The 55047-nt window shown below is 72.1% G+C and carries 55 protein-coding genes and 1 pseudogene (1 of these 56 only partly in view); 33 read left to right on the plus strand and 23 right to left on the minus strand.

The window, feature by feature from the left end; all coding sequences use genetic code 11:
• From lpxK to MET9862_RS07930, 3 genes are all read right to left on the minus strand, one after another.
• Positions 1 to 740: tetraacyldisaccharide 4'-kinase (gene lpxK, locus MET9862_RS07920; RefSeq protein ID WP_142582494.1), on the minus strand; the 740-nt coding region annotated here is incomplete at its 3' end.
• Positions 741 to 751: 11 nt separating this feature from the next.
• Positions 752 to 2053, minus strand: a complete 1302-nt coding sequence (locus tag MET9862_RS07925) for a 3-deoxy-D-manno-octulosonic acid transferase (protein ID WP_142582495.1) — start codon at positions 2051 to 2053, stop codon at positions 752 to 754.
• Positions 2050 to 2793 (minus strand): lysophospholipid acyltransferase family protein, encoded by a 744-nt coding sequence (locus MET9862_RS07930; RefSeq protein WP_142582496.1) that lies wholly within the window; start codon positions 2791 to 2793, stop codon positions 2050 to 2052. Before MET9862_RS07930 ends, MET9862_RS07925 begins: the two co-directional genes overlap by 4 nt.
• A 247-nt stretch (positions 2794 to 3040) precedes the next feature.
• Here MET9862_RS07930 and MET9862_RS07935 point away from each other — a divergent pair.
• Both MET9862_RS07935 and MET9862_RS07940 read left to right on the plus strand, forming a co-directional pair.
• Positions 3041 to 3532, plus strand: a pseudogene (locus tag MET9862_RS07935) (VIT1/CCC1 transporter family protein); the annotation flags it as partial.
• A gap of 60 nt (positions 3533 to 3592) precedes the next feature.
• A complete protein-coding gene (locus MET9862_RS07940; protein WP_142582498.1) occupies positions 3593 to 4510 on the plus strand; it encodes a metallophosphoesterase family protein in 918 nt (305 codons plus the stop codon).
• A 25-nt stretch (positions 4511 to 4535) separates the two neighbouring features.
• Here the strand turns inward: MET9862_RS07940 and MET9862_RS29240 are convergent, their stop codons facing one another.
• Positions 4536 to 4694, minus strand: a complete 159-nt coding sequence (locus MET9862_RS29240; RefSeq protein WP_185156790.1) for a hypothetical protein — start codon at positions 4692 to 4694, stop codon at positions 4536 to 4538.
• Between the two features lie 324 nt (positions 4695 to 5018).
• Positions 5019 to 6563, minus strand: coding sequence for an acetolactate synthase large subunit (locus tag MET9862_RS07945; RefSeq protein ID WP_142582556.1), 1545 nt, complete (start codon positions 6561 to 6563; stop codon positions 5019 to 5021).
• A 255-nt stretch (positions 6564 to 6818) separates the two neighbouring features.
• Here MET9862_RS07945 and MET9862_RS07950 point away from each other — a divergent pair, with 255 nt between their 5' ends.
• Genes MET9862_RS07950 through MET9862_RS07965 form a run of 4 tightly spaced genes read left to right on the plus strand, consistent with a single transcriptional unit; the run spans position 6819 to position 9885 of the window.
• The gene (locus MET9862_RS07950; RefSeq protein ID WP_142582499.1) at positions 6819 to 8222 is read left to right on the plus strand and encodes an amidase; all 1404 of its coding nucleotides are present in this window, start codon (positions 6819 to 6821) and stop codon (positions 8220 to 8222) included.
• Between the two features lie 18 nt (positions 8223 to 8240).
• Positions 8241 to 8906, plus strand: coding sequence for a nitrile hydratase subunit alpha (gene nthA, locus MET9862_RS07955; protein WP_142582500.1), 666 nt, complete (start codon positions 8241 to 8243; stop codon positions 8904 to 8906).
• Positions 8903 to 9568: a nitrile hydratase subunit beta gene (nthB, locus tag MET9862_RS07960; protein ID WP_142582501.1), complete on the plus strand. Its 666-nt coding sequence runs from the start codon at positions 8903 to 8905 to the stop codon at positions 9566 to 9568. Before nthA ends, nthB begins: the two co-directional genes overlap by 4 nt.
• Positions 9565 to 9885, plus strand: coding sequence for a nitrile hydratase accessory protein (locus MET9862_RS07965; protein ID WP_142582502.1), 321 nt, complete (start codon positions 9565 to 9567; stop codon positions 9883 to 9885). The genes nthB and MET9862_RS07965 overlap by 4 nt, the downstream gene beginning before the upstream one ends.
• Positions 9886 to 9888: 3 nt before the next feature.
• On the opposite strand, the gene MET9862_RS07970 is transcribed toward MET9862_RS07965, so the two are convergent.
• Complete coding sequence (locus tag MET9862_RS07970) at positions 9889 to 12222, minus strand: Tex family protein (protein ID WP_142582503.1); 2334 nt, start codon at positions 12220 to 12222, stop codon at positions 9889 to 9891.
• 62 nt (positions 12223 to 12284) lie between these two features.
• On the minus strand, positions 12285 to 12803 hold the full coding sequence (locus MET9862_RS07975) for a TspO/MBR family protein (protein ID WP_142582504.1): 519 nt from the start codon (positions 12801 to 12803) through the stop codon (positions 12285 to 12287).
• Between the two features lie 138 nt (positions 12804 to 12941).
• Between MET9862_RS07975 and MET9862_RS07980 the strand changes: the two genes are divergently transcribed.
• Positions 12942 to 14138 carry a trans-sulfuration enzyme family protein gene (locus MET9862_RS07980; protein ID WP_142582505.1) on the plus strand — a complete coding sequence of 399 codons (1197 nt, stop codon included), beginning with the start codon at positions 12942 to 12944 and terminating at the stop codon, positions 14136 to 14138.
• A gap of 29 nt (positions 14139 to 14167) precedes the next feature.
• Here MET9862_RS07980 and MET9862_RS07985 read toward each other — a convergent pair whose 3' ends face one another.
• On the minus strand, positions 14168 to 15880 hold the full coding sequence (locus MET9862_RS07985) for an ABC transporter permease (protein WP_244612624.1): 1713 nt from the start codon (positions 15878 to 15880) through the stop codon (positions 14168 to 14170).
• Between the two features lie 222 nt (positions 15881 to 16102).
• Between MET9862_RS07985 and dapB the strand changes: the two genes are divergently transcribed.
• The 4 genes from dapB to MET9862_RS08005 all read left to right on the plus strand — a co-directional run bounded on the left by dapB (position 16103) and on the right by MET9862_RS08005 (position 19369).
• Entirely contained in the window at positions 16103 to 16900 is a 798-nt protein-coding gene (gene dapB, locus MET9862_RS07990) for a 4-hydroxy-tetrahydrodipicolinate reductase (RefSeq protein ID WP_142582506.1), read from the plus strand.
• Positions 16901 to 17005: 105 nt separating this feature from the next.
• Positions 17006 to 17638, plus strand: a complete 633-nt coding sequence (locus MET9862_RS07995) for a 2,3-bisphosphoglycerate-dependent phosphoglycerate mutase (protein ID WP_142582507.1) — start codon at positions 17006 to 17008, stop codon at positions 17636 to 17638.
• The gene (locus tag MET9862_RS08000; RefSeq protein ID WP_142582558.1) at positions 17635 to 18297 is read left to right on the plus strand and encodes an alpha-ketoglutarate-dependent dioxygenase AlkB; all 663 of its coding nucleotides are present in this window, start codon (positions 17635 to 17637) and stop codon (positions 18295 to 18297) included. Before MET9862_RS07995 ends, MET9862_RS08000 begins: the two co-directional genes overlap by 4 nt.
• Positions 18298 to 18376: 79 nt before the next feature.
• Complete coding sequence (locus MET9862_RS08005; RefSeq protein WP_185156791.1) at positions 18377 to 19369, plus strand: hypothetical protein; 993 nt, start codon at positions 18377 to 18379, stop codon at positions 19367 to 19369.
• Positions 19370 to 19641: 272 nt separating this feature from the next.
• Here MET9862_RS08005 and oxlT read toward each other — a convergent pair whose 3' ends face one another.
• The 5 genes from oxlT to MET9862_RS08030 form a co-directional block, all read right to left on the minus strand.
• Positions 19642 to 20934 carry an oxalate/formate MFS antiporter gene (gene oxlT / locus MET9862_RS08010; protein WP_142582508.1) on the minus strand — a complete coding sequence of 431 codons (1293 nt, stop codon included), beginning with the start codon at positions 20932 to 20934 and terminating at the stop codon, positions 19642 to 19644.
• 258 nt (positions 20935 to 21192) lie between these two features.
• Positions 21193 to 22497 (minus strand): Gfo/Idh/MocA family protein, encoded by a 1305-nt coding sequence (locus MET9862_RS08015; protein ID WP_142582509.1) that lies wholly within the window; start codon positions 22495 to 22497, stop codon positions 21193 to 21195.
• 90 nt (positions 22498 to 22587) lie between these two features.
• Positions 22588 to 23298 carry a phosphatase PAP2 family protein gene (locus MET9862_RS08020; protein WP_244612626.1) on the minus strand — a complete coding sequence of 237 codons (711 nt, stop codon included), beginning with the start codon at positions 23296 to 23298 and terminating at the stop codon, positions 22588 to 22590.
• 58 nt (positions 23299 to 23356) lie between these two features.
• Positions 23357 to 23872 carry a 2'-5' RNA ligase family protein gene (locus tag MET9862_RS08025; protein ID WP_142582511.1) on the minus strand — a complete coding sequence of 172 codons (516 nt, stop codon included), beginning with the start codon at positions 23870 to 23872 and terminating at the stop codon, positions 23357 to 23359.
• Between the two features lie 29 nt (positions 23873 to 23901).
• A complete protein-coding gene (locus MET9862_RS08030) occupies positions 23902 to 25005 on the minus strand; it encodes an SPL family radical SAM protein (RefSeq protein WP_142582512.1) in 1104 nt (367 codons plus the stop codon).
• Between the two features lie 72 nt (positions 25006 to 25077).
• On the opposite strand from MET9862_RS08030, the gene MET9862_RS08035 reads away from it, so the two are divergent.
• Positions 25078 to 26028 carry an alginate O-acetyltransferase AlgX-related protein gene (locus MET9862_RS08035; RefSeq protein ID WP_142582513.1) on the plus strand — a complete coding sequence of 317 codons (951 nt, stop codon included), beginning with the start codon at positions 25078 to 25080 and terminating at the stop codon, positions 26026 to 26028.
• Here the strand turns inward: MET9862_RS08035 and MET9862_RS08040 are convergent.
• Complete coding sequence (locus tag MET9862_RS08040) at positions 26021 to 26248, minus strand: hypothetical protein (protein ID WP_142582514.1); 228 nt, start codon at positions 26246 to 26248, stop codon at positions 26021 to 26023. The genes MET9862_RS08035 and MET9862_RS08040 overlap by 8 nt on opposite strands.
• Before the next feature lie 179 nt (positions 26249 to 26427).
• On the opposite strand from MET9862_RS08040, the gene MET9862_RS08045 reads away from it, so the two are divergent.
• The 5 genes from MET9862_RS08045 (at position 26428) to MET9862_RS08065 (ending at position 29933) form a co-directional block, all read left to right on the plus strand.
• Positions 26428 to 27405: a glutathione S-transferase family protein gene (locus MET9862_RS08045; protein WP_142582515.1), complete on the plus strand. Its 978-nt coding sequence runs from the start codon at positions 26428 to 26430 to the stop codon at positions 27403 to 27405.
• Between the two features lie 47 nt (positions 27406 to 27452).
• Positions 27453 to 27944, plus strand: a complete 492-nt coding sequence (locus MET9862_RS08050) for a hypothetical protein (RefSeq protein WP_142582516.1) — start codon at positions 27453 to 27455, stop codon at positions 27942 to 27944.
• A gap of 146 nt (positions 27945 to 28090) precedes the next feature.
• A complete protein-coding gene (gene trxA / locus MET9862_RS08055; protein WP_142582517.1) occupies positions 28091 to 29005 on the plus strand; it encodes a thioredoxin in 915 nt (304 codons plus the stop codon).
• A gap of 28 nt (positions 29006 to 29033) precedes the next feature.
• Positions 29034 to 29702 carry an LON peptidase substrate-binding domain-containing protein gene (locus tag MET9862_RS08060; RefSeq protein ID WP_142582518.1) on the plus strand — a complete coding sequence of 223 codons (669 nt, stop codon included), beginning with the start codon at positions 29034 to 29036 and terminating at the stop codon, positions 29700 to 29702.
• A gap of 24 nt (positions 29703 to 29726) precedes the next feature.
• Complete coding sequence (locus MET9862_RS08065; RefSeq protein WP_142582519.1) at positions 29727 to 29933, plus strand: Trm112 family protein; 207 nt, start codon at positions 29727 to 29729, stop codon at positions 29931 to 29933.
• Between the two features lie 54 nt (positions 29934 to 29987).
• Here the strand turns inward: MET9862_RS08065 and ycaC are convergent, their stop codons facing one another.
• Both ycaC and MET9862_RS08075 read right to left on the minus strand, forming a co-directional pair.
• Positions 29988 to 30629: an isochorismate family cysteine hydrolase YcaC gene (ycaC, locus tag MET9862_RS08070; protein ID WP_142582520.1), complete on the minus strand. Its 642-nt coding sequence runs from the start codon at positions 30627 to 30629 to the stop codon at positions 29988 to 29990.
• A 169-nt stretch (positions 30630 to 30798) separates the two neighbouring features.
• The gene (locus tag MET9862_RS08075; protein WP_142582521.1) at positions 30799 to 31188 is read right to left on the minus strand and encodes a tautomerase family protein; all 390 of its coding nucleotides are present in this window, start codon (positions 31186 to 31188) and stop codon (positions 30799 to 30801) included.
• A 106-nt stretch (positions 31189 to 31294) separates the two neighbouring features.
• Between MET9862_RS08075 and MET9862_RS08080 the strand changes: the two genes are divergently transcribed.
• Both MET9862_RS08080 and MET9862_RS08085 read left to right on the plus strand, forming a co-directional pair.
• Positions 31295 to 32161 (plus strand): LysR family transcriptional regulator, encoded by an 867-nt coding sequence (locus MET9862_RS08080; protein ID WP_142582522.1) that lies wholly within the window; start codon positions 31295 to 31297, stop codon positions 32159 to 32161.
• A 240-nt stretch (positions 32162 to 32401) separates the two neighbouring features.
• Complete coding sequence (locus MET9862_RS08085; RefSeq protein WP_142582523.1) at positions 32402 to 32797, plus strand: hypothetical protein; 396 nt, start codon at positions 32402 to 32404, stop codon at positions 32795 to 32797.
• Between the two features lie 120 nt (positions 32798 to 32917).
• Here MET9862_RS08085 and MET9862_RS08090 read toward each other — a convergent pair whose 3' ends face one another.
• The 3 genes from MET9862_RS08090 to MET9862_RS08100 all read right to left on the minus strand — a co-directional run bounded on the left by MET9862_RS08090 (position 32918) and on the right by MET9862_RS08100 (position 36748).
• Entirely contained in the window at positions 32918 to 33277 is a 360-nt protein-coding gene (locus tag MET9862_RS08090; protein WP_142582524.1) for a SpoIIAA family protein, read from the minus strand.
• A 40-nt stretch (positions 33278 to 33317) separates the two neighbouring features.
• On the minus strand, positions 33318 to 35498 hold the full coding sequence (locus MET9862_RS08095; RefSeq protein WP_142582525.1) for a primosomal protein N': 2181 nt from the start codon (positions 35496 to 35498) through the stop codon (positions 33318 to 33320).
• 71 nt (positions 35499 to 35569) lie between these two features.
• Complete coding sequence (locus MET9862_RS08100) at positions 35570 to 36748, minus strand: MFS transporter (protein ID WP_185156792.1); 1179 nt, start codon at positions 36746 to 36748, stop codon at positions 35570 to 35572.
• Between the two features lie 117 nt (positions 36749 to 36865).
• Between MET9862_RS08100 and MET9862_RS08105 the strand changes: the two genes are divergently transcribed.
• Entirely contained in the window at positions 36866 to 37903 is a 1038-nt protein-coding gene (locus tag MET9862_RS08105; RefSeq protein ID WP_142582526.1) for an ABC transporter ATP-binding protein, read from the plus strand.
• A gap of 117 nt (positions 37904 to 38020) precedes the next feature.
• Positions 38021 to 39046: an extracellular solute-binding protein gene (locus MET9862_RS08110; RefSeq protein WP_142582527.1), complete on the plus strand. Its 1026-nt coding sequence runs from the start codon at positions 38021 to 38023 to the stop codon at positions 39044 to 39046.
• Positions 39047 to 39126: 80 nt separating this feature from the next.
• Here the strand turns inward: MET9862_RS08110 and MET9862_RS08115 are convergent, their stop codons facing one another.
• Positions 39127 to 39345, minus strand: a complete 219-nt coding sequence (locus tag MET9862_RS08115) for a DUF2093 domain-containing protein (RefSeq protein ID WP_142582528.1) — start codon at positions 39343 to 39345, stop codon at positions 39127 to 39129.
• Between the two features lie 75 nt (positions 39346 to 39420).
• Entirely contained in the window at positions 39421 to 40413 is a 993-nt protein-coding gene (gene ribF, locus MET9862_RS08120) for a riboflavin biosynthesis protein RibF (protein WP_142582529.1), read from the minus strand.
• A 304-nt stretch (positions 40414 to 40717) separates the two neighbouring features.
• Here ribF and MET9862_RS08125 point away from each other — a divergent pair, with 304 nt between their 5' ends.
• The 5 genes from MET9862_RS08125 (at position 40718) to MET9862_RS08145 (ending at position 44109) form a co-directional block, all read left to right on the plus strand.
• Entirely contained in the window at positions 40718 to 41101 is a 384-nt protein-coding gene (locus MET9862_RS08125) for a response regulator (RefSeq protein ID WP_142582530.1), read from the plus strand.
• Between the two features lie 226 nt (positions 41102 to 41327).
• A complete protein-coding gene (locus MET9862_RS08130; protein ID WP_142582531.1) occupies positions 41328 to 41807 on the plus strand; it encodes a protein phosphatase CheZ in 480 nt (159 codons plus the stop codon).
• A gap of 111 nt (positions 41808 to 41918) precedes the next feature.
• The gene (locus MET9862_RS08135) at positions 41919 to 42701 is read left to right on the plus strand and encodes a creatininase family protein (protein WP_142582532.1); all 783 of its coding nucleotides are present in this window, start codon (positions 41919 to 41921) and stop codon (positions 42699 to 42701) included.
• A gap of 184 nt (positions 42702 to 42885) precedes the next feature.
• Complete coding sequence (locus MET9862_RS08140; protein ID WP_142582561.1) at positions 42886 to 43452, plus strand: RNA polymerase sigma factor; 567 nt, start codon at positions 42886 to 42888, stop codon at positions 43450 to 43452.
• A 3-nt stretch (positions 43453 to 43455) separates the two neighbouring features.
• Positions 43456 to 44109 (plus strand): NrsF family protein, encoded by a 654-nt coding sequence (locus tag MET9862_RS08145; RefSeq protein ID WP_142582533.1) that lies wholly within the window; start codon positions 43456 to 43458, stop codon positions 44107 to 44109.
• A gap of 4 nt (positions 44110 to 44113) precedes the next feature.
• On the opposite strand, the gene MET9862_RS08150 is transcribed toward MET9862_RS08145, so the two are convergent.
• A complete protein-coding gene (locus MET9862_RS08150) occupies positions 44114 to 44629 on the minus strand; it encodes a YcgN family cysteine cluster protein (protein ID WP_142582534.1) in 516 nt (171 codons plus the stop codon).
• 288 nt (positions 44630 to 44917) lie between these two features.
• Here MET9862_RS08150 and MET9862_RS08155 point away from each other — a divergent pair, with 288 nt between their 5' ends.
• The 6 genes from MET9862_RS08155 (at position 44918) to MET9862_RS08180 (ending at position 50389) form a co-directional block, all read left to right on the plus strand.
• Positions 44918 to 47155, plus strand: coding sequence for a transglycosylase domain-containing protein (locus tag MET9862_RS08155; RefSeq protein WP_142582535.1), 2238 nt, complete (start codon positions 44918 to 44920; stop codon positions 47153 to 47155).
• Positions 47156 to 47174: 19 nt separating this feature from the next.
• Positions 47175 to 47843 carry a DUF1214 domain-containing protein gene (locus tag MET9862_RS08160; RefSeq protein ID WP_142582562.1) on the plus strand — a complete coding sequence of 223 codons (669 nt, stop codon included), beginning with the start codon at positions 47175 to 47177 and terminating at the stop codon, positions 47841 to 47843.
• A complete protein-coding gene (locus MET9862_RS08165) occupies positions 47840 to 48439 on the plus strand; it encodes a DUF1254 domain-containing protein (RefSeq protein ID WP_142582536.1) in 600 nt (199 codons plus the stop codon). The genes MET9862_RS08160 and MET9862_RS08165 overlap by 4 nt, the downstream gene beginning before the upstream one ends.
• A 106-nt stretch (positions 48440 to 48545) precedes the next feature.
• On the plus strand, positions 48546 to 48959 hold the full coding sequence (locus MET9862_RS08170; protein ID WP_142582537.1) for a cupin domain-containing protein: 414 nt from the start codon (positions 48546 to 48548) through the stop codon (positions 48957 to 48959).
• Positions 48960 to 49063: 104 nt separating this feature from the next.
• Positions 49064 to 50119: a cysteine synthase A gene (locus tag MET9862_RS08175; protein ID WP_142582538.1), complete on the plus strand. Its 1056-nt coding sequence runs from the start codon at positions 49064 to 49066 to the stop codon at positions 50117 to 50119.
• Between the two features lie 114 nt (positions 50120 to 50233).
• Positions 50234 to 50389 carry a DUF3309 domain-containing protein gene (locus MET9862_RS08180; RefSeq protein ID WP_142582539.1) on the plus strand — a complete coding sequence of 52 codons (156 nt, stop codon included), beginning with the start codon at positions 50234 to 50236 and terminating at the stop codon, positions 50387 to 50389.
• A 53-nt stretch (positions 50390 to 50442) separates the two neighbouring features.
• Here the strand turns inward: MET9862_RS08180 and MET9862_RS08185 are convergent, their stop codons facing one another.
• Positions 50443 to 51876, minus strand: a complete 1434-nt coding sequence (locus MET9862_RS08185) for a serine protease (protein ID WP_142582540.1) — start codon at positions 51874 to 51876, stop codon at positions 50443 to 50445.
• 217 nt (positions 51877 to 52093) lie between these two features.
• Here MET9862_RS08185 and MET9862_RS08190 point away from each other — a divergent pair, with 217 nt between their 5' ends.
• On the plus strand, positions 52094 to 55047 hold the 5' portion of the coding sequence (locus MET9862_RS08190) for an alpha-2-macroglobulin family protein (RefSeq protein ID WP_142582541.1). Its footprint extends 2365 nt past the window's final position; only the first 2954 of its 5319 coding nucleotides appear in the window; its start codon is at positions 52094 to 52096; its stop codon lies off the right edge, out of view.

The following is a 55047-nucleotide window of genomic DNA, read 5'->3' on the forward strand; positions in this document are numbered from 1 at the left end:
CGGCGGCCGGGCATGCCGATGCGGCGTGAGCACGGGGCTTGGTGGGCGGGGCGTCGCGCGGGCCCTCCTCGGCGGACGACGACCGGGCGACCTGCGCGCCCCGTCCCCCTCGCGCGAGCAGGCGCCTGCGCCGCCCCGGCGACCCGCGCGCCCGGCTCGCCCGAGCCGACGAGGATCAGCCCGGCGACGTGGCGCCACTGGCGCGCCAGGGGCGCCCGCAGGGGCCCCGCCGGGAAGGGGCGCCCGTTGCCGATTCCGCTGCCGGCATCGACCACGACCAGAGCCAGGTCCTTGGCAAGGCCGGGATTCTGCAGGCCGTCATCCATCACCACCACGTCGGCGCCGCAGGCGGCACAAAGCGCCGCCCCGGCCGCGCGGTCGCGGGCGACCACCGCGGGGGCGAAGCGGGCGAGCAGCAGCGCTTCGTCGCCCACATCGGCGAAGCCGTGGCGGGCCGGATCGACCTGAACCGGGCCGGCGAGCCGGCCGCCATAGCCGCGGCTGAGGAAGGCCGGCGCCCGGCCAAGGCCGCGCAGGATCTCCGCCAGCGCCAGGGCGGTGGGGGTCTTGCCGGCCCCACCCAGGGTGAAGTTGCCGAGGCAGAGGACCGGGCAGGGGCCGGGCCGGCCGGGCCGGGCCATCCGCGCGGCCGTCATCCGGCCGTAGAGCGCGCCGAGCGGGGCCAGAGCCAGGGCGGCGGGGTGATTCGGGGAGCCGTCCCAGAAGGCGGGCGGGCGCATCAGCCCTGCCATCAGCCCTGCAAGGCCGCGAGCTTCATCTGCGCCACGAACGGGTCGAGCACGGCGAGCGTCCGGGTCACCGCTCCCTCGAAGGGCGCGAGCGCCCGCTGCCCAGCCTCGGCGACGGCACGGGCGCGGGCGGGGTCGGCGAGGAGATCGCCGAGGCTCGCGGCGAGTTCGCGCCCGTCGCTCACCGCCAGCGCGCCGCCGGCCGCGTCGAGGGCACGGTAGACCTCGGCGAAGTTCTGGATGTGCGGCCCGTGCAGCACCGCCGCATCGAGGCGCAGGGGCTCGATCGGGTTCTGGCCGCCGCGCGCGACAAGGGAGCCGCCGAGGAAGGCGACAGGGCTCAGGCGGTAGAACAGGCCGAGCTCGCCCACCGTGTCGGCGACGTAGACGTCGACGCCCGGATGCGGGCGCCCGCCCGCGGCGCGGCGCGCACTGCGCAGGCCCGCTTCCGTGGCGTGCGCCGCCGCCTCCGGCCCGCGGCCTGGATGGCGCGGGGCGATCAGGGTCAGGAGATCGGGAAAGCGGCTCTTGAGCTGCGCATGGGCGAAGACCGCCGCCGCCTCCTCGCCGGGATGCGTACTCGCCGCGATCCAGACGGGCCGCGCCCCGATCATCTCGCCGAGATAGGCCAGTTGCTGCCGGTCGGCCGGGGGCACGGCAGAGTCGTATTTGAGGTTGCCGGCCACACTCACCCGCGGCGCGCCGAGACGGGCGAAACGCGCCGCGTCGTCCCGCGTCTGCGCGAGGCAGATCGCGATGCGCGCGAGCAGGGCCTCGGCCGTGCGCGGCGAGCGCTCCCAGCCCCGCAGCGAACGCTCCGACATCCGGCCATTCACCAGGATCAGCGGGATCCCGCGATCGTGCAGGCCGAGGATCACGTTGGGCCAGATCTCGGATTCGGCCACCAGCGCGAGATCCGGCTGCCAATGGTCGAGGAAGCGCCCGACCCAGCGCGGCGCGTCGAGGGGCATGTACTGGTGCACGGCGCCCGCCGGCAGGCGAGTGCCGATCAGCTCGGCCGCGGTGCGCGTGCCCGTGGTGACCAGAACCGAGAAGCCGCGGGCGATCATGCCCTCCACCAGCCCCACCAGGGAGAGCACCTCGCCGACGCTCGCGCCATGCATCCAGACGAGGGGCCCCACCGGCCGGGCGCGGCCCGGCAGGCCGCGACGCTCGGACAGGCGGCGCGGATCCTCCTTGCCGCGGCGGGCGCGCCAGGCGAGGAGCCCCGCCACCGCCGGCTCGCCGAGGCGTAACGTCGCCCGGTAGGCCCGGAGCGGCAAGGTCAGGGGCGGCGCCCTCACGCCGCGGCCTCGCGCCAGCGGGCACCGACCCGGTCGGGCCGGCCGACCAGGGTGTAGGCGCGGTCGTGCACGCGGTTCATCTCGGCCTCCAGGCGCAGGCGCAGGCCCTCGAAGGCCTCCGGCTCGACCTCGCGGGGCACGGTGATCGGCTCGCCGAACACCACGGCGCCCCGGCCGAAGGGCAGGCCGAGGCAGGCCCTGTCCCAGGAGTTGAAGCGCAGGTGCCGGCTCGTCACCACCGCCACCGGCACGATCGGGCGGCCGGAGAAGCGGGCGAGCGTGAGGATGCCGGCATCGGCGCGGCGGGACACCTTCGGCACGTCGGCGCTGAAGGCCACGGTCTCGCCGGCCTTGAGGGCCTTCAGCATGGCGCGCAGGCCCTCGGCCCCGCCCTTGGCGCGGGTGTCGCTCTCCCGCCGCCGCCCGCGCGCCCCGGAGGCGCGGATCACCCGGACGCCCATCCGGGTCAGGGCGATCGTGTTGATGTTGCCGTCGGGGTTGCGCGAGATGATCGTGGCGATGCGGTCCTGCGGGCGGCGGGCGAAGGGCACCATGATATGCTGGCCGTGCCACATGCCGGCGATGAAGGGGGTCTGCCCGTCGAGCCAGCCGTCGTCCGCCTCGGCGGGCTCCACCGTGAACCGGTTGGTGCGTCGGACCAGTCCGAGATAGCCGGCCGCGAGGGTGCCGAGCAGATCCTGGACCGCCGGTAGGCGGCTGATGCGTTTGGCGAGGCTCATCGGGCGCGTCTGTGGGCCTGGACCGGCGGCTCGCACCGTCCGGACCTCGGGGCGGGTCGGTCCGCTGCGGGCGGCGCGTCGGCGGGGCTGTCTACCCCTGCCCGCGGCCGGGGCGCAACCGACGCCGGGCGCTCGGCTCGGTGAGAGTCCGCTTGCCTGGAACAATTCCAATGTATAGATTGGAATTGTTCCAGACGAGGTGACGGCCATGGCGGCAGGATTGGACGGGGGCATCGCCCTGAACGATGCGGCGGAGCGGCACCGCGCCTTCGTGCTGCGCTACGTGCAGCCGGGGCTCGCCGGGCTGATCGACGGGTCGGTCTCCACCCTGGCGCCGATCTTCGCCGCCGCCTTCGCCACCCAGGCGAACGGGCCGACCCTCCTCGTCGGGCTCGCCGCCTCGATCGGCGCCGGCATCAGCATGGGGCTGACCGAGGCCCTCTCCGACGACGGCCAAGTGACGGGCCGCGGCGATCCCCGGATGCGCGGCCTCGTCTGCGGCGCGATGACGGCGCTCGGCGGCCTCGGCCATACCCTGCCCTACGCGATCCCCGATTCCTGGCCGAACGCCTTCTGGCTCGCCACCAGCCTCGCGATCCTGGTGGTGGCGGTGGAGCTGGTGGCGATCGCCGCCATCCGCACCCGCTACATGGCGACCCCATTCGGGCGGGCCGCGCTGCAGGTGCTGGTCGGCGGGGCGCTGGTGCTCGCCACGGGGATGCTGATCGGGAGCGCGTGAGGGCGGGGATGCGGCGCCCCGCTTGACGCGCGGGCCCCGAGCCGCGATGCGCTGGGCCCGATGACGGCCACGCCCTTCCGCCTCGCCCATCTCAGCGACCCGCATGTGGGGCCGCTCTCGCGCCCGCGTCTGCGCCAGCTCCTCGGCAAGCGGGCCACGGGCTACGCCAACTGGCGCCGCGGCCGCTCGCGCAGCCACGACATGGAGGTGCTTGCGGCGCTGGTGGCGGATCTCCGGGCCCAGGCGCCCGATCACATCGCCTGCACCGGCGACCTCTGCAATATCGGCCTGCCGAGCGAGTGGGAGACCGCCCGGGTCTTCCTGGAGGCGCTCGGCGCGCCCGGGGCGGTCAGCTTCGTGCCGGGCAACCACGACGCGTATGTGCGCGGCTCGCTCGAAGGGCTGCTCGCCGCCTGCGACGGCTGGACCGCGGACGATGGCGGGCTCGGCGGCTGCTTCCCCTATCTGCGGCGGCGGGGGCCCCTCGCCCTGGTCGGCCTCTCGACCGCGATCCCGACCAAGCCCTTCGTGGCGAGCGGACGCCTCGGGCCGGCGCAGATCGCCGCCGCCGAGGCGCTGCTGCGGGCGCTGGCCACCGAGCCCGGCCGGCCCTGCCGGGTGGTGCTGATCCACCACCCGCCCCATCCGGGCGGCGCCCTGCCGGGACGCGACCTGACCGATGCGAAGGCGCTCGCCGCGATGATCGCCCGCACCGGGGCGGAGCTGATCCTGCACGGGCACAACCACGTCACCAGCCTCGCCGCGCTCCCGGGCCCGAACGGGGCGCCGGTGCCGGTGGTCGGCGCGTCCTCAGCCTCGGCCCGGCCCGGCGCGCACGGTCCCTCGCCGGCGCGGCGGGCGGCCTATCTGCTCTTCAGCTTCGTGCGGGAGGGGGAGCGCCACGTCATCACGGCGCGCCAGCGCGGGCTGGATCCCGACGGGACTGTCGCCGATCTCGGCGCGCTGGCACTGGTCTGAGCCGGGCCGTCGGCCCGGCGGCGGCTTAAGAGCCAGCCGCGAGTAGGCCCTGCTGCTGGCGGGCGATGCTGGCCTCGTAGCGCTCCGCCTGGAGCCGGGTGAGGCCGGAGATCAAGGCAATCGTTCCGCGGTAGACAGTGTAGGTTCCGTCCTGGGTCGGGGTGACGCGAATCGTCTCGGACATCGGAGCCATCCTGTGTTGATTGTCGTTGGGATGCGGAGTTTATCTTTCTAAGACGCCGTGCCTTGAGGCGAGAGTCTTCCTTTCTGCTCGAATCTGCTCGAAACATGGGCTGCGAGTTCGGGACGTTAACTGAACGGATGCCCAACGCAAGGGGCGTTGCCGCTCCCTACCTAAGTATTTGCATTGCATCGCAGCGCAGGGTCCGCCGCATTGAATGCTATCTTTGCGCGGGCTGAATGACGGCTTTTCCGTCTTCACAACGGGCGTGGACGCGCCGCTGTGCATACGCGGCGCTCCGATGGCCCGGCGCGGTCCCGCGGATATCTACAGGGCGACCTCGATCAGGAACGGCCCAGGTCGGGCGAGCGCGTGGCGGAACACGTCGATGAAGGCGGGCAACGTCTCGACGCGGCGCGCCTCGACGCCGTAGCCGCGGGCGAGGCTGACCCAGTCCACCGGCGGATCGTCGAGGGAGAGCATGCCGAGCGCCTTCGGGCCCGGATTCCGCGCGCCGACATTGGCGAGTTCGCCGCGCAGGATGGCATAGGCGCGGTTCGACCAGATCAGCGTCACCACGTCGAGGCGCTCACGCGCCTGGGTCCAGAGGGCCTGGGCCGTGTAGAGGGCGCTGCCATCGGCCTGCAGGTTGACGACCTTGCGGTCGCGGGCCGCGATCGCCGCGCCGGTCGCGAGCGGGATGCCGACGCCGATGGCGCCGCCGGAGAGCTGGAGCCAGCTATGCGGCGCGGCCCCGTGGGTGGCGGCGAAGAAGTTGCGTCCCGTGGTCAGCGATTCGTCGCAGATCACCGCCCCCTCGGGGATCAGGGCGCCGAGCACCGGCCCGATCGCGTCGTCCGCCAGGGGGCCGGAATCCGGCAGCGTCGGGCGCGGCGGGATGGGCATCTCGACCGTCGCCGGGGCGCCGACCGCCTCGGCGAGCCGCTCCAGCGCCTCGATCTGGTCCTCCTCGGGTGTGGCGAGGGTCAGCGTCTCGGCCTGTTCGTGCGTCAGCACGCTCGGCTTGCCGGGATAGGCGAAGAAGCCGACCGGCCGGGTGGCGCCGACGAGGATCACCCGGCGGTAGGGCGCGAGCGCCGCGATGGCTTGGTCGATCGGGTAGGGCAGCCGCTCGATCGGCACCGACCCGGCACCGCGGTCGATCCGGGCATTGGCCTGCATGGCCATGAGCCTGGCGCCCGTCTTCGCCGCGATCCGCGCCGCGATGCGCTTGCCCTCCCCGCGCACGGCACGGTCGCCGAGGAACAGCAGCGCCGGCTCGCCGCTCGCCAGCGCCTCCGCCGCCTGCCGCACCGCCATGTCCGCCGCCCGCGCCCGGTCCGGGATCACCGGCACGGGCGCGATGCCGCCGCCCGGCTCCCAGGCGGTGTCGGCGGGCAGGATCAGGGTGGCGATGCCGCCCGGCGCCGTGCGGGACGCCGCGATCGCCGCCGCCCCGTCCCGGCCGATCTCGGCGGCGCTGGGGCCGGGGCGGGTCCAGGCCGAGACGGTGCCGGCGAGCGCCTCGATGTCCGAGGTCAGGGGCGCATCGTACGAGCGGTGGTAGGTGGCGTGCTCGCCGACGATGTTGACCATCATCGAGCGGGCGCGCCGGGCGTTGTGAAGGTTGGCCAGCCCGTTGGCGAGACCGGGGCCGAGATGGAGCAGGGTCGAGGCGGGCTTGTCGGCCATGCGGGCATAGCCGTCCGCGGCGCCGGTGGCGCCGCCCTCGAACAGAAACAGCGCGCAGGCCATGCCCTCGACCCGGTCGAGGGCGGCCACGAAATGCATCTCCGAGGTGCCGGGATTGGTGAAGCAGACCTCGACGCCCCCCGCCACCAGGGTGCGGACGAGGCTCTCGGCGCCGTTCATCGGGTCTGACACGACGGATCCTCTCCCTGAAAACCATCCCGGACGAGATCTGATGGTGACGCGGACGGCCCCGCCGACAAGCCCCAGGTGCCGGCCGAGCCCTGCGCCGCCCGCAGGGAGTCTGGCGTGGGACTTGCGGCCAAGCCGGCGTCTGCAATCTACGCTTGAACCTCCATGCCTCTTCCCCGCGCACCGGCCGGTGCGCGGCGAGGCGACCGCCGGCCTCCCCGGCCCGGCGCTTGAAAGCATCCTCCGATGACCGACAGCCACGACCTCTCCCTCCTCACCGCCAGGGCCCTGGCCGAGGGCATCGCCGCACGGCGGATCTCCCCCGTGGACGCGGTCGAGGCGCTGCTCGCACGCATCGCGGCGCAGGAGCCGAAGCTCCAGGCCTTCACAGAGATCTTCGCCGCCGATGCCCGACTCGCGGCCGAGGGTGCCGAGAAGGCGATCCGCTCCGGCCACGCGGTCGGGCCGCTGCACGGCGTGCCGGTCGCGCTGAAGGATCTCGTGGACCTCGACGGGCGCATCACCATGGGCGGCTCGGCCGCGCACCGGGCGCGCCGGGCGACCCGCACCGCCACCGTCGCCCGCCGCCTGATCGCGCAGGGCATGATCGTGCTGGGCAAGACCCACACGGTGGAATTCGCCTATGGGGGCTGGGGCACCAACCCGCATCTCGGCGTGCCGTGGAACCCCTGGGACGCGGACCTGCCGCGCACGCCCGGCGGGTCGAGCAGCGGCACGGGCGTCGCGGTCGCCGCGCGCATGGCGCCCTGGGGTCTCGGCACCGATACCGGCGGCTCCGTGCGACTGCCGGCCTCGTTCTGCGGGCTGACCGGCCTGAAGGTGACGGTCGGGCGCATCTCCACCCACGGCATCGTCCCGCTCTCGGCCACCCTCGACACGCCCGGTCCGATGGCCCGCAGCGTGGAGGACGCCGCCCTGCTCTACCGGGCCCTGTCCGGCCCCGATCCGCTCGATCCGGCGACGCGCGGCATCGAGCCTGTCGACCCGTTCCCGACCCTGAACCGCGGCGTGCGGGGCCTGCGCCTCGCGCGCATGCCGGAGACGGAGCGCGACGGCGTCGATGCGCCGATGCTCGCGGCCTACGACCGCGCCCTCGACGAACTCGCCCGGCTCGGCGCCGAGATCGTCGAGATCCGCCTGCCCTTCCGCTTCGCCGACCTGTTCGCCTTGAGCGCGATCACCAATGCGGAGGCCTATTTCACCAACGGGACGCTCGCCGAGGATCCGGCGAGCCCCCTCGGCGAGGCGGTGCGGGCGCGGATCCTGGCCGGCGCCAAGCTCTCGGCCCAGGACTATCTCGCTACGCTCAACCGGCGCGACGCCATGAAGCGGGCGCTCGCCGAGGCCTGGGCGGATTGCGACGCCCTGCTGACGCCGACCACCGAGACCCCGGCGATCCCCCTCGACGCCGTGGACGAGGCCCACCTGCCCTCGCGCTTCTGCCGGTTCGGCAACCTGCTCGACCTCTGCGCCCTCGCCCTGCCGAACGGCTACACGGAGGGCGGCCTGCCGCTCTCCCTGCAGATCGTCTGCCGCGGTTACGACGAGGCCATGGCCTTGCGCATCGGCCAGGCCTTCCAGACGGCGACCGACTGGCACCTGCGCCTGCCGCCGGGTATTCCGGGCTGACGCAGGAAGGTGTTGCCCATGGCGCACGACGATCATCACGGCCACCCGCATGGCCATGCGCACGGTCACGCGCACGACCACGCCCACGGCAGCGAGCTCTCGCCGATCGAGGCGCGGGTGCGGGCGCTCGAATCGATCCTGGTCGAGAAGGGCTATGTCGATCCGGCCGCCCTCGACGCGCTGGTCGAGATGTACGAGACCAAGGTCGGCCCCCATAACGGCGCCCGCGTCGTCGCCCGCGCCTGGACCGACCCGGATTACCGCGCGCGGCTCCTGGCCGACGCGACGCCGGCCATCGCCGAACTCGATATCGGCGGGCGCGGCGGCGAGCACATGGTGGTGGTCGCCAACACGCCGGACACGCACAACCTCGTCGTCTGCACCCTGTGCTCCTGCTACCCCTGGCCGGTCCTCGGCCTGCCGCCGGTCTGGTACAAGGCCCCCCCCTACCGGGCTCGGGCGGTGAGCGACCCGCGCGGGGTGCTCGCCGAGTTCGGGGTGAGCCTGCCGGAGGCGACCCGCATCGCGGTGTGGGATTCCACCGCAGAGACCCGCTACATGGTCCTGCCGATGCGGCCGGCCGGCACCGAAGGCTGGGACGAGGCGGCGCTCGCCGCCCTCGTCACCCGCGACGCGATGATCGGCACCGGCCTGCCCCGGACGCCGGACGCGGTGGCGGCATGAACGGCGCGCAGGATCTCGGCGGCATGCACGGCTTCGGGCCGGTCCGGCCGGAGGCCGACGAGCCGGTCTTCCACGCGGACTGGGAGCGGCGCGTCTTCGCCCTGGCGCTCGCCATGGGCTTCACCGGGACTTGGAACCTCGACGGCTCGCGCGCCGCCCGCGAATCGCTGCCGCCGGCCGAGTACCTCGCGTCGAGCTACTACGCGATCTGGCTGAAGGCCCTGGAGGCCCAGGTCGCCCAGCACGGGCTCGCGACGCCCGAGGAGATGCAAAGCGGCGTCTCGTCGGGGCCGGGCAAGGCGGTGGCGCGGATTCTCACCGCCGACATCCTTGAACCCCGCTTCCGCGCCGGCTTCCCGAGCGACCGGCCGGCGCAAGGCCCCGCCCGCTTCGCGATCGGCGACACGGTCCGCGCCCGCAATCTCCACCCGCGGGGCCATACCCGGCTGCCGCGCTACGTCCGCGGGCGCGTCGGACGGGTCGAGCACGTGCACGGCGCCTTCGTCCTGCCGGACACCAACGCAACGGGCGCCGGCGAGAACCCGCACTGGCTCTACACGGTGGGCTTCTCCGCGACCGAGCTGTGGGGGCCCGACGGCGACCCGAACCAGCGCGTGATGGTCGAAGCCTTCGAGCCCTATCTCGATCCGGAGGCCGCGTGAGCCTCGCCGATCCCGGCCCCTTCGCCGCGCCCTGGGAGGCGCAGGTCTTCGCCCTCGTCGTCTCCCTGCGCGATGCCGGGCTGTTCACCTGGCCCGAATGGGCGCAGGCGCTCGGCCGGGCGATCCGCCCGGAGGACGATGCCGAGGCGCCCGCCGATTACGGGCGCTGGCTCGCGGCCCTCGAAGGATTGCTCGCCGAGCGCGGCATTGCCCTGGCGGACGGTGTGGCGGAGCGCCGCGACGCTTGGCTCCGGGCCGCCGCCGCGACGCCCCACGGCCAGCCGATCCGCCTGGAGAACGACCCGCTGAGGGGCTGAGGGTCAGCTCTTCCGCCCGCCCGGCCCCTTGGCCTCGGCCGCCCGGCACAGGGCCTCGGCGAGGGCTCCGACCGGCTCCGCGGCGGGCCTGCTGGAGGGCTTGGCAGGCGCTTTCGGGCGCGCGCCCGGCCGCGGGCCCGCATCGCGGCGCTCCTGACCCTGGCGCGCGGGCGCCTCGCTCGAGCGCATCGAGAGGGCGATGCGCTTGCGGGCGGCATCGACCTCGATCACCCGCACCTGCACCACGTCGCCGGGCTTCACCACCTCGCGCGGGTCCTTCACGAAGCGGTCGGCCAGCATCGAGACATGGACGAGCCCGTCCTGATGCACGCCGATATCGACGAAGGCGCCGAAGGCCGCGACATTGGTCACCACGCCCTCAAGCCGCATGCCGGGCTTCACGTCCTTGATGGTCTCGACGCCCTCGGCGAAGGCGGCGGTGCGGAAGCTCGGGCGCGGGTCGCGACCGGGCTTCTCCAACTCGGCGATGATGTCGGTGACGGTGGGCAGGCCGAAGCTGTCATCCGCGAAGGCCTTGGGCGAGAGGCCGCGCAGGGTGGCGCCGTCGCCGATCAGCGCCTCGATCGGCCGGCCCGTGGCCTTCAGGATCTTCTTGACGACCGGGTAGGCCTCCGGATGCACGCCGGAGGCGTCGAGGGGGTCCTCACCGCCGCGGATGCGCAGGAAGCCGGCGGCGAGTTCGTAGGCCTTGGGCCCGAGACCCGGCACCTTGCGCAGCGCCGCCCGCTTCGGGAACGGGCCATTGGCGTCGCGGTGGACGACGATGTTGCCCGCCACCCGCTCCGTGAGGCCCGAGACCCGGGCGAGCAGCGGCGCCGAGGCGCTGTTCACGTCGACGCCGACGCTGTTCACGCAATCCTCCACCACCGCGTCGAGGGAGCGGGCGAGCTTCCCCTCGCCGAGATCGTGCTGATACTGCCCGACGCCGATCGCCTTCGGCTCGATCTTCACGAGCTCGGCCAGCGGATCCTGCAGCCGCCGCGCGATCGAGACGGCGCCGCGCAGGGTCACGTCGAGGTTCGGCAACTCGGCCGACGCATAGGCCGAGGCCGAGTAGACCGAGGCACCGGCCTCCGAGACCAGCACCTTGGTGAGGCTCTGCTCGGGCATCTTGGCGACGAGCTCGGCCGCAAGCCGGTCGGTCTCGCGCGAGGCGGTGCCGTTGCCGATGGCGATCAGCTCGATCCCGTGCGCCCGGACGAGCTTCGCCAGGGTCATCAGGGCCCCGTTCCAGTCGCGCCGTGGCTCGTGCGGGTAGATCGTGTCGGTGGCGACCACCTTGCCGGTGGCATCCACCGCTGCGACCTTCACCCCGGTGCGGTAGCCCGGATCGAGGCCGAGCGTCGGCCGCGCCCCCGCGGGGGCGGCGAGCAGCAGGTCGCGCAGGTTGCGCGCGAAGACGGTGACGGCGCCCTCCTCCGCCACCGTCCAGAGACGGGCGCGCAGGTCCGTCTCGGTGGCGGGCTTCAAGCGCTTGCGCCAAGCCTGCCGCACCGTCTCCATCAGGAAGGCGTCGCCCGGCCGGCCGCGTTCCGCGATGCCGAGCCGCTGCGCGATCCGCGCCTCCTGCCAGGGCAAGGTGCCGGGGCGCGGCTCCTCAGCATCGGCGATGTCGAGGTCGAGGATCTCTTCCTTCTCGCCGCGGAACAGGGCGAGGATGCGGTGCGAGGGCAGCTTGGCCAGGGGCTCGGAGAAGTCGAAATAGTCGGCAAACTTCTCACCCTCCAGGCGCTTGCCCTTGCGCACGCGCGCCGCCATGCGCCCGCGCTGCCAGCCGGTCTCGCGCAGGGAGCCGACGAGTTCCGCGTCGTCGCAGGCCCGTTCGATCAGGATGGCGCGGGCGCCCTCCAGCGCGGCCTCGGCGTCGGGCACATCGTTTTTGCCGGCATATGGACTGGCCTGACGGACGGGGTCGAGGTCGGGCCGGGCGAGCAGCGCCTCGGCCAGAGGCTCCAGCCCGGCCTCGCGGGCGGCCTGCGCCTTGTTGCGGCGCTTGGGCCGGAACGGCAGGTAGAGATCCTCCAGCCGCGCCTTGGTCTCGGCCCGGGCGATCTGCGCGGCGAGGCCCGCATCGAGCTTGCCCTGGGCGCGGATGCTGTCGAGGATCGCGCTGCGGCGCCCCTCGAGGTCCCGCAGATAGGCGAGGCGCTCCTCGAGCGTGCGCAGCTGGGCATCGTCGAGGGCGCCCGTCGCCTCCTTCCGGTAGCGGGCGATGAAGGGCACGGTGGCGCCGCCGTCGAGGAGGTCCACCGCCGCCGCCACCTGCGTCTCGGCCACGCCGAGCTCACCTGCGATGCGCGCGTTGATGCCGGTCATGCCGTCTCCCCCTGTCGAGCCGCGGCGGTGTGGATCCGCGGGCGAGGAGCGTCAAGGCGGGATCAGTTCAGGCGCAGGATCGCGGCGTTCAAGAGGGTCGCGAAGGCGACCCAGGCGGCGTAGGGCACGAGGAGCCAGGCGGCGGGACGGTCGAAGCGCCAGGACAGCCGGATGGTCCAGAGCACCATCACGAGGAGGGCCACCACCACGACGAGGGCGGGGCCGACCGCATGGGCGGTGAAGAAGACCGGGCTCCAGGCGGCGTTGAGCGCGAGCTGCACCGCGAAGGCGAGGATGGCGAGCCACCAGCCCTGGCGCGAGGGCCCCGTGCGCGGCATGGCCCCGAGCAGCCGCCAGGCCGCGTAGGCGATCATCGTATAGAGGATCGTCCAGGCGACCGGGAAGATCCAGTTCGGCGGGTTGAAGGCGGGCTTGTTCAGCCCCGCATACCAGCCGGGGATCTCGCCCTGCGTGGAGACCGAGCCGACGATCGCGGTGGCCGCCACCGGGAGCACGGCCGCCGCGATCCGGAGCACGGGGCCGAGCGCCGGCCGTTCGGGGACATGGGTGACGGTGCTCATCTCACTCGCTCGCGGGGTGCAGTCCCGTCCGGCGGACGGACGCCTTGCGGGGCCGGCGCGGATCGTGTCACGCGCTCCCCAGGCACCTAGCGCACGGCGGCCCGACGATCAGGGCCCGCGCCGAATCGGGAGACCGCCATGTCACGGACGGATGGGTCCCAGGGCAACGCGCCGGAGGCGCCTCGGGATGCGGGCGGCGTCTCGCGGCGCAGCCTCGCGGCGCAGGCTCTCGGCCGCGTCGACCCGATCACGAAGGGCGTGGTGCCGCCACTCCACGTCGCGACGACCTTCATCCGCGATCCCGACAATGCCTATTCCTCCGGCTTCGTCTACGCGCGGCCGGACAACGCGACCGTGCGGGAAGCGGAAGCCGTGCTCGCCATGCTGGAAGAGGCGGCCGGCGCCCTGCTGTTCGGCTCCGGCATGGCGGCGGCCACCGCCCTGTTCGGCGCGCTGGAGCCGGGCGACCACGTCGTCGCGCCCAACGTCATGTACTGGGCGCTGAAGCGCTGGTTGCGCGAGGAGGGCCCGCGCCGGGGCCTGAGCGCCGATTTCGTGGATGCGGACAGGCCGGAGGCGCTCCGCGGCGCGGTGCGGCCCGGCCGGACGAAGCTCGTCTGGATCGAGACGCCGGGCAACCCGCTCTGGACCGTCACCGACATTGCGGCCGCCGCCGAGATCGCGCACGCGGCCGGCGCCCGGCTCGCTGTCGATTCCACCGCCGCCTCGCCGGTCCATACGCGGCCGCTCGCCCTCGGGGCCGACCTCGTGATGCATTCGGGCACCAAGATCCTGAACGGCCACTCGGACGTGGTGGCAGGCGTGCTCGCGACGCGCAAGGCCGACGCCTTCTGGGCCCGGATCGGCGCCCTCCGCGCGAGCGGCGGCGCGATCCTCGGCCCCTTCGAGGCCTATCTGCTCACGCGCTCGCTGCGCACGCTGCACCTGCGCGCTACGGCCCAGGCCGCGGCCGCCCTGGACCTGGCGAGGCGGCTGACGGCCCATCCCAACGTGGCGCGGGTGCTCTATCCGGGGCTGCCCGACGATCCCGGCCACGCGGTCGCGGCGCGGCAGATGGAGGGCGGCTTCGGCTACATGCTCTCGATCCGCGTCGCGGGCGGCGAGGCGGCGGCCATCGCCACCGCCGCGCGGGTGCGGCTGTGGAAGCGGGCGACCTCCCTCGGCGGCGTCGAGAGCCTGATCGAGCACCGCGCCTCGGTGGAGGGGCCGGGGACACCCTGCCCGGCCGACCTGCTGCGCCTGTCCACCGGCATCGAGGATCCGGCCGACCTCTACGCCGACCTTGACGCGGCGCTGACGTCAGCGCACGGGTGACGTCTCCGAGGACAGGGATCGCAAAGGGATCATCCCTTTGCTGGGGCGCCGGGGCAAAGCCCCGGTGTCTTTCCGGGCTCTGCCCGGACCCGCGAAAGGGATGATCCCTTTCGAAACCCGGACCCCTGATCGACCCGGAGCAGCAGCGCCACCGGGATCAGGCCGACGAGCACGATGAGCAGGGCCGCGACGGTGCCGTCCTCGTAGGTGCCGCGGGCGGCCTCGCCGTAGAGATGAGTCGCCAGGGTCTCGACGTTGAGGGGCCGTAGCAGGAGCGTCGCCGGCAGTTCCTTGGCACAATCGACGAAGACGAGGAGCGCGCCGCTCAGGACGGCCGGCCAGGCCAGGGGGAGCTGGACCCGCGCCAGCGTTCCGAAGGGGCCGCGCCCGAGGAGCCGGCTCGCATCCGGCAGGGTCGCGGGGAGCCGGGCCAGCCCCGCCTCGCTGGTGCCCACCGCGATGCCGAGGAAGCGCACGAGATAGGCGGTGACGAGGGCTCCTCCGGTGCCGAGCCCGATCAGGGCCGGCGCCGCACCGAACAGGGCCTGGGTCGCCTCGCTGAGTGCCCCGTCGGCCAGCGCCAGCGGGCCGAGCAGGCCGATGGCCAGGATCGTGCCCGGCAGCGCGTAGCCGAGGCCGGCGAGCCGGATCAGGGCCGGGCCCCAGCTGCGATAGGCGAGCAGCCGCGGGCTCGCCGCCACGAGGACGCCGACCGCGCCCGCGATCAGCGTGGCGATGCCGGCATAGAGCACGGTGCTGGCGATCTCGGCCGGCAGGGTCGCGGGCAAGCCGCTGCGGGCGATCCGCGCGACGGCCCCGCTGGCAAGGAAGCCCGCCGGGATCAGGAAGCCCGCGGCCACCGGCACGAGGCCGAGGGCCAGCGCGAGCAGGCCGGCGCCGCGCCCGAGCGGAATCCGCGCCATCCGGCGCGGGCGCTGCGCGGATCCCGCGAAGCTGCGGCCCCGGCGCGCCCGGCGCTCGGCGGCGACCAGCAGCATGACGAGGGCCAGCATCACCAGGGCGATCTGGGCCGCGCCCGCGAGGTCCGAGCGGTTGATCCAGGTGGCGTAGACCTGCACCGTCAGGGTGCGCACGCCCAGGAACTCGGCCGCGCCGATGTCGTTGAGCGCCTCCATCAAGGCGAGGCTCGCGCCGAGCACGATGGCGGGCCGCGCGAGCGGCAGGGCGATGCGGGCGAAGGTGGCGGGCGGCCGCCCGCCGAGGGTGCGGGCCGCCTCCATGAGGTTGGCCGCCTGCATCCGGAACAGCGCCCGGGTCGGCAGGTAGACGTAGGGGTAGAGCACGAAGCCGAGGAGCAGGATGCAGCCCGGCAGCGAACGGATCTCCGGGAAGGCGAGGTCGCGCGGGCGCGTCAGGCCGAGGAGGCCGCGCAAGGTCGATTGCACCGGCCCCAGCGGATGCAGCAGGTCGAGATAGGCATAGGCCACGATGTAGGTCGGCACCGCGAGCGGCAGGAGCAGGCCGATCTCGAGCAGGCGCCGTCCCGGAAACGCGTAGGCCGAGACCAGCCAGGCGGCACCGGTCCCGATCGCCGTCACCATCAGCCCGACGCCGAGAAGGAGGGCCCCGGTCTGCCAGAGAGCCTGCGGCAGCACGTAGGCCATCAGGTGCGGCCAGAGCTCGCCCGTGCCCTGGAGGGCGGACAGCGCCAGCGAGACCAGCGGACTCAGCACCACGGCGACGACGAGGAGGATGGCGAGCGCGCAGGCCCCCGCCCCGATCCGGGGTGCGAGGCGCGCTGAAAGGCCCTTGCCGAACCCCGTCCCGGCCGGGCCACCGGCATGCAGACTGGTGTTCGGCACCCTCACGCTTCCCCCTCGCGGAATCCGGCCCAGGCCGGCGGCGAACCGCTGACCGAGCCGGCCGGCTGCTTGGCAGCCCCGGGCGGAGCCTGTAACCCCACCTCCGGCCAGAGGAAACCGGACACCGGGGAATTCCGACAGATGCGACTCGTGGTGGTCGGCGCCGGCGGGCGCATGGGACGAATGCTGATCCGCGCGGTGGCGCAGGCCGAGGGCTGCACCCTGACCGGTGCGATCGAGCGGGAAGGGGCGGAGGTGCTCGGGCAGGATGCCGGCGTGCTCGCCGGCCTGCCGGCGCTCGGCGTCCCCGTCACCGACGACCCGCTCGCGGCCTTCGCCGCCACCGACGGCGTGCTCGACTTCACGGCACCGGCCGCGACCGTGTTCTACGCCGAGCTGGCGGCCCAGGCCCGCATCGTCCACGTGGTCGGCACGACGGGCCTGTCGGAGGACGACCTCGCCAAGCTCCGGGCCGCGGCCTACCACGCCCGCATCGTGCGCTCGGGCAACATGTCGCTCGGCGTCAACCTCGTGGCCGCGCTGGTGCGCCGGGTCGCGGCCTCGCTCGGGCCCGACTTCGACATCGAGATCCTCGAGATGCACCACCGGCACAAGGTCGATGCACCGTCCGGCACCGCGCTGCTGCTGGGCGAGGCGGCGGCGGAGGGGCGCGGCGTCGATCTCGCCGAGACCCGCGTCTCGACGCGCGACGGCCATACCGGCGCGCGCCGGCCGGGCGATATCGGCTTCGCGACCCTGCGCGGCGGCAGCGTGATCGGCGATCACAGCGTGGTCTTCGCCGGTCCGGCCGAGCGCATCACCATCAGCCACCACGCCGAGGACCGAGCCCTCTTCGCCTCCGGCGCGGTCAGGGCGGCGCTCTGGGCCAACCCGAAGCCGCCGGGCCTCTACAGCATGACAGACGTGCTCGGGCTGTAAGCGCGGCCTTTTCCCGGCTTGGGGGCGGGGCACCGGCTCTGCTAGAGGCCGTGCCATCGAAGCCGGGATCGGAGCCCGGCGGCATCTCAAGGATCGGACCCCTCGATGGAGCGCCTGCTCGTCCTCGCTCGCCACGGCCAGAGCGAGTGGAACCTCAAGAACCTGTTCACGGGCTGGCGCAACCCGGACCTGACCGCGCTGGGCGTCGAGGAGGCCCGCAAGGCCGGGCGCTGGCTGAAGAGCGAGGGCTACGGCTTCGACGTGGCCTTCACCTCGAGCCTCGGCCGGGCGCAGCGCACCTGCGCGCTGATGCTGGGCGAGATGGATCTCTCCGATATCGAGACGATCCGCTCCGAGGCCCTGAACGAGCGCGACTACGGCGAGTTGTCCGGCCTCAACAAGGACGATGCCCGCGAGCGCTGGGGCGCCGAGCAGGTCCATCTCTGGCGCCGCTCCTACGACGTGCCGCCGCCCGGCGGCGAGAGCCTGAAGGACACGGCCGCGCGCGTGCTGCCCTTCTACATCGAGCGCATCCTGCCCCGCGTGATGGCGGGCGACCGGGTCCTGGTGGCCGCCCATGGCAACTCGCTGCGCGCCCTCGTGATGGTGCTCGACCACATGACGACCCAGACCATCGCGGGTCTGGAGATCGCCACCGGCGTGCCGCTGGTCTATCGGCTCAAGGCCGACACCACGGTGCTGACCAAGTCGGTGCTGGAGCGGGACATCGACGTCTGACCACCGGGTTCGAACTCGCGCCGGGGCTGATCCACCACCCCGGCTGGCTCGATGCGGACGCCCGGGCCGGGCTGGCCGGAGAGGTCGCGGCCGTGCTCGCGGCCGCCCCGCCCTACACTCCCCGCATGCCGCGCACGGGAAAGCCCTTCTCGGTGCGGATGACCAATGCCGGGCCACTCGGCTGGGTCTCCGACGCGCGGGGCTACCGCTACCAGCCGGAGCATCCCGAGACCGGCGCGCCCTGGCCATCCCTGCCGCCGACCGTGCTGCGCGCCTGGGCCGAGCTCGCCGGCTACCCGCACCCGCCGGAAGCCTGCCTGATCAACCTCTACGCCCCCGACGCCCGCATGGGCCTGCACCAGGACCGGGACGAGGCCGACCTCGCCGCGCCCGTGGTCTCACTCTCCCTCGGCGCCCCGGCCCTGTTCCGCTACGGCGGGACGCGGCGAGGCGACCCGACCCGCTCGGTGCGGCTGCAGCCGGGCGACGCCCTGGTGCTGGGAGGCGCCGCGCGGCTCGCCTTCCACGGCATCGACCGCATCCTGCCGGAGGCGGACCTGCTCGCATCCGAACCGGCGCTCCCCAGCCTGCCAGCGGGTTGGCGCTGCAACCTCACGATCCGGCGCGTGGGCCGAACGACCGCAAACTCACCCGCTTGACAGCCTCCCCGCGCCGGCCGACCCATCGCAGGCGGAGTAGGGCGCCAGGCTCGTGCCCGCGTGCGGAAAGTCGGATCCGATGTCGTTGCGGCAGGTTGCGCAGTCTCTCGGTCTCTCTCTCGGGCTCGTCGCCACGACGGCTGCGCTCGTCCCGACGGTGCGGGCCACCCTCCTGTCCGAGGCGTGGGCGGCCGAGACCGTCTACCCGCCGGGCTCCCGCTTCGGCTTCGAGCCGCCGAGTGACATGGTGCCATCCCGCCGCTTCACCGGCTTCGAACGGCGCGAGGGCGGGGCGACCATCTCCGTGGTGGAATTGCCGTCGAACGCCTTCGCGGAACTCGTCACCAGCTTCACCGACGCCAACCTGCTGACCCAGGGCCTCGCGGTGGAGAAGCGCGAGCCGCTGAAGCTCGGCGAGGCCGAGGCGATGCTCTACAGCGGCGAGCAGCCGGCCGATCCGGCCGGGCGCATGCCGGCCGTGCGCAAGCTCCTGCTGCTCGTCGGCGACTCGACCGTGACCGGGCTGATCATCGCGCAGTTCCTGCCCGATGCCGAGACCGAGGCGACCATGCGCGCCGTGCTCGCCGGGGTGAAGGTGCGGCCGGCGCTCAGCCTCACCCAGCAGGTCGATGCGCTGCCCTTCCGCATCGCCGATCTGGCCGGCTTCCGTCCGGTGCGGGTGCTCGCGGGCAATTCGGTGCTGATGACGGCCGGTCCGAAGGACCAGATGCTCGACATGGAGCAGCCGATCCTGGTTCTGGCCCAGGCGGTGCAGCAGCCGCCGGCCGCGGAGCAGCGCGACGCCTTCGCCCGCGCGGCGCTCTACGCCAACCAGACCATGAAGGATTTCGTGATTGAGCGGGCGCAGAGCTACCGCCAGAACGGCATCGACTGGCACGAGATCGTTGCCCGCGCCGTCGACGTGCCGACGAACAAGGCGGTGGTGGTGGCCCAGACCATCCGCTTCGCCCCAGACGGCTACCTGCGCGCCGTCGGCGTGGTGCGCGAGGACCAGCGCAGCGAGACGCTCTCCAAGTTCCGCGAGGTGGTCGACAGCGTGCAGGTGAAGTGACCGGACGCGCCGAGAGCATTTTCCGTGATCCAAGGATCACAGAAAATGCTCTAACTGATTGAGTGGACCGCATTTTCTTTCGCGGAACCGGCAACCACTTCCACGGAAAATGCTCGAGCTTCTCCACCCGGGCTCTCGGAGAGGGCGCGTCCTCTCGGGAACCCGGAGCCCGTCTCCCGATCAGGATTCCCGGATGCACCTGCGGCGCCTCGAAACGGGAAAGGGCGGACCGGTCTCCCGGTCCGCCCGATCTTCGTGTCCGTCGTCGGGGATCAGTGGCCGACGGCGACCGGGTTCAGCACGCCGTTGCTGGCATGGTGCCGCTTCAGCATCGGCCGCAGCATGGTAATGGCGAGCGTCGCGGCGATGAGGTCCAGGGCCGCCACCGTGTAGAGCACCGTCGCCCAGGTGCCGGTGGCCTGCATCAGCAGGTTGCCGACGGGAACGAACAGCGCGGCCAGGCCCTTGGCGCAGTAGAGCACGCCGTAGATCTTGCCGATGTGCTTCGAGCCGAAGGTGTCCGCCGCGGTCGCGCTGAACAGGGAGTACACCTCGCCCCAGGCCAGGAACACAATGCCCGAGAGGATCACGAAGGCCCAGGGGTTCGAGCCGAAGTAGCCCAGCGCCACGATGCCGATGCCCTCCATCGAGAAGGCGATGAACATCGTCTTCTCGCGGCCGATCTTGTCCGAGACCCAGCCGAAGAGGGGCCGCGAGATGCCGTTCATGATGCGGTCGAGCATCAGGGCGAAGGGCAGCGCCGCCATGGCGAAGAAGTACAGGTTGACCTGGAAGTTCTTCACGCCGAGGTCCTGCGCGATCACACCGAGCTGGGCCACCGCCATCAGGCCGCCGGTCACCGTGCAGGTGAACATCAGCAGCATCACCCAGAAGACCGGCGTCGAGAGCGCCTCCTGCAGGGTGTAGTCGCGCCGGCTCTGCAGCACGGTGGTCGAGAACTTGATCTCGCCCTTGCCCGGGCCGCGCATGAAGATCGCCGCCAGGATGATGATCGAGCCCTGGATCAGGCCGAAGGTGAAGAACGCCTGCGCGTAGCTGCCGGCATCGATCATCTTGGCGATCGGCAGGATGGTCAGCGCCGAGCCCGCGCCGTAGCCGCCGGCCGTCAGGCCAACCGCGAGGCCGCGTCGGTCCGGGAACCACTTGAGCGCATTGTTGATGCAGGTTGCGTAGACGCAGCCGACACCGATGCCGCCGATCACCGCACCGAGATAGAAGCCCCAGATGGAGCCGGCATAGGAGTTGGTAATCCAGGCGAGGCCGGTCATCAGGCCGCCGAACATCACGACCTTGCTCGGGCCGTACTTGTCGATGAAGTAACCCTCGATCGGGGTCAGCCAGGTCTGGACGATGACGAAGATCGTGAACGCGACCTGGATCGCGGCGCGATCCCAGCCGAAGGTCTTCTGAATCTCGGGCACGAACAGGGTCCAGGCGTACTGGATGTTCGCGGCTGCCACCATGCAGACCACGCCGAGGCCCAGTTGAAGCCAGCGTCCGGTCGCGGGTTTGGCCTCGCTGCGTATCGCGGCTGAGGATGTCATGGGCGTCTCCTTCTCCCTTGCCGGCAGCGAGTTGGTGCGCGATCTTCGCAAGATCACGCACGCCTCCGGTCGATGCTTGCCCGCGCCCGACATAGCTCAGCTATGAGCCTGCCGGATCGCTGGTATGCAGTATTTGTAATGACAGGGGAGTTTGCAATCGGAATTTTCTTGCAGAACACGCACGAAATTTTTGCGTGAACGCCAGAATGTCCGGGATTAAAGGAACGCCCTATACGTGTGAGACCGGTTGCCGACCCCTCAGCCGGCCTCTTCCGGCTCGGGCCCGCGGGTGACGTCGAGCCCGTCCCCGGCACCCGCCGGCGGGCCGACCTTGACGGGCGCGCCGCTGCGGGCCGCTTCGTAGATCGCCTCCATCAGCACGTGATCCTGAAGCCCCTCCTCGCCGGGCGTGCGGGGCCGGCGGCCTTCCTGGAGGCAGCGGGCGAAGTGGTCCATCTCCAGGGCGAACTGATTCTTCTGCGTGAGCTGACGCTCGTCGCGGGAGACGATCTTGCCGCTGCGATGCGTCACGAACAGGCGCTGCCCGCGATAGGCGAAGGCGTTCTCCAGGTCGATCTCGGCGCCCGCGCTATGCACGGTCAGGCGCCGCGATTCGTGCACGCCGTAGCTCGTCATGCACTGGGCGATCACGCCGGAAGGGAAGGCCAGAGTGAAGCTCACGCTCTCCTCGACCTCGGCGAACTTGCCGTCATCCGGCGGTGAGACGATCTGCGCGGTGACCTGGGCCGGCTCCTCGCCGAGGAGCGCGCGCACGCCGTTCAGGCAGTAGAGGCCGATATCGGGCAGCGCACCGCCGCCCGCCAGCGCCCGGCGCAGGCGCCACTGCTCGGGTAGGCCGGTGGTCTGGCCGTTGAAGGCCTGGATGAGGCGGGGGCGGCCGAACTCGGCGGAGCGGCTGATCCGCACCACCTCGCGGTTGAAGGGCTCGTACTGGCAGCGATAGGCGATCATCAGACGGACCTTCGCCGCCTCGCAGGCCGCGATCATCTCGCGGGCCTCGGCCGAATTGGCCGCCATCGGCTTCTCGCAGAGCACGTGCTTGCCCGCCCGCGCGGCCGCCATCACGTTGTCCCGGTGCACGGCGTTCGGGGTGACGATGTAGACGGCCTGGACCTCCGGATTGGCCTTCAGCCTGTCCCAGTCGCCGTAGCCGTAGACCGCGTCCTCGGGGATCCCGTATTGCCGGGCGACGAGCCGCGCCTTGTCGGGCGAGCCCGACATCACGGCGGCGAGGCGCGCGCGCTTCGTCTCCCCGAGGGCCGGCAGGATCTCCTCGAGGCTGAGCCGCCCAAGGCCGACGATACAATAGCCGACGCGGCTTCCCGGCGGCTGCGGCGCCGGGATCGGTGCGGGCGGCCGGTCACCCTCGCCGCGCCAGTTCGGGAACATCACCCGCTCGCCCTGCACAGCCCCGGTATCGGCCGGGACCTTTGGGCCAGGCGGAGAGGCCGCCTCCGCTCCGCCGCCGAGGCCGATCGCACCGGAAAGCGCGGCTCCCGCCGCCAGGAGGGTGCGCCGGGAGAGCCCGAAATCGTCTGCCATGAAAAGTGCCGCTGCCTCTGCGAGGGATGGTCTCGCCCGGCCAATGAGGAGCGCGGCGGCCGAGTTCCTGCGGCGCGGCGCCCCGGATCCTCACGCCGGCGGCGGCGGGTCCGGCGCCTCGACCTCGCCGCGGCGCTGGAGTTGCAGGGCGACGAACCAGCACAGGGCCGCCCAGGCGGCGCCTACGCACCAGCCGGCCAGCACGTCGCTCGGCCAGTGCACGCCGAGATAGATCCGGCTGATGCCCACCAGCAGCGTCATGCTCACGCCGAGGAACAGCACCAGCGCCTTGACCCGCCGGTGCCGGTCGACGCGGGCGAGCAGCGTCGCCAGCGTGAGGTAGGCGATGGCCGACATCATGGCATGGCCCGACGGGAAGCTCGCCGTGAACACCTCCATGCCGTGGGGCACGAGGTCCGGCCGCGGTCGGTGGTAGAACAGCTTCAGGATCGTCGAGACGATCTCGCCGCCGCCCACCGCCGCAATCACGAAGGCGCCGATCCGGATCTTGCCCGAGAGCGCCAGATAGGCGGCGACCGCGCCGGTGAGGAACACGATGGTGAAGACGCTGCCGAGCCCGGTGATGTCGCGCATGGTCTCCTCGAGCCAGCGCGGCCCGATCGGGTCGGACAGGTCGGCGGGGTTGCGCAGCGCCAGCAGGATCCTGCGGTCGAGCGCCTCGGTCGAGCCCTCGCCGACTTCGTGGGCCAGGGCGAAGAAGCCGTAGCCGAGGCCGCTGACGGTGAGCAGCGCCACGAGCGGCCCGACCTCGTTGAGGCGCAGCCGCAGCCAGACCGCCATGGCCCGGCCGGTGAGCGGGTTGCCGCGCAGGCGCTCGTAGGTACTCACCGGACCGACCTCACGCATTCTCTCCGAAGTTCAGGCGGGCGATCGCCTCCCAGGGGCCGCCGAGATAGCGCCAGAGCAGAGTGGCCGGCGCGGTGAAGCGGTACGGCTCGAACCCTGCCGCGAGGTCGGCGTGCAGCGCGCGCGCCACGTCCGGCCGCACCTTGTTCTGGACGGTGACGTGCGGGCGCCAGCCCTGCCGGTCCTGCGCCGTCAGCTCCGCCGCGAAGGCCTGGGCCAGCCGGGCGCGGAATGCCTCGAGCCGCGCCGATTCGAGATTGTAGGCGACGCCCCTGCCTGTGAAGCGCAGGCCGGTCACCGCCACTTCGGGCGGGGCTTCCGCGCGGGCGAGGCTCGCCACGGTCTCGATCACCGCCGCTTCCCGGTCGCCGGGCAGGTGATGGAACAGGGTGGCATGGGCCGGGATGACATTCAGGTCTTCCGGAAAATGGCGCCGCCGCAGACCGTCGAAGCGGGCGAAGGTGGCCTCGTCGAAGGCGAGGGTCAGGATGAGGGGGGCGTCGGGCATCGCCTGCGCCAGATGGCGCAGGTCCCCCGTCAGGTCCAGTAGAGGATGCGCGCGGCCGGCAGATCGCGGGCGAGCATCCCGGTCAGCGCCTCACGCATCTCCGCCATCAGGTCCTTCGGGAGCACGTATTTCACCGAGCCGAACTTGGTGAGCTTCCGCGTGCGCGCGCTCTCGTCGAGAGGCAGGTCGGAGCCCGGATACCAGCCCTGCAGGACGGTCTTCGAGCCGGGCGTGAAGCGGTGGGTGATCAGCTCCGCCGTGAGATCGAGGTCGGGCACGCCATCGAGGGTCCGCGCCGCCTCGCGGATCAGCCCGGCATAAGCGTCGCGCCAGCCCGGCAGCGGCAGGATCGGCGCGATCGTCAGCCCCACCGGGTAGCCGGCACGGGCCACGGCGCCGAGTGCCGCGAGGCGCGCCTCGAGGGGATCGGTGCCGCCCTCGTAGCGGGCGGCTCCCTGGGCGTTCACCGAGATGCGGATGCGCGTGCGTCGGCCATGGTCGAGCCCGAGCAGCGGCGCGACGGCCGCGAACTTGGTGGTGAAGCGCAGCTGCACGGGCGCGTCCCAGGCACCGAAATGCCGGATCGCCGCCGAGAGCGAGCCGGTGAGGTGCTCGATGCCGAGGGGATCGGTGTAGCAGGAGGCCTCGAAGGTGGTGCCTTCCCCCGCCCGCGCCTCCGTGGTCGAGGTGACGGCGCCGCGCCCGGCATAATCCGCGAGAGCGCCGAGGATCGCGTCGAGATTGGCGTAGACCCGCGTCACCGGCGGCCCCGACAGGGAGCCCGCCAGGTAGCAGTATTGGCAATGGGCGGGGCAGCCCTCGGCCAGGTCGAAGCGCCAGTCTGCGGAGGGCGGGATGGGCTGGAGCCTGAGCTTGGTGGGCGGCGCCGCCACCAGGGCAAGGGTCGCCTTGGCCTCGGCGTAGGCCCGGCGCGGATCGCCGCCCCCGAGGCCCGTGAGGCGGTTCGCCCGCAGCCGCTCGACGGGCAGGCCGAGCGCTTCGGCCCGCGCGACCATGGCGCGCCCATGCGCGTGCTCCAGGGCGGCGGGCGTGACGAGAACCCGGCGCGGGCGCCAGAGCCGGGCCGGCCGGAGGTTCGGGCTCTGGGGCGCGTCCGCGCGGGCGAGGTCCATGCCCGGGCAACGCCGGCTCCCTCTGCCGGGTCCGCCCTATCGCCCGCGGCGCAGCGCCGCTAAAGCACGGCCATGCTCGGCAGGAAATGGGACATCGTCCACGAGGGCCGCGACGGCTGGCTGTTCCTGACGGGCGGCAGCAACCGCGTCATGGACCGCTACGCGCGCGGCGTCGTGGGCGGCTTGCGCCACGGGTGGCATCTGCGCGCCTGGGCCCGCCTGATGGAGGCCCGCGCCGCCCGCGCCGGCCGGCTCGGCATCCGCTGCCTGCATGTGATCGTGCCGGAGAAGCTCTCGGTCTACGAGAATCATACCCGCGACCTGCCCTACGATCCCGCCGCGGCCTCGACGCGCCGGCTCGCCCGGCGGCTCGCCGGCAAGCCCTTCTATCTCGACCTCCTGAGCCCCTTCCGCGCCGCCCGCGATGGGCCGGTGCCGCTCTATCTGCGCACCGATACGCACTGGACGATCGAGGGCTGCCTGCTCGCCTATCGCGAGATCATGCGGGCCCTCGCCGCCGTGCCACCCGCCGATATCGCCGAGCGGCCGGACTACGCCGAGGAGCGCGTGCTCGATCTCGGCGAGAAGCTGCCGCACAAGCCGACCGAACGGCTGCGCCGCCCGCAGATCCAGCGCGACGCGGTGCGTGTCGAGACCGGGCGGCTGCTCGCGGCCTACGAGGCGGCGGGGCGGGCGAAGGACCTGCATGTCGGCGCGCACGTCGTCTATCGCAACGCGGCGGCGCCGGACCCGCGCCGGCTCGTCCTGTTCGGCGATTCGTGCGCGCATTTCGCGCCGATCCTGCTGACCGGCTACCTCGCCGAGAGCTTTGCGGAGGTGCACTTCGTCTGGTCGTCGAGCCTCGATTGGGGCTACATCGAGCGGGTGCGGCCCGACATCCTGCTCTTCGAGCTGGCCGAGCGTTTCCTGGCCCGGCTGCCGGCCGACGATTTCGACGTGGAGGCGGGCCACCGGGCCGGCGGCCGGCCGGTTCAGGCGGAGGCGTCGCCCGTCGTCAGTTGACGAGATGGATCAGGTCGGCATCCGCGTAGAGGCTGTTGGCCTGCGCCTTCAGGAAGGGCTCCGGCGCACCGGCGATGCCGAGAACCAGCACCACCATCATCAGCAGGCAGGCGAGCACCGCCGTCACCACCTCGGCATGGCGGCGCAGCAGGTGAATGATCAGGCAGCCCGTGGTGAACAGGGCTGCCTCGGCGACGGGAAGGGTCAGCGCGAAGGACATGTCCGGCTCCAGGCCGCCAGCGCGGCGGCCGCTTTGTGCGTTGCACAAGATCAGTGCCATGCACGCGTGCATTGCACAATGCGGAAACGGCCTCCTGCTCCGGCGGTCGCCGCAAAGCTGAGGGGCTTCCCGTGCATGGGCCGGCATCCATCTGAGTGGACGAAGATGGGAGACGGACGATGGGCTTGCTGGTCGATGGCGTGTGGCAGGACCAGTGGTACGATACCGGGTCGACCGGCGGCCGCTTCGAGCGCAAGGCCTCGGCCTTCCGCAACTGGGTGACCGCCGACGGCAGCCCCGGTCCCTCGGGCGAGGGCGGCTTCCGGGGCGAGTCGGGGCGCTACCACCTCTACGTCTCGCTGGCCTGTCCCTGGGCCCACCGCACCCTGGCCGTGCGGGCGCTGAAGGGCTTGGAGGAGGCGATCTCCGTCTCGGTGGTCGATCCGCATATGGGCGCGGAGGGCTGGGTCTTCGGCGATACGCCGGGCGCGACGCCCGATCCGCTCCATGGCGCCACGCGCCTCTACGAGGTCTATCTCAAGGCCGACCCGCACTATACGGGCCGGGTCACGGTGCCGGTGCTGTGGGACACGGCGCGCGGCACCATCGTCTCGAACGAGTCGGCCGAGATCATCCGCATGCTGAATGACGCCTTCGGCGGGTCGGATCCCGACCTCTATCCCGAGGCGCTGCGCGGCGAGATCGACGCGACCAACGCCCGCGTCTACGAGCGGGTGAACAACGGCGTCTACCGCGCGGGCTTCGCCACCACGCAGGAGGCCTATGCCGAGGCCTACGAGGCGCTGTTCGCCGAACTCGACGCCCTGGAGGCCCGGCTCGGCACCGGCCGTTATCTCTGCGGGAAGCGGCTCACCGAGGCCGATATCCGCCTGTTCACGACGCTGGTGCGCTTCGACGCGGTCTATGTCGGGCACTTCAAGTGCAACCGGCAGCGGATCGCCGACTACCCGAACCTGTCGAACTACCTGCGCGACCTCTACGCGCTGCCCGGAATCGCCGCGACGGTGAACCTCGACCACATCAAGCGGCACTATTACTGGAGCCACACCACCATCAACCCGACCCGAGTCGTGCCGCTCGGCCCGGCCCTCGACTTCGCGGCGCCGAACGATCGGGCCCTGCGCTTCGGCGCCTGACGGCCTGCCCCTCGACGCGCGCCCGATCCTTTCTAGATCTGCCCACCATGACTTTGCCCGCCCCGACGCCGCCGATGGCGCTCCTGCGCCTCGCCCCTCTCGCCCTTGCATTCCTCGCCGGTCCGGCCATGGCCCAGACCGCGGTGAAGCTCGACGGCACCTGCGAGAAGCTGGTGATCGCGGACCAGGACCTCAGCAGCGCTTGTCAGGGCACGCTGATGAACACGGTCTCGCGCAGCCGGACGAGCTTCGACTTCACGGCCGCCGACGGCCGCACCCTGAGCTTTGCCGGCAACGGCGCCCAGCAGGAGCGCACCGAGGAGACCGACCCGCTCCAGCCGATCAACCTCGTCATCGCGGGCCAGGGCGGGAGCGGGGCCGCCCCGACGCTGGCGATCGGCGCCTGCAGCTTCTCGACGCCGGCGCCGGGCAAGACCGCGATCACCTGCGAGGCGAACGCGCCGGGCGGCGCCGCCTATGCCGGCACCTTCGTGACGGCGACCAAGGCCGCTCAGGCACCGGCTCCAGCCGCGCGCTGAGCGCGGCGGGCTGGTCAGGCCGCCTCCCGAATCCCATTTACCCAGGCGCCCGCAACGTTTTGTGCGCGGGCGCGATCGGGGTTAGGGCTCGGCTTAACGGAGCCGGCCGCCCCGGCCGTCACGTCCAGATTCCGAGGCACGACCCGATGCTGAACGACTCCCTCGCCGGCGACGCGCCGAAGTCCGGCGCGGCCGACCTCGTCAAGGACACCACGACGGCGGGCTTCCGCCAGGACGTCATCGCCGAATCGATGAACCGCCCGGTCCTGGTCGATTTCTGGGCGCCCTGGTGCGGCCCCTGCAAGCAGCTGACGCCGGTTCTGGAGAAGGTGGTCACGGCCGCCGCCGGCAAGGTCGTGCTCGTCAAGATGAACATCGACGAGCACCCGTCCATCGCCGGCCAGCTCGGTATCCAGTCGATCCCGGCCGTGATCGCCTTCCAGCGCGGCCAGCCGGTGGACGGCTTCATGGGCGCGCTTCCTGAGGGCGAGGTGAAGAAATTCATCGACCGGATCGCCGGCCCCGGCGGCCCGAGCCCGGTCGAGGCCGCTCTGGAGGAGGCGAGCCGCCTCGCCGGCGAGGGTGATCTCGCCGGCGCCTCGGAACTCTACGCCGCCGTGCTGGAGCAGGAGCCGGACAACGTGACGGCCCTGGCCGGGCTCGCCAAGATCCAGCTCGACGCGGGCGAATTGGAGAGCGCGCGCCAGGTTCTCGCCATGGTGCCGGAGGCCAAGGCCAACGACCCGGCGCTCGTCAGCGTCCGCGCGTCTCTGGACTTGGCCGAGCAGGCGGCCTCACTCGGCGACCTCGCCGGGCTGCAGGCGCAGGTGGAGGCGAATCCGGACGACCATCAGGCCCGCTTCGACCTGGCACTGGGCCTCGCCGCCCGCGGCGACCGGTCCGCGGCAGTCGACCACCTCATCGAGATCCGGCGCCGCGACCGCGACTGGAACGAGGATGGCGCCCGCAAGCAGCTGCTCCAGTTCTTCGAGGCCTGGGGCGTGATGGATCCGGACACGATCCGCGGACGGCGCAAGCTGTCGACGCTGCTGTTCTCGTAGCGTCGGCATCGCCGGAGGGGAGGCGCGATTGAGCACCCATGCGGGCTACAGGAGCCCGGCCGATTGTCCGGCCGTGATCCCGGTCTTCCCTCTGCCCGGCGCCCTGCTGCTGCCGCGGGGCCAGATGCCGCTCAACATCTTCGAGCCCCGCTATCTCGCGATGGTGGACGATTGCCTGCGCACCGAGCGGGTCATCGGCATGATCCAGCCGGACCCGGAGGGCGGCGGCTCGCCGATGAACCCGAAGCTCTACCGGGTCGGCTGCCTCGGGCGGCTGACCCAGTTCGCCGAGACCGGCGACGGCCGCTACCTGATCTCGCTCACCGGGATCGCGCGCTTCCGCGTCGAGAGCGAGCTCGCCACCGCCAGCGCCTATCGCCGCTGTCAGGTCTCCTACGACGACTTCGCGGTAGACTTCGAGGCGCGGGCGGGCGAGGAGCAGGTGGACCGCGAGGGCGTGCTGAAAGCGCTGCGCGACTTCGTGGAATCCAACGACCTCAAGGTCGACTGGGCGGGCATCGAGGAGGCGCCGAACGAGGCCCTCGTCAATGCCCTCTGCATGATGAGCCCCTTCGGCGTGCGCGAGAAGCAGGCCATGCTGGAGGCGGCGGACCTGAAGACGCGGGCCGAGATCCTGATCGCGGTCACGCAGATGGAACTGGTGCGCGGATCCGGCCCCGAGCCGACGCTGCAGTGACGAGAGACCGCAGGGACTGAACCGATGGCCAACGACCTCACCGCGCCTGTCGAGGCGACCCGCGTCGACCCCAAGCTCCTCGAGATCCTGGTCTGCCCCCTGACCAAGGGCACGCTCGAATACGACTCCGCCCGGCAGGAGCTGATCAGCCGCTCGGCCAAGCTCGCCTACCCGATCCGCGACGGCATCCCGATCATGCTGCCGGAAGAGGCGCGCCCGCTGATCGACTAGGCTGTTCCGACGACGCGCCCCGCCGCCTCGAGGGCAGCGGGGCCTGCCCTCCCCTCACGCCGCCCGGCTCGGGATCGCCCCCTTCAGCGCGGCGTAGCTCGTCATCAGGTTGCGGTAGTCGGGGATATGGGCCGAGAGGAGGCTCGCCAGGCCCTCGACGTCGCGACGCCAGTCGCGGTGCAACTCGCAGGCGACCGCGAACCACGTCATCAGTTGCACGCCCGCCGCCGACATCCGGTTCCAGGCCGCGTCCCGCACCAGTGGGTCGAAGGTGCCCGACGCATCGGTGATCGCGAAGACCTCGAACCCCTCCGCAATCGCCGAGAGGGCCGGAAAGGCAACGCAGACCTCGGTGACCACGCCCGCGATGACGAGCTGGCGGCGGCCCGTCGCCCGGATCGCGGCGACGAAATCGGCATGGTCCCAGGCGTTGATCTGGCCGGGTCGGGCGATGAACGGTGCATCGGGGAACTTCGCCTTCAGCTCCGGCATCAGCGGCCCGTTCGGCCCCTCTTCGAAGCTCGTGGTGAGGATCGTCGGCACTCGAAAATAAGCCGCGAGGTCGGCCACCGCGAGCACGTTGTTGCGGAACTTGTCCGGCTCGATGTCGCGCACCAGGGACAGGAGGCCGGCCTGATGGTCGACCAGGAGGATGACGGCCTGGTCGAGGTCGAGGCGACTGTAGGGCTTGCTCATCACTGGGATCTCCGCTTCCGAGCGGCACCGGCCGCCTCGCTCGCCGCCGCCCGGTCTGGCCCGGCTCGGTCTCGGCAGGCTCAGAATGCCTTCTGCCCAGAGCGCAGAAAATAGAAACGATCGAAAGGCATCGTTTCCGAAACATGCTGGATGAAACGCGCGTCCTGGCTCAAGCCGGTTCGGCGTATTGTGCCCGACCATGACCGAATGACCAGTTCTCCGCCTTCACCTCGACGAGGTTGATAAAGACGTCCCCCGGACGCAGGCCCGGGTCCCGTCCGAGATGCGCGACGATCGCGCGATAGAGGGCCTGCTTCGTCGCAAGGTCCCGGCTGCCGGTGCACGTGATCTGAATGAGTGCAAGGTCGTCGCTGCGGGCGATGCCGAGATAGCCGGCCCCGTACAGGAAGTCGGCGGGATCGTGCTCCTGCACCGTCATGAAGCGGTCGTCCTCAGGCACCGCGAAGGTCTCACGCATGGCGGCGTAGACGCCTGCCATCAGCGCCGTCCGGTAGGCCGGCGGCTTGCCTTTCAGAATGGAAATACGGGTCAGGGGCATGGGCGGGTCCTCCGTTCGACGCTCCGCACCGGAAGCAGCAGGACTTTGCTGTGTGCCCATCATTATGCAAAGATATTGTCTGATATTTCAGCAATGAGCGCTCGTTATGATTGGGTCGTCCCGGACCCTCGATGCCGATGCGATCCAGGCCTTCGTCCTGGTGGCCGACCTCGCGAGCTTCACCCGCGCCGCGGAGGCGCTCGGCACCTCGCAGGCGGCGGTCAGCCTGCGCCTGAAGCGCCTGGAGGATCGGCTCGGCCACCGCCTCATCGAGCGCACGCCCCGGCAAGTCCGTCTCTCGGCTCGGGGCGAGGCCTTCCTGCCGGCCGCGCGGGACCTCCTGCTCGCGCAGGAGCGGGCTTGGCAGCAGGTCGAGCCCACCGTCCCACGCCGGCTCGTCCTCGGCATCAGCGACCATGTCGCCGGGCCGGAACTGCCTGTCCTGATTGGCCGCATCGCCGCGCAGGACCCAGCTCTCGTCATCGAGGTCCGGGTGGCGCGCTCCCAGGAGCTGATCGCTGCCTATGACCGTGGCCGCTTCGACGCCGTGATCGTCCGCAACGAGGACGGGCGCGAGGATGGGCGCCTGCTCGCCCGCGAGGTCTTCGGCTGGTTCGCGGCGCCCGGCTTCCGTCACCGTACGGGCGAACCCTTGCGGCTCGCGACCATGGCCGAGCCCTGCGGCGTGCGCGAGACCGCCGCCCGCCTCCTCGACGCTGCCGGTCTGCCCTGGACGGAGGTGTTCGTGGGCGGCGGCGTGTTGGCGGTGGCCGCCGCGGTCAGCGCCGGGCTCGGCATCGCGGCGCTCGCCCGCCGGGTCGCACCCACCGGCGCGGTCGAGGTCGGCGCCGCCTTCGGCCTGCCCGCACTGCCGCTCGCGGAGGTGGTACTGCATGCCCGCCCTCACGAGCCGCGCACCGAGGCCGTCCTGCGGCTGGTGGGTGCGACCTTCCGCTCGGCCGAGCCCGCTTGAGCGGAGGGCCGGATTCAGGTTCCGTACAGCTCCCCTCTGTCACCTCTCTTGTACGATACTCTACGGATACGCTTCCGAACGGCACAGCTTCATTCGGATCCAAGACTACGGCGTCATAATCTCGCCGCTTCGCAGATCTACCTGAACGCATCATCTGCCGATCGACCCGAAGGGTCTCACAATGACATCCGCCGCGCTTGTCCTCGCGGCGAGCCAGACTGTTCGCGCCTTGGGGGCTTCATGACGTCGACCATCACCGCTCTCACCCTCGCCGCCGGCCTCGCGCTCCCGATCCTGCTGCCGGCCGGTCCAGCGCAGGCGGGCGACTTCAACGGGACCTGGCGGGTGGAACTCGTCACCGAGAGCGGGATCTGCGACAGCCGCTACAACTACGCGGTCTTCATCGCCGAGGGGCAGATGCGCCTCGCCTCCGCGACGGATTCGAATGCGCGGATGAGCGGGCGCGTCGGCGCCGACGGCACGGTCGGCCTCACCGTCTCGAACGGCAGCGCCAGCGGCACCGCCTCGGGTCGGCTCCAGGCCCAGACCGGCTCCGGCACTTGGAAAGTCTCGGCCCTCTGCTCGGGGCGCTGGACGGCGCGGCGCTCGAACACCCGCACCGCCCAGGCGGAGTAAGGAGATCCCGAAGGGAAAAGTCCCTTCGGCGGGGTGCCGGGACGGCGCCCCGGCGTGAAGTCCCAGAGCTCTGCCCTGGACCCGCGAGAGGGATGATCCCTCTCGACACCCGGAAGGGTCTCAGGCTCCCGCGAGCCAGGAGCGCGCCTCCTCGATGCGGGCACGCTCGAAGACGCGGATCTGGGCGGGCGAGACGAAGTTGAAGGTCTCGGCCAGCGCCTTGAGCCAGGGCGCGTCGGTGACGAGCGCCACGTGGCTCACGCTCTTCATCATCGAGAGGCCGAAGCGGGGGTCCTTGAAGAAGGCCGCCGGCTCCATGCCCTCGAAGGCGCGGATATCCTCCAAGAGCTTGAGCTTGCCGCCCTTGTCGAGGTCGGCCTTCATCGCGGTCATCGCCGCGTCCATCTCGGCGTCGGTGATCTTCCCGTCGACCACGATCTCGGCGACGTTGGAATCCGGCTTCTTGGCGTAGCTGAGCACTGATCACGCTCCTCGGGGGCGGTTTGCCGGGATCACTCTCCTACAAAAAGCTCTGCGGGTCGACATCGACGGCGACGCGCAGGCTCCCGCGGGGCTTCGGGGCGCGCGCCAGCCAGTGGCGCAGGTAGCCCTGCAGGTCGATGTTGCGCTCGGTCTTCACGAGCAGGCGGAAGCGGTAGCGGCCACGCACCAGGGCGAGCGGCGCCTCGGCGGGGCCCAGCACCATCACGCCGGGCGGCGGCTCCGCGGCGCGCGCAAGCGCCTGGCCATGGGCCTCGGCCGCCTCGCGCTCCGCGGCCGAGACGACGAGGGCCGCGAGGCGCCCGAAGGGCGGCAGGCCAGCGGCCTCGCGCGCCATCACCTCCTCGGCGTAGAAGCGCTCGGCATCCCCCGAGAGCAGCGCCGCGATCACCGGATGCGTCGGCTGGTAGGTCTGGACCAGGGCCCGGCCCGGCCGCTCGCCGCGGCCCGCGCGGCCCGTCACCTGCTGCAGGAGCTGGAAGGTGCGCTCGGCCGCGCGCGGATCGCCCGAGGTGAGGCCGATATCGGCGTCGAGCACGCCGACCAGCGTGAGGTGCGGGAAATTGTGGCCCTTGGCCACCAGTTGTGTGCCGACCACGATGTCGCATTCGCCCGCCGCCACGGCCTCCAGCTCCATGCGCAGCCGCTCGGCCCCACCGGGGAAGTCGCTCGACAGCACGATGACGCGCCGGTCGGGGAACAGCTCGGCCACCTCCTCGGCGATGCGCTCGACGCCGGGGCCGCAGGCGGTGAGGTTGTCGAAGGTGCCGCACTCGGTGCAGGCCTGCGGGCGCGGCTCGGCATAGCCGCACTGGTGGCAGACGAGCGCCCGGCGGAAGCGGTGCTCCACCAGCCAAGTCGAGCAGTTGCGGCAGCGGTAGCGGTGGCCGCAGGCCCGGCAGAGCGTCAACGGGGCATAGCCGCGGCGGTTGAGGAACAGCAGCGCCTGCTCGCCGGCCGCGAGATTGGCCTTGATGGCATTGATCAGCGGCGGGCTCAGGAACCGGCCGCGCTCCGGCCCGTCGAGGCGCATGTCGATCGCCTGAATGTCGGGCAGGCGCCGTCCGCCGAACCGTTCGGGCAGGCGCACGTGGCGGTAGCGGCCGCGCTCGGCATTGACGCGGGTCTCGATCGAGGGCGTGGCGGAGGCGAGCACCACGGGACAGCCTTCGAGGCGGCCGCGCACCACGGCCATGTCGCGGGCGTGATAGTGGACGCCGTCCTCCTGCTTGTAGGCGGCCTCGTGCTCCTCATCGACCACGATGAGGCCGAGGTTCCGGAAGGGCAGGAACAGGGCGGAGCGGGCACCGACCACGACCCGAGCCTCGCCGGCTGCCACCGCCGCGCGCAGGCGCTCGCGCCGCTTGCCCCCGATGCCGGAATGCCAGGCGGCCGGCCGCACCCCGAACCGGGCGGCGAAGCGGTCGAGGAACTGCGCGGTGAGCGCGATCTCGGGCATCAGGATCAGGGCCTGGCGCCCGGCGCGGACGCAATGGGCCACAGCCTCGAAATAGACCTCGGTCTTGCCGGAACCGGTGACGCCCTCAAGGAGGACGGCCCCCGCATGCGGTGCGTCGAGCGGGGCGGTCGCGGCCGGCTGTACGAGGGCCAGGGCCGCCGCCTCCTGCGCCTCCGACAGCGGCACCCGCGGATGGTCCGGGTCGGGCACGGGCGCCACCGGCTCGGGCTCGACCGCCACCGCCTCCAGAGCGCCGTCGTCGATCAGCCCGTCCACGACGCTGAGCGAGACGCCGGCGAGCTTGGCGAGCGCGCTCTTGCCGTGGAGCGCCCCGTCGGCCGCCGTCTCCAGAACCTTGTCCCGGGCGGGCGTGCGGCGGGCGGGCGGCTTGCCGGAGACTCGCACAGCGACCCGCGCCGTCTCGCGGGCGGCGGCCTCGTCGGGCAGGCGCAGCACCAGGGCCAGCGCCGATCCCTTCGGAGCGAGGGTGTAGCGGGCGATCCAGTCGACCAGCCGGCGCAGGGGCTCGGTGAGCGGCGCCACGGCGACACGGCCCGTCACCGGGCGCAGGTTCGAGCCGCCGGGACTGTGCGACAGCCCCCAGACCACGCCCACCGTCTCACGGGGGCCGAGCGGCACTTGCACCACGTCGCCCTCGGCGAGCGCCAGCCCCTCGGGCACGACGTAGCTGTAGGCCGTGTCGAGGGCGAGCGGGATCAGGATCTCGGCGACGTCCGGCATGGAACCCCGGCAGGGACAGACACCGGGCGCGGGGCCCGTTCCGGGTCCGTACCATAGGCTGCCCCGCGCGGTCAGCGCGGCCGCAGGGACAGGGCGAGCGGCAGGGCGCACAGGCTGAGGAGTGCCATTCCCCAGAAGGCGCGGGCGCCGAAGGCCCCGAAGAGCGGCCCGGCCGCCAGCGTCACCAGGGCGCCGGCCAACCCGAGCCCGACGCTGCCGTAGAGCGCGAGCGCCGTGGCGCGGAGGGTCCCCGGCACGGTGCCCTCGATCAGCCCGAGGCAGGCCAGGTGCAGGAGCGCGAAGCTGAAGCCGTGCAGCGCCTGCGCGGCCATGAGCCAGGGGATCGCCACCGTCTGCGCCATCACCGCCCAGCGCAGGGCGCCCGCGCCCGCGGCCAGCGCCAGGGCGTAGGCCGGGCCGATCCGGCGCAAGGTGGGCGGCCCGAGCAGGAGGAAGACCAGCACCTCGGCAGCGACGGATTCCGCCCAGAGCAGGCCGGCCGCGCCTGCTCCGATCCCGGCGCCCAGCCACAGGATCATCGCGAAGGCCTCGTGCAGCGCGTGCGCACCGATCACCAGGGCGGCCACGAGCACCGTGCGGCGGAAGGGAGCGTTGGCCAGGAGCAGCCGCCAGCCGTCCGGGCCGCGTGCCTCCGCCGAGACGTCTCCTGCCGCATCTTCCGCAGAGCCGTCCCGAGGGCCATTCGCCTGCGGCACGGCGCGGGCCAGGGCGCCTGTCGCGAGGAAGAGGACGCCACCGGCGACGAGGGCCGCGCCGAGGCCGGCGGCCTCGACCAGCCATCCGGTCGCGGCCGAGGCCGCGATGAAGGCGGCCGAACCCGCTCCCCGCACGTGGCCATAGGCGAAGGCGGCGCCCCCGCGCGCCGCGGCCAGCGCCAACGCGTCGGCCAGCGGCGCCAGCGGCGCGGTCGCCATCGCATAGACGAGGCCGACCATGAGGACCGGCCAGAACCCCACGACCGGCCCGTGCGCCAGGGCGGCGAGCCCCGCCCCAACGGCAGCGAGCGCCAGCACGGCGCGGGCGGCCCGGTGCGCGTCGGCGTAGCGGCCGGCGAGCGGCCCGGCCGCGAGACGCACAAGCGTCGCCGTGCCCAGAACGGTGCCAATCTCGGCCGGGCCGAGGCCGCGGGCGGCCATCACGTTCGGCAGAAGTGGCGAGAGGCAGCCATAGGCTCCGTAGAGCCCCCCGAACAGGGCGAGGAAGCGGGCGAAACCCTGCGATGCCGCCACCTCGCCTCCCCGGCCCTCTCCCGGCCGGCACCCTAGCACCGGATTGCGCCAGCCGGGGCGTTCGTTCAGGAACGCGCCTGTCCTGCGGAGCACGCGGCCGAGATCCCTCCCTCATCCATGCCTGAGACACCCCGCCTCGAACTCGCCGGCATCGGCTGCCGCTTCGGTGCCGTGCGCGCCCTCGACGACGTGTCCCTCGCGGTGGCTCCGGGCGAGATCGTCGGGCTTCTCGGCGATTCCGGCTGCGGCAAGAGCACGCTCCTGCGGATCGTGGCCGGCCTGGAGGCGCCGGACCGGGGGGTATTGTGCCTCGACGGGCGGCCGGTCGGCGCGAGCGTGCCGCCGGAGGCGCGCGGCATCGGCATGATGTTCCAGGACTATGCCCTGTTCCCGCACCTGACGGTCGCCGAGAACGTGCGCTTCGGCCTCTCCGGCCGGCCGCGCCGGGAGGCCGAGGCGATCGCCGAGGGGCGGCTCGCGCAGGTCGGGCTCGGCCCCCGCGCTGGGCGCTACCCCGATACCCTCTCCGGCGGCGAGGCGCAGCGGGTGGCCCTCGCCCGGGCGCTGGCGCCGAGGCCTCGGCTGCTCCTCCTCGACGAGCCCTTCTCCAACCTCGATCGGCGGACCCGCGACCGGGTCCGGGCCGATACCCTCGCGGTGCTGCGGGAATCCGGCGCCACCGCCCTCCTCGTCACCCACGATCCAGAGGAGGCACTCGAGGTCTGCGACCGGATCGCCCTGATGCGGGCCGGGCGCATCGTGCAGACGGGCACCGGGGAGGATCTCTACCGGCGGCCCGAGACTCCCTTCGCGGCACGCTTCCTCGGCCATCTGGTGGAACTGACGGGCCCGGCCCGGGCCGGCGTCCTCGACACGCCGTTCGGGCCCTTCGCGGTGCCGGGATTCTCCGAGGGCGCCCCCGTCCGCGCCGCCTTTCGCCCCGAGGCTCTGAGCCTCGCCGCGGACGGCGTGCCGGCGCGCGTGCTGCGCCGGAGCTATCTCGGCGCCTGGTTGCGTCTGGACCTTGTGGTGGAGGGCATCCCGGCCCCCTTGCGCCTGCCCGTGCCGCCGGACGCGCCTTACGGACCCGGCTCGACGCTGGGCCTCAGCCTCGACCGCGAGGCCGTCTTTATTTTCGTCGATCGGGGGGATTAAAATCGGATCCGCCGAGGACACTGTCTTTCAGTTTTTAACTGTTTCAAATCAAAAACTTAGAGCTTGATTTCGTATCGCCGAGGCCGCTCAAGCTCCCCCACCCAAGGGGAGAGACCGATGCCGAACCGATCCGCGAACCATGCCGCCCTCGCCGCCCTCGCGGTGCTGGCCGCGGGAGCCGCAGAGGCGGCGGAGGTGAACCTCTACACCACCCGCGAGCCCGGCCTGATCCGGCCGATCCTCGACGCCTACACCGCGAAGACCGGGGTCACGGTCAACACGGTCTTCGTGGAGAAGGGCTTGGCCGAGCGCGTGGCCGCGGAGGGCGAGCGCGCCAAGGCCGACGTGCTGATGACGGTGGACATCGGCAACCTGATCGAGCTGGTCGACCGCGAGCTCGCTCAGCCGGTGAAGTCCGCCGCCCTGGAGAGCGCGGTGCCGGCCCCCTTGCGCGATCCGGAGGGCCGTTGGTTCTCGCTGTCGACCCGCGCTCGAGTCGCCTATGCCGATGCGCGGGACCTCGCTAGCTTGAAAAGCCTCGCCTACGAGGACCTGTCCGACCCGAAATGGAAGGGCAAGCTCTGCCTGCGCGCGGGTCAGCACCCCTACAACACGGCGCTGATCGCCCATTACCTCGTCAAGCACGGGCCGGAGAAGGCGGAAGCTTGGCTCAAGGGCGTGAAGGCGAACCTCGCCCGCAAGCCCGCTGGCGGCGACCGCGACGTGGCCCGCGACATCCTTGCCGAGAGCTGCGAGCTGGGCCTGGGCAATTCCTATTATGTCGGCCTGATGCGCTCGGGGAAGGGCGGCCCGGAGCAGGTGAAGTGGGGTGAGGCCATCACGGTGGTCCTACCGGCCTTCGAGGGCGGCGGCACCCACGTCAATGTCTCGGGCGCGGTGGTGGCCAAGCACGCGCCCAACCGCGACGAGGCGGTGAAACTCCTCGAATACCTCGTCTCCGACGAGGCGCAGGGGCTCTACGCGCAAATGAACTACGAGTATCCGGTCAAGGCCGGCGCCACGGTCGACCCACTGCTCACCGCCATGGGTCCGCTCACCATCGACCCGACGCCGCTCGCCGAGATCGCCCGCAACCGCAAGGCGGCGAGCCTGCTCGTGGACAAGGTCGGCTTCGACAACTGATCGCCCGGGAGTCAGGGCCTCGCCGCGGCTCCCTGCCGAAGGGACTCGGCCCCTTCGGGATTCCAGTCAGGCGCGTGCGGTCAGGGGCGCCCGGTCTGCTTCAGGCGCTGCATCACTGCCTCGGGGGAGGCGTAGGCTTCCTGGCGCACCGCGCTCCAGTAGCGCAGGGCGTCGAGGGGAATGGCCTCGCCGGTCACGGCGCAGCGCACGAAGGACCCGGGCTTGATCACCCGCATGGTGCCGTCGCCGTACTCGACGACCGCCTCGCCGTTGGTCCCCCGCTCGTACCGGCCCAGCATCCCGCATCCTCGCTCGATCGCTCTCCTCCATAAACCATTCCGGCGCGGAGGAAAGCGCGCGGCCGATCCGCCCGCTCAGCCCAGCATGGAGGGCGTGCGGTCGGCGGCGAGCAGGCGCCGGGATTCCGCCGCGTCGATATCCATGCGGGCGACCAGGGCCTCGGCGCTGGCGAAGCGCTCCTCGCCGCGGATATGGGCGACGAACTCGACCGCGATCTCCTGCCCGTAGAGGTCGCCCGCGAAATCGAACAGGTTGACCTCGAGGAGCGGCGCGCCGTCGTCGAAGGTCGGGCGGCGGCCGTAGCTCGCCACCCCGTCCCGCATGGCGCCGTCGGGCAGGCGCACCCGCACCGCGTAGATGCCGTGGGCGAGGTCGCAATCGGCGAGCGCCAGGTTTGCGGTGGGATAGCCGAGGGTGCGCCCGCGCTTGTCGCCGTGGCGGACGCTGCTCAACACGAACCAGCGGTAGCCGAGAAGCGCGTTGGCGCGGTCCATCGCGCCCTCCGAGAGCGCCCGCCGGATCCCCGAGGAGGAGATCGGCCCGGACCCGGCCTCGAGGGTTACCGGCTCCACGATGCGACAGGAAAGGCCCATCTCGCGGCAGAGATCGGCCAGCACCGCGGGCGTCCCCTCCCGGCGCCGCCCGAAATGGAAATCGTGGCCGATTACCACCCCGGCGAGGCCGAGATCCGACCGGAGTAGCCCCTCCACGAAGGCGCGCGCGCCGGTGCCGGCGAGCGCGGCGTCGAAGCGGCGCACCACGAGCCCATCGAGGAGCCCCTCGCCGCCGAGACGGGCGAACACGATCTCCTTCGCCCGCGGCCCGGTGAGTCGGAACATCGGCAGGTCCGGCGCGAAGAAGGCGCGCGGATGCGGCTCGAAGGTGAGGACAAGGGCCGGCCGCTCTCCCGCCTCGTGCCGCACGGCCTCGGCGAGGACGCGATGACCGCGATGGACGCCGTCGAAATTGCCGATCGCGGCGATTCCACCCCGGAGCCCCGGCGGCAGCGCCTCGTCCGCGCGGCAGATCGTGAAAGGCCGCCCGGCCGTCTCGTCGCCTGACGCCATCGTTCGCTTTGCGGATCACTCGTGCGGGAGAACGGGCGCGACTGAGAGCGCCCCGGACCGGCGCGGACCCTGTCGAAAACCGGGGGCAGGGTCAAGCGTGCGGCGGCGCGTGCCGGCCCTGCGGGAGACGCTGCGCAGGTTTCGCGGCTCCTGCCCCAGGTTAACCGGTTCGCAATCCGGCCAAGCCTATTTTCGCGCACAGGAGGCGCCGTCGGGCATTGGCGCTTCACCGCAATGGGATCGCACGGGAGACGGCCGCTCCTCACGGCCAATCCCAAACGGAATACACGGAGTCTTTACGTCCATGGCCCTCGACCTCAATATGCCGATCCTCGTCGTCGACGACTACCAGACGATGGTCCGCATCATCCGCAACCTGCTGAAGCAGCTCGGCTTCGAAGAGGTCGACGACGCCTCGGACGGCACGGCGGCGCTGGCCAAGCTGAAGAACCGCAAATACGGCCTCGTCATCTCCGACTGGAACATGGAGCCGATGACGGGCTACGAGCTGCTGCGCCACGTCCGCGCCGACGAGGGGCTGCGCACGACGCCGTTCATCATGGTCACCGCCGAATCGAAGACCGAGAACGTCATCGCCGCCAAGAAGGCCGGCGTGAACAACTACATCGTCAAGCCCTTCAACGCGGCGACGCTGAAGTCCAAGATCGAGGCCGTCTGCGGCGCCTGATCCGGGCTCCTGACGGAGCAGCGCCGGATTCCGGGGAGAGGGTGGCCTCGCCGGTGCAACCGGGTCGGCCAACCGAACACGCACCGAACCGGCACCGGAGGTGCGCCTGCCAGACCAGGCGCACGTGTCGAGAGTGCGGGCCGGACGCTTGGGTTTCGAGGACACGACGATGGGATACGCCTCCACGCAACCCACGGGCAAAGCCGAGATGCGGTGCCCGCAATCCATGATCGCGGAGCTGATGGAGATTGCCGACTACATCAGCCACATGCGCACCGAGATCGCGGCTCTGCGCGCCAACGAGATGACGCGCGACCGCATTCCGATGGCGCACGAGGAGCTCGGCAACGTGCTCCAGGCGACGGCCGGCGCCACCAACACGATCATGGAGGCGGCCGAGGCGATGCTGGCCCTGCCCGACGATGCGGAGTACCGCGCCAATGTCGAGGCGCAGATCTACACGATCTTCGAGGCGTGCGCCTTCCAAGACATCACCGGCCAGCGCATCGGGAAGGTCGTCGAGGCGCTGCGCAACTTCGAACTCAGGCTTGCCCGCTTCGCCAGCGCCGTGCGCGCCCGCGACGAGGGCGGCATCGACCCCGCCGAGGCGGAGCGCCGGGAGCGGGCCGAGCGCCTGCTCCTCAACGGCCCCCAGCCGAACGGGCCGGCCGTGGCCCAGGACGACATCGACGCGCTCTTCGCCTGAACGCGCGCACGGACCGAGGACGCGCGACCGATCCCGATTGCAACGCGGTCGGGATCGGCTCTAGGAGGTGGGCCCCGCGCGGGCGACCGCGCCAGCCACACGGGTCCGAGCATGCCGGCGCGCCCCTGGTCCGACCTGACCACCGAGGAGATCCGCGCCCGCGACATGGCGTCCGCCGTCGCCGTGCTGCCGGTCGCGGCCGTGGAGCAGCACGGGCCGCACCTGCCGCTCGCCACCGACACGGTGATCGCCGAGGGCTATCTCGCCCGCGTCGCCGCCCTGGTCCCGGACGATCTCGACGCGCTGATCCTGCCGGTCCAGGCGGTCGGCAAGTCGGACGAGCACGACGCCTTCCCCGGCACCCTCACGCTCACCGCCGAGACCGCCCTGAGGGCCTGGACCGAGATCGGGACCTCGATCCATCGCGCGGGCTGCCGGCGTCTCGTCATCGTCTCGTCGCACGGGGGCAACAGCGCGCTGATCGACCTGGTGGCGGGAGAGTTGCGCGGACGGTTCGGGATGGTCGCGGTGACGACCGCCTGGGCCCGCTTCGGCTATCCGCAGGGCCTGTTCCCGGCCGACGAGATCGCGGACGGCATCCATGCCGGTGGCATCGAGACCGCGCTGATGCTGGCACTTCGGCCCGACCTCGTGCGCACGGCGCAAGTCGCCGATTTTCCCAACCGGGCGCGGCGGATGCGCCAGGAATTCACCCATCTCCGCGCCGGCCGTCCGGCGGCCTTCGCTTGGAAGACGCAGGACCTCAACCCGGCCGGCGCCCTCGGCGACGCGCGGCTCGGCACGGCGGACGCCGGGCGGGCCGCTCTCGACCACGGTGCGCGGGCCTTCGTCGCCCTGCTCGCGGACGTCGCCCGTTTCCGCCTCGACGGCTGAGGTCGAGCCCGCGCAGATGGAGCCCGCGTAACCCTTCGGGATCGCCGGCGAAGGGTCAGGCGTGCGGCGCGCGCCGCGCTGGCACCCGCGAATCGCCATGCTCCTCACCCTCGCCCCAGCCCCGCACTTCCCCATCCGCTCCAAGGCGTTAGAATCCTCCGCCCAGGGACGCGGCGGAGCGGCGATGGCGCTCGAGGAGAAGCTCGCGGCCGCGATGCGGGCCGCGCAGGGCGGCGACGGCACGGCCTACGGCGCGCTGCTGCGCGACTGCCTGCCAGTGATCGCCGCGAGCGTGCGGGCCCAGGGCCTGCGCGGCGAGGCGGTGGACGACGCGGTCCAGGACACTTTGATCACTCTGCACCGGGCCCGGGCGAGCTACGATCCAGCGCGGCCCTTCCTCCCCTGGCTGCGCGCCATCGCGCAGCGTCGGGCGATCGACGCGCTCCGCCGGGCCGGGCGCCGGCCCCGGGAAGTGCACGATCCCGTGGCCTACGAGGCCGAGATCGACGACCGGCCCCCACCGGGCCAGGGCCTTGAGGCGCGCGAGCGCGCGGCGGAGCTCGCCCGCGCCGTCGCAGCCCTGCCCGCCGGCCAACGCCAGGCGGTCGAGGAGCTGGCGCTGCGCGAACGCTCCCTCGACGAGGTCTCGGCCGCGACCGGCCGCAGCAAGGTCGCCCTGAAGGTGAACCTGCACCGGGCGATCAAGGCTCTGCGGGCGAGCCTCGCCGGCGGTCCGGACGGGAGGGCGTGAGCGATGGCCGCCCGCCATACCCGCCCCGTGGACGACCTCGTCGGCGACCTCGTCCAGGATCTGCGCCCAATCCGTCCCCTGCTGCCGGCCGGCGCGCGCGCGCTCACGTGGCTCGCTGCGGCCGCCCTCATCGGACTCGCCCTCGCCTGCATCGCCGAGACCGCGGACCTGCGCCAGCGCCTCGCCACGCCGGACCTGCGGATGGCGGCCCTGGGCGCACTCCTCACTGCCGGTACGGCGGCCTACGCCGCCTTCGTCACCAGCGTGCCGGGGCGGCCGGCGGCCTGGGCGCTGCTGCCGCTGCCGGCCGCCACCCTCTGGATCGGCGCGAGCGGCCTCGGATGCCTGAGAGCGGCCCTGGACCCGGCCGCCGAGGCCCATGCGCAGACGGGACTCGGCTGCTTCGGCTTCCTGACGGCAGTGTCGCTGCCGCTCTCCGTCCTGCTGGTGGTGATGCTGCGCCGGGCCTGCCCCCTGCGGCCGAACCTCACGGCCGCGCTCGGCGGCCTGGCAGCGGCGGCCGCAGCGGCGACGCTGCTCGTGCCCTTCCACCCGGAGGAGGCGACGGCCACCGACATCGCGATCCACGGCGCCACGGTGCTCGCGGTGATCGCCCTCAACGGACTCGCGGGCGGGCGACTGCTCGCCCGGGGCTGATCCGTCAGCGCTCCTCGTCCTCGGGCATCAGGCCCGGCCAGTCGACGATGCGCTCAGGGTACTCCTCGTCCGCAAACTCCTCCTCGTTCCCAGAGAGTCGGCCGCGCACGGAGATGCCGGCCTCGTGCACGCTGGCCGCGCGGCCCGAGACCAGCGGATGCCAGTCGAACAGGGGTTCGCCGTCGCGGATGAGCCGGTAGGCGCAGGTCGGGGGCAGCCAGGGGATGGTCCGCACCGCCTCCGGCGTCAGCCGCACGCAATCAGGCACCCGCTTCTGGCGCCGGGCGTAGTCGCGGCAGCGGCAGCCGATCCCGTCGAGGAGGGTGCAGCCGATATCGGTGTGGTGGACCTCGCCCGTATCCTCGTCCTCCAGCTTGATCAGGCAGCAGCGCCCGCAGCCGTCACACAGGCTCTCCCATTCCTCCGGCGTCATCGCGTCGAGGGACTTGGTGCGCCAGAATGGCTCGGACGGAACGGCGGCGACCGCGCCGGGCTGGCGCGGGGCCTTGGGGCTTCCCATCGGGAACGCCTCTCGGATCGGGGAGCGGGATGCTCCCCTCTGCCGCAAGGCGGGGGCGGGAGCAAGCGGGGCGGCCTCCGCCACCGCCGCGCCCCATTCGCGCGCCACGGTCACCGGAACGTTCGGCGCGGATCCTGAAGCCGGAATGCCATCTCGCGCGTTCCGCCTCCGGGACCCGTCCGCATTCTCCGGGCGATGCCCGGCCTCGCGGACGGGCGCCGGGCTTGGTACAAGGATGGTCGGCTCCCTCGCCGAAGCGTGGTGCCCGAGAAGCCGGATCCCAGAATCGTGCGCCTGCCGAACCTCAAAGCGATCCGGACCCGCATCCGGCATGCCGCCCTCGGCTTCGACGCCTGGGTGAACGCCGCCCTCTACGACAGCGGCCGCTCGACCGGCGAGGGCTATGGGCGCTTCCAGGCCGCGATGAACCGCTTCTCGGTGCGGGGCTGGAAGCGTGCGGCGATCGACCTCACCAGCGAGGGCGTCACCATCGGCACGGGCGGCCTCCTGCTGATGCTCGCGCTCGCCCAGCCCGCCTTCAACCTGACCAGCGAGAACTGGCTGAAGCAGCAGGACCTCGCCGTCACCTTCCTCGACCGCTACGGCGTCGAGGTGGGCCGCCGCGGCATCAAGCACGACGACTCGCTGAAGCTCGACGAGTTTCCCGAAATCATGATCAAGGCGTTGGTCTCGACCGAGGACCGGCGTTTCTACGAGCACTGGGGCATCGACCCGATCGGGACGATGCGCGCGCTGGTGAACAACTCGCGCGGCGGCGGCAACGTCCAGGGCGGCTCGTCGATCACGCAGCAGCTCGCCAAGAATCTTTTCCTGACGAACGAGCGCTCCCTCGAGCGAAAGGTCAACGAGGCCTTTCTCGCCCTCTGGCTCGAGTTCCACCTCACCAAGAACGAGATCCTGAAGCTCTATCTCGACCGCGCCTATATGGGCGGCGGCACCTTCGGTGCGGTGGCGGCGGCGGACTACTATTTCGGCAAGCCGCTCAAGGATATCAGCCTCGCCGAGGCCGCCATGCTGGCCGGCCTGTTCAAGGCGCCGACGAAATATGCGCCCCACGTCAACCTGCCCGCCGCCCGCTCCCGCGCCGTCGACGTGCTGCACAACATGGTGGAGGCGGGCTTCGTCACCGAGGGCCAGATCCAGACGGCCCTGCGCAACCCGGCGACGCCGGTGACGCGCACCCGCGACATCACCGCCGACTACTACCTCGACTGGGCCTTCGGCGAGATCAAGTCGATGGCCGATGCGGGCAAGTTCCGCAACGACCGCGTGCTCACCGTGAAGACGCCCCTCGACGTCGCGATCCAGAAGCGGGCCGACGAGGTGGTGGCCAACGTGCTGCGCAAGTCCGGCGACGCCTACGACGTGGACGAGGCGGCGATGGTCATCCTCGACCCCGACGGGGCCCTGCGCGCCATGGTCGGCGGCTCCGATTACGGCGAGAGCCAGTTCAACCGCGCCACCGACGCGCTGCGTCAGCCCGGCTCCTCGTTCAAGCCCTACGTCTACGCCGCCGCCCTGTCCTCGGGCCTGTTTCGGCCGGACACCACGGTGGTTGATTCCCCCGTCTGCATCGGCAACTGGTGCCCACAGAATTACGGCCGCTCCTATTCGGGCCGACAGCCCATGTGGCTCGCGGTGGCCAAGTCCATCAACACCATCCCGATCAAGGTCTCGATCGCGCTGGGCAAGGCGATGGGCATCAGCCACGAGGCGCGGGCCGCCAAGGCGGGCCGCCAGAAGATCATCGAGACCGCCCATGCCATGGGCATCACCACGCCGCTCACCGACTCGGTCTCGCTGCCGATCGGTTCGGCCGAGGTCACTGTGATCGACCAGGCGGCGGCCTACGCGGTCTTCGCCAACGGTGGCAAGCGCGCCAAGCCCTACGCCGCCATGGAGGTGAAGAACTCCTCCGGCGAGGTGATCTACCGGCACGCCGACGAGAAGCCCGAGCAGGTGCTCTCGACCCAGGTCGTGGCCGACATGAACTACATGCTCAACAAGGTGGTCGAGGAGGGTACGGCCCGCCGCGTCCAGATCGAGGGCGTGAAGATCGCCGGCAAGACTGGCACCACGAACGGCTACAAGGACGCGTGGTTCGTGGGCTATACCGGCAACTACGTCGCCGCCGTCTGGTACGGCAACGACGACAGCACCTCGACCAACAAGATGACCGGCGGCTCCCTGCCCGCCCAGACCTGGCACGACGTGATGGAACCTGCCCACCAGGGCATCGAGCTGAAGCCCCTGCCCGGCCTGAAGACGCCGCAGGCCGGCGCCCAGGCGGCCGCGCCGAGTGCCCCGACCAACCCGGCGGCGAGCAATTACGGCAAGCTCTCGCGGCGCTCCTTCGAAGTGATCAGCGGGGTCAACGGCCTGTTCCGCGCAATCGAGTCGGCACCGAGGACGGGCTCACGCGTCGAGGCGGAAGGCCTGCGCGACCTCGCCGGCAGCGTGGCCGAGGGCGGCCGTCCGGCCCGCGCCCGCGTCGAGACTCGGTGAGGCGCCCGTGACCCTGCGGATGGCAGAGGCCGAGGCGGAGGGGACGGCACGTGTCCCGGCCTTGCGGATACTACGATCGGCGCTGCGATCGGCGTGGCGGCGCAGCGCCGGCCTCGGCCTTGCCCTCTACGCGCTTGCGCTCGGCGGCGCGCTCGGGCTCGCCAGCGCGGATTGGGCGACGCGGGGCGGATACCCGTTCGGCGGCGTGACGGTCGGCGCCTGGACCCTGTGGCCACGGGCCGGCTCGACCGCAGCCGACCCCTATACCCGCGCCGTCAACGCCCGGCGCGGCGAGATCCCGCTCGCCGTCGGCGAGGGCCTGCTGATGACGGCCGCGGCCGACGATGCCGGCCGGACGCTCGATGCCGCCTGCACCTACAGCATCACCGGCGCGACCCCGCCGGCCCGGGCCTGGACCCTGACGGTGACCGGCCGCGGCGCGGCCGATCCCGTCCGGCCGCCGATCCGCGAGAGCTTCACCTCCACGGAGGTCCTGCGCGAGCGGGACGGCCGCTTCGCCATCACGCTGGGTCCCGAGGCCGAGCCGGGCAACTGGTTGCCGAGCCCCCGCGCCGAGGGCCCCTTGCGCCTCGCGCTGCGCCTCTACGACACGCCGGTCGCGGCGAGCGCCGGCTCCCTCGACCGGGATTCCGTCCCGGCGATCACGCGGGTGGCGTGCCGGTCATGAATCTGCGCTTCGCCTACGCCACCGCCTGCGGCCTGGTCCTGGCCGGGCTCGTGCACATCGCAACGGTGCTGGCGATCCCGCGCCTCTCGGAATCGGATGCCCTCTCGCGCGCCGGCAGCAGCGAGAGCCTCGACCATCCGCTGCCGATCTACACGCTGGCCACCGGCGAGAACCCGGCCCCGGCCGAAGCGTGGCTGCCGGCGCCCGACCCCTCGGTCGCGGTCGGCGTCTGCGCCTACGATCTCGACGACGGCCCGACCCGCGTCTCGGCTCGCACCGGGCCTCTGGCCCTTTCGCTCGCCGTGCACGGCCGCCGCGGCGCCTTCTACGCCGTGACCGACCAGGCCGCGGTGCGCGGCGCCCTCGACCTCGTGGTGCTCACCCGTGCCCAGTACGATGCGGCGCTCGCCAACGACGACGAGAACGAGCCGAGCCGCGACGTGCGCATCGTCGCCCCTGAGCGCCAGGGCTTCGTGGTGGTGCGGGTGATCGCAGGCCTGCCGAGCCAGCGCCCCTCCGCCAACGCGGCGGTTCAGGCGGTCTCCTGCACCATCGACAGCACGGACGAGGACGCGCCGGCCCGGCCGAACGACTGATCGCGAGCCCCTTAACCAGGACCGGGTCGCGGGACGCTGACTTTCGCCCCGGCGTGGCGCAGCCTAACCTGCATCCGGTTCGAGAATCGAAATATCGGGGGGCGGGATGCTGACGCGACGCTGGTTCGGAGCCTGCTTCATCTGCGCGGGCGTCGGGGGCTTCGCCGCCACGGAGGCGGCAGCGCAGGGTGCGCCCGCGGGTCAGATCAAGCGCAAGCTCCTGAAGCGGACCGAGACCGGGACGGGCAACCTCGTGACCCTGCTGATGGAGGTCGAGGTTCCGGCCGGCGTCGAGGTCCCGCGCCACACCCATCCGGGCATCGAATCAGCCTTCGTGCTGGAGGGCGAGGCCGAGCTCTACATGCAGGGACAGGAGGCGGTTCCGGTTCGTCCCGGCGAGGGCTTCCAGATCCCGCCGGAGGTGCCGCATGGCGTGCGCAAGGTGGAGAAGCCCCTGCGCCTCGCGATCACCTACGTGGTCGACAAGGACAAGCCGCTGGTGACCCTCGCACCGGCCTGACGGGATGCGGCTTCTCTGCGAAGCCGCGCTCCGGAAAGACCCGGCCACGCTTGCCCCGAAATCCCGGCACCCCTTTCTCCGGGCGATGCGCTATGACGGATGCCATGAGCCTCGCCGTCCCCGATTCCTCCCCTCGCCCCGACATCCTCGCCGCCATCGGGGACACGCCGCTGATCCGGCTCCGCCGTGCCTCCGAGGAGACGGGCTGCACCATCCTGGGCAAGGCGGAGTTCCTCAATCCCGGCCTCTCGGTGAAGGACCGCGCTGCGCTCTCCATCGTCCAGGATGCCGAGGCGCGCGGGCTGATCCGGCCGGGGGGCACCATCGTCGAGGGCACGGCGGGCAATACCGGCATTGGGCTGGCCCTCGTCGCCGCGGTGCGCGGCTACCGCACCGTGATCGTCATCCCCGAGACCCAGTCCGAGGAGAAGAAGCAGACCCTGCGGCTCGCGGGCGCCCGCCTCGTCGAGGTGCCGGCCGTGCCCTTCGCCAACTCGAACAACTACGTGCATGTGGCGCGCCGCCTCGCCGAGCGGCTTGCTGCGACGGAGGCGGCAGGCGCCTTCTTCGCCGACCAGTTCGACAACGTCGCCAACCGCCGCGCCCATGTCGAGGGGACCGGCCCAGAGATCTACGCGGCGACGGCGGGCGCGGTCGACGGCTTCGTCTGCGCCGCCGGCACCGGGGGCACGCTCGCCGGCGTCGCCGAGGCGCTGCGGGCGCGCAAACCCGGCGTGCGGATCGCCCTCTCCGATCCCGAGGGCTCGGCCCTCTATGCGCATTATACGACCGGCACGCTCAAGGCCGAGGGCTCCTCGATCACCGAGGGCATCGGTCAGGGCCGCATCACCGGAAACCTCGGCGGCTTCACCCCCGACTACGCCTACCGCATCCCCGATACCGAGGCGCTGGAGATCGTCTTCCGGCTGATGCGCGAGGAGGGGCTCTCCCTGGGCGGCTCGTCCGGCATCAACGTGGCGGGGGCGATCCGGCTCGCCCGGGAGCTCGGACCAGGCCACACCGTCGCGACCATCCTCTGCGACGGCGCCGCCCGCTACGCCTCGAAGCTGTTCAACCCAGCCTTCCTGGCCGAGCGCGGCCTGCCCCAGCCCGACTGGCTCGGCGCGAGCCCGGACCCACTGCCCGACTGGCGGGCCTGAGCCGGAAAACGCAGGTGGTATAGCGGATTAAAATCGATTTCCGGTTGAACGGTCCGGGTGGGCTTGGCGTTGAATGGTCAAGCTCGCGCTCCGCGCGAGGACCGGAGAGCCCTGATGTCCCTCGTCACCATCCTGCTCATCATCCTGATCATCCTCGCCTTCGGTGGCGGCGGGTTCTACGGCGGTGGCGCCTATCGTGGTCCCGGCTTCGGCCTCGGCGGTATCCTGCTGATCATCCTGATCGTGCTGCTCGTGAGAGGTGGGATCTGACGGCCCGCACTCCCACCCTGCGGTAGCCCCGCAGGGTGGGAGAGACGCCGCTCTCAGCGGGCGCAGGTCACCGCCACCATCGCCGGCCGGATCGGGCCGGCCACGGCCCCGAGGCTCGCCGCGCCGCCCACAGCCGCGTCGCGCAGCGCCACCCCGTTTTCACCGAGGAAATTCCGAAGCTGCGCGCCCACAACGAGCGGCACCGCGAGCGGCGGCACCACGCCCGCGACCAGCCGCGGCGCAGCGGGATAGCGCGCGACGAGGCCGGCGAGGCGCCCGGCCCGATCAAGGACCGGTGCGCCGGCCGCCCCCGGCTGCAAGGGCGCGACGAGCCCGCCCGGCCCAGCCGTGCCGGGCGCGACCGCGACGCCCTCCGCGCCGGCCGCGAGCACGACGAGAGTCTCTTCTGACGCAACGGGCTCCGCGCGCACGGCGAGCGGCACCGGCGCCGGCAGGCCCGACGCCTCCAGCAACGCCAGGCCACTCGCGGGATCGCCGCGCAGGAGCTTGGCCGCGGCGCCGCCGATCCGCGGCGCACAGCTCTCCACCACCGAGACTGCCGTCAGGACACGGTTCGGCGCCACCACGAGTCCGGTCCCGGCAATCCGGACAGTCGCCGCCGGAGGTCTCGCGGCTGGCGACGGCGCGAGCGCGGGGGCTGCAGGGGTCACAGCGGCCACGGGAGCCGCCACCGCGTCCGGGAAAGGAACGAAGCTGTTGGCGATCGCGATGACGAGGCGGTCCACCTCGCCGGCAAGAGCCTGGTCGTAGCCGAGGGTGAAGCCGCGCACGCCCGCGGGCCCCGCGGCGTAGCGGACATACGAGCGCCCGCCCGCCGTCTCGGCAGTGACCACGATGAAATCCGGCCGCTTCAGCTTGTAGGTGACCCTGCGCTCCGGCATCGGCGCGGTGGCGCGCTCGAACAGGCCATCGAGATCGGCGGCGCCGGGCGGGAAGGCGCGGCTTTCCAGGGTCACCCGGCCGTCCGCGCTCTGCCAGCGGGTCCCGGCCGGCAGCGGCCCGGGCAGTGGGCTGCGCTTCGCGAGGAGCCGTTCCGGCACGCCGAGCACGGTGCCGCTTGCCGGATCCGCCTTCACGGTGAAGCGCGCCGCCTTCCGCGCGCCCTCCCCGGCCGCGAGGATCCTCGCCCGCACGGGCGGGGAGAGCGGGTCGCCACCTCCGTTGCGGGCCTGGAAGGCGTTCAGCGCCTCGAAGGTGCGCCGGCCGAAGGTTCCCGCGAGGACGCTGTTGTAGTCGCCGGTCCAGACCAGCGCGTCCTGTAGAGCCTTGCGCTCGGCCTCGGGCAGCGCCTCGAACGCGGCCTTGGCCGCCTCGAAGGCCGGATCGGCCGCGTATCCGGGAGCCGGTGTCTTCGCGGCCGGCTTCGGCGCCGGGACCTGACTTTGGCCCTGCGCGAGAATCTGCGTCGCCGTGGGCGCGGCGAAGCCAGCGGCGAGCAGGAGGGCGAGCCCGAGACGGCGCGGCATGGGCGCTGATTCCCATCAGAAAATCCGCTGCGAAGGTGGCAGGCCCGCCGGGCGAAAGCCAGAGCGCTGGCTGGGACGCGCGCCGACACGCGTGCTGCCGCGTGCGCCATCACGTGCGGGCAGGCACGATGGGCCGATTGCGGCGGCTGCGGCAGATGCTACCGTCCGGCTCCGTCGCGCCGGATTCGTCCGGCCGGGGAGAGCCGCGGAGCGGGTGATGGCGGGTTCGTCGGGTATCGTGCGCCGTCTGGCGCTGCTCGCAGGCGCCCTCGCGCTGGCAGGCCCTGCCGCCGCCCAGCCAGCGTCACCGCCCGCCGCACAGGCGCTGACGAAGCCCGCCACCAAGCCCACGACGAGGAAGACCTTCCAGCGTGAGGCCCTGGCCTCCGCCGGCGCACGCCTGGAGACGGCGCTCGCGGCCGAGGCCAACGCACCCGGCCGGAGCGCCGCGCAGGCACGGCGCGACGGCGAGGCGCAGTTTCAGAGCGGACATCCCGCGGCTGCCCTACCCCTCCTTGCGGCGGCGGTGGCGGCGGATCCCGCCGATCCGCAGAACTGGCTCGCCTACGCGCGCGCCGCGGACGCGCTCGGCAATGACGAGAAGGCCGGCAGCTACAACGACCGCTACCGCCGCCGTCAGGCCGCCCTCGCGGCGGCGTACCAAGCCTACCTGCGGGCGGGCTCGCCCCAGGCGGAGGCCCGGGCGCTCGCCTTCCTCGGCGAGGCGCAGGCGCGCCAGTCCGAGTGGCGCCCGGCGCTGGAGGCCTACCGCGCGAGCCTCGCCCTCGACGACCGCGAGCCCGTGCGCGAGACCTACGAGGCGCTGCGCGAGGAACACGGCTTCCGCATCCTCGACTACAAGGTCGATGCGGATGCCGCCGCGCCGCGGGCCTGCTTCACCTTCTCGGAGACGCTGGCGCCCAAGACCGACTTCACGCCCTTCGTCGCGGTCTCGGGCGCGGCGAACGCCGCCGTGACGGCGGAGGGCTCGCAGGTCTGCGTGGACGGGTTGAAGCATGGCGGCCAGTACGCCGTGGTTCTGCGCCAGGGTCTGCCCTCCTCGGTGGGCGAGAGCCTGCTGAAGGCCGCCGATTACGAGATCTACGTCCGCGACCGCTCGCCCCAGGTGCGGTTCACGGGACGCAACTACGTCCTGCCGCGTACCGGCCAGGCCGGCGTGCCGCTCCTCTCCGTCAATGCGCCAAAGCTCGACGTGGAGGTGCTGCGCATCGGCGATCGCGGCCTGCTGCCCGCCCTCCGCTCGGAGGAGTTCCTGAGCCAGCTCAGCGGCGCCACCGCGCAGACCATCGCCGAGCAGAAGGGCGTGCGCGTCTGGAAGGGCACCCTGGAGACGGCCAAGGCCGAGCAGAACCAGGAGGCCGTGACCGCCTTCCCCGTGCTGCAGGCGGTCGGGCGACTGGAGCCCGGCATCTACATCATGCAGGCCGCGCCCACAGGCCTCGCCGCGGCGGGCGAGGAGGTCTCCTACGAGCAGAAGGCGACGCAGTGGTTCGTCGTCTCCGACCTCGGCCTCACCGCCTTCAAGGGCCGCGACGGGGTGCATGTCGTCCTACGCTCGCTGGCCTCCGCAGAGGCCGTGGCGAATGCCGAGATCCGCCTGATCGCCCGCAACAACGAGGTGCTGGCGACCCGCAGGACCGATGCGCGGGGCTATGCCGCTTTCGATCCGGGCCTCGCCCGCGGCGAGGGCGGCATCGCCCCGGGCCTCGTGGTCGCGCAGAGCGGCGAGGATTACGGCTTCCTCGACCTCGACCTCTCGGCCTTCGACCTCACCGACCGCGGCGTGAAGGGCCGGCCCGATGCGGGCGCGGTGGAGGCCTACCTCTTCCCTGAGCGCGGGGTCTATCGCTCCGGCGAGACGGTGCAGCTCACCGCGCTCCTGCGCGACGCGAAGGGCGCTACTGTGCCGAACCTGCCGCTCACCCTCGTGATCCGGCGCCCGGACGGCGTCGAGTACCGGCGCGTCCAGGTTCCCGACCAGGGCCTCGGCGGACGCAGCCTGTCGCTGCCCCTGCTCTCGAACGCGATGCACGGCACCTGGCGGATCGCCGCCTATACCGATCCGAAGGCGCCCGCCCTCGGCGAGGCGAGCTTCCTCTTGGAGGACTATGTCCCCGAGCGGATGGAGATCGACCTGAAGCCGGTCAAGGCCGCGCTCCGCAAGGGCGAGCCGGCCGAAATCGCGGTCTCGGCGCGCTACCTCTACGGCGCACCGGGTTCCGGCCTCGACGTGTCGGGTAGCGTCGCGGTGCAGGCCGCAACCGGCAGCGGCATCCCGGGGCTCGAGGGCTTCACGGTCGGACTCGACGACGAATCCTTCGAAGCCACCACGCAGGAGATCGAGGGGCACGGCACCACCGACGCCAAGGGCTCCGCCGCGATGACCGTTCCGGTGCCGAACCCGGCGAGCCCGCGGCCGCTGGAAGCGAAGATCACGCTGGCGGTCGGCGAGCCGGGCGGCCGGGCGGTCTCGCGCAGCCTCACTCTGCCGATCCTGCCCGACGGACCGGTCCTCGCCATCCGCAAGGGTTTCGGAAGCGACCTCGCCGAGGGCGCGACCGCGACCTTCGACGTGGCGATGGCGACGCCCGAGGGCCGCCGCCTCGCGCAGGGCGGCGTGACCTGGACCCTGTCGCGGATCGAGCAGACCTATCAATGGTACCGCGCGGACGGGCGCTGGTCCTTCGAGCCGGTGAAGTCGGTGCGCCGGATCGCCGATGGCAGCCTCGCTCTGACCCCCGACGCGCCGGGGCGGATCGCGACACCGCTCAGCTTCGGCCGATACCGCCTGGAGGTCGCCGCGCCCGGCGAGGGCGCGCACCAAGCGGCGCAGGCCGCCAGCGTGACCTTCGAGGTCGGCTGGGGCGGCTCCGAGACCGCCGACGTGCCCGACCGCCTCGATCTGACCCTCGACAAGGCGGCCTACGCTTCAGGCGAGACCCTGCGGGCCCGACTCGCGCCGAAATTCCGCGGCCGGGCGACCCTCGCCGTGGTCAGCGACAAGGTGCACGAGGTCCTGGACGTGGCGGTGCCGGAGGGCGGCGCCACCGTCGCCATCCCCGTGAAGGCCGAATGGGGCGCGGGCGCCTATCTGATCGCCACCGCCTACCGCCCCCTCGACCAGGCGGCCAAGCGCCTGCCGGGCCGGGC

The sequence above is a fragment of the Methylobacterium symbioticum genome (genome assembly GCF_902141845.1).
In the GTDB taxonomy this organism is placed as follows: Bacteria; Pseudomonadota; Alphaproteobacteria; order Rhizobiales; family Beijerinckiaceae; genus Methylobacterium; species Methylobacterium symbioticum.

Excerpts from the sequence above, each read along its gene's own strand:
- MET9862_RS07930 (WP_142582496.1), bottom strand. The coding sequence starts at position 2,793 with ATGAGCCTCGCCAAACGCATCAGCCGCCTACCGGCGGTCCAGGATCTG.
- MET9862_RS07940 (WP_142582498.1), top strand. The coding sequence starts at position 3,593 with ATGACGGCCACGCCCTTCCGCCTCGCCCATCTCAGCGACCCGCATGTG.
- MET9862_RS29240 (WP_185156790.1), bottom strand. The coding sequence starts at position 4,694 with ATGTCCGAGACGATTCGCGTCACCCCGACCCAGGACGGAACCTACACT.
- MET9862_RS07945 (WP_142582556.1), bottom strand. The coding sequence starts at position 6,563 with ATGAACGGCGCCGAGAGCCTCGTCCGCACCCTGGTGGCGGGGGGCGTC.
- MET9862_RS07950 (WP_142582499.1), top strand. The coding sequence starts at position 6,819 with ATGACCGACAGCCACGACCTCTCCCTCCTCACCGCCAGGGCCCTGGCC.
- nthA (WP_142582500.1), top strand. The coding sequence starts at position 8,241 with ATGGCGCACGACGATCATCACGGCCACCCGCATGGCCATGCGCACGGT.
- nthB (WP_142582501.1), top strand. The coding sequence starts at position 8,903 with ATGAACGGCGCGCAGGATCTCGGCGGCATGCACGGCTTCGGGCCGGTC.
- MET9862_RS07970 (WP_142582503.1), bottom strand. The coding sequence starts at position 12,222 with ATGACCGGCATCAACGCGCGCATCGCAGGTGAGCTCGGCGTGGCCGAG.
- MET9862_RS07975 (WP_142582504.1), bottom strand. The coding sequence starts at position 12,803 with ATGAGCACCGTCACCCATGTCCCCGAACGGCCGGCGCTCGGCCCCGTG.
- MET9862_RS07980 (WP_142582505.1), top strand. The coding sequence starts at position 12,942 with ATGTCACGGACGGATGGGTCCCAGGGCAACGCGCCGGAGGCGCCTCGG.
- dapB (WP_142582506.1), top strand. The coding sequence starts at position 16,103 with ATGCGACTCGTGGTGGTCGGCGCCGGCGGGCGCATGGGACGAATGCTG.
- MET9862_RS07995 (WP_142582507.1), top strand. The coding sequence starts at position 17,006 with ATGGAGCGCCTGCTCGTCCTCGCTCGCCACGGCCAGAGCGAGTGGAAC.
- MET9862_RS08005 (WP_185156791.1), top strand. The coding sequence starts at position 18,377 with ATGTCGTTGCGGCAGGTTGCGCAGTCTCTCGGTCTCTCTCTCGGGCTC.
- oxlT (WP_142582508.1), bottom strand. The coding sequence starts at position 20,934 with ATGACATCCTCAGCCGCGATACGCAGCGAGGCCAAACCCGCGACCGGA.
- MET9862_RS08015 (WP_142582509.1), bottom strand. The coding sequence starts at position 22,497 with ATGGCAGACGATTTCGGGCTCTCCCGGCGCACCCTCCTGGCGGCGGGA.
- MET9862_RS08020 (WP_244612626.1), bottom strand. The coding sequence starts at position 23,298 with ATGGCGGTCTGGCTGCGGCTGCGCCTCAACGAGGTCGGGCCGCTCGTG.
- MET9862_RS08025 (WP_142582511.1), bottom strand. The coding sequence starts at position 23,872 with ATGCCCGACGCCCCCCTCATCCTGACCCTCGCCTTCGACGAGGCCACC.
- MET9862_RS08030 (WP_142582512.1), bottom strand. The coding sequence starts at position 25,005 with ATGGACCTCGCCCGCGCGGACGCGCCCCAGAGCCCGAACCTCCGGCCG.
- MET9862_RS08035 (WP_142582513.1), top strand. The coding sequence starts at position 25,078 with ATGCTCGGCAGGAAATGGGACATCGTCCACGAGGGCCGCGACGGCTGG.
- MET9862_RS08040 (WP_142582514.1), bottom strand. The coding sequence starts at position 26,248 with ATGTCCTTCGCGCTGACCCTTCCCGTCGCCGAGGCAGCCCTGTTCACC.
- MET9862_RS08045 (WP_142582515.1), top strand. The coding sequence starts at position 26,428 with ATGGGCTTGCTGGTCGATGGCGTGTGGCAGGACCAGTGGTACGATACC.
- MET9862_RS08050 (WP_142582516.1), top strand. The coding sequence starts at position 27,453 with ATGACTTTGCCCGCCCCGACGCCGCCGATGGCGCTCCTGCGCCTCGCC.
- trxA (WP_142582517.1), top strand. The coding sequence starts at position 28,091 with ATGCTGAACGACTCCCTCGCCGGCGACGCGCCGAAGTCCGGCGCGGCC.
- MET9862_RS08065 (WP_142582519.1), top strand. The coding sequence starts at position 29,727 with ATGGCCAACGACCTCACCGCGCCTGTCGAGGCGACCCGCGTCGACCCC.
- ycaC (WP_142582520.1), bottom strand. The coding sequence starts at position 30,629 with ATGAGCAAGCCCTACAGTCGCCTCGACCTCGACCAGGCCGTCATCCTC.
- MET9862_RS08075 (WP_142582521.1), bottom strand. The coding sequence starts at position 31,188 with ATGCCCCTGACCCGTATTTCCATTCTGAAAGGCAAGCCGCCGGCCTAC.
- MET9862_RS08080 (WP_142582522.1), top strand. The coding sequence starts at position 31,295 with ATGATTGGGTCGTCCCGGACCCTCGATGCCGATGCGATCCAGGCCTTC.
- MET9862_RS08085 (WP_142582523.1), top strand. The coding sequence starts at position 32,402 with ATGACGTCGACCATCACCGCTCTCACCCTCGCCGCCGGCCTCGCGCTC.
- MET9862_RS08095 (WP_142582525.1), bottom strand. The coding sequence starts at position 35,498 with ATGCCGGACGTCGCCGAGATCCTGATCCCGCTCGCCCTCGACACGGCC.
- MET9862_RS08105 (WP_142582526.1), top strand. The coding sequence starts at position 36,866 with ATGCCTGAGACACCCCGCCTCGAACTCGCCGGCATCGGCTGCCGCTTC.
- MET9862_RS08110 (WP_142582527.1), top strand. The coding sequence starts at position 38,021 with ATGCCGAACCGATCCGCGAACCATGCCGCCCTCGCCGCCCTCGCGGTG.
- MET9862_RS08115 (WP_142582528.1), bottom strand. The coding sequence starts at position 39,345 with ATGCTGGGCCGGTACGAGCGGGGGACCAACGGCGAGGCGGTCGTCGAG.
- ribF (WP_142582529.1), bottom strand. The coding sequence starts at position 40,413 with ATGGCGTCAGGCGACGAGACGGCCGGGCGGCCTTTCACGATCTGCCGC.
- MET9862_RS08125 (WP_142582530.1), top strand. The coding sequence starts at position 40,718 with ATGGCCCTCGACCTCAATATGCCGATCCTCGTCGTCGACGACTACCAG.
- MET9862_RS08130 (WP_142582531.1), top strand. The coding sequence starts at position 41,328 with ATGATCGCGGAGCTGATGGAGATTGCCGACTACATCAGCCACATGCGC.
- MET9862_RS08135 (WP_142582532.1), top strand. The coding sequence starts at position 41,919 with ATGCCGGCGCGCCCCTGGTCCGACCTGACCACCGAGGAGATCCGCGCC.
- MET9862_RS08140 (WP_142582561.1), top strand. The coding sequence starts at position 42,886 with ATGGCGCTCGAGGAGAAGCTCGCGGCCGCGATGCGGGCCGCGCAGGGC.
- MET9862_RS08145 (WP_142582533.1), top strand. The coding sequence starts at position 43,456 with ATGGCCGCCCGCCATACCCGCCCCGTGGACGACCTCGTCGGCGACCTC.
- MET9862_RS08150 (WP_142582534.1), bottom strand. The coding sequence starts at position 44,629 with ATGGGAAGCCCCAAGGCCCCGCGCCAGCCCGGCGCGGTCGCCGCCGTT.
- MET9862_RS08160 (WP_142582562.1), top strand. The coding sequence starts at position 47,175 with ATGGCAGAGGCCGAGGCGGAGGGGACGGCACGTGTCCCGGCCTTGCGG.
- MET9862_RS08165 (WP_142582536.1), top strand. The coding sequence starts at position 47,840 with ATGAATCTGCGCTTCGCCTACGCCACCGCCTGCGGCCTGGTCCTGGCC.
- MET9862_RS08170 (WP_142582537.1), top strand. The coding sequence starts at position 48,546 with ATGCTGACGCGACGCTGGTTCGGAGCCTGCTTCATCTGCGCGGGCGTC.
- MET9862_RS08175 (WP_142582538.1), top strand. The coding sequence starts at position 49,064 with ATGAGCCTCGCCGTCCCCGATTCCTCCCCTCGCCCCGACATCCTCGCC.
- MET9862_RS08180 (WP_142582539.1), top strand. The coding sequence starts at position 50,234 with ATGTCCCTCGTCACCATCCTGCTCATCATCCTGATCATCCTCGCCTTC.
- MET9862_RS08185 (WP_142582540.1), bottom strand. The coding sequence starts at position 51,876 with ATGCCGCGCCGTCTCGGGCTCGCCCTCCTGCTCGCCGCTGGCTTCGCC.